Here is a 56,351-nt window from a genome sequence, read left to right as displayed (position 1 = left end):
CGCGCGCATCCACCTCACGACCTGGCTGCGCGACGCGCTCATGCTCCAACAGTTCGAGACCGATCTGGCCTTCGGGCCGCAAAACCTCCTCGCCGCCGTCGCCGAAGCCGCTGCGGCCATCCCGTCGCGCGTCGCGTTGCAGGACCACTCGCTAGCCTCGCTCAGCTATCGCCGCGTGCTGATCGGCACCGACCTGCTCGCGCGTCAGTGGCAAAGGCCCCTCTCTCCGGCTCCGACGCGTGTGTGGGAGCTCGCTCGCTCGCGACATTCCGCGAGCGAGTCGCGAGCAAGCTCGCTCCCACATGCCGACGATGCACCTAGCCGCATCGGCGTCCTCCTGCCCAACGCCAACGCCACCCCGCTCGTGCTGCTCAGCCTCTGGCGCGTCGGCCGCGTGCCGGCGCTGCTCAACTACTCGACCGGCTCCGCCACGATGCTCGCCTGCGCGCGTCTCGCGGGTTTGCGGCAGATCGTCACGTCGCGGCTTTTCGTAGAAAAGGCCAAGCTCGACCTCGCGCCGCTGCAAGCCGCCGGACTCGAATTCATTTTTCTCGAGGACGTCCGCTCCCGCGTCGGTTTGTTCGCGAAACTCGTCGCCGGACTCGAACACCTGCTCGCGTGCGGCGCGCGTCAGCGCCGTTCGTCGCTGCGCGGCGACGACACCGCCGTCATCCTCTTCACCAGCGGTTCCGAAGGCACGCCGAAGGGCGTCGAGCTCTCGCATCGCAATCTCCTCGCGAACGTCCATCAGGCGCGCGCGAGCCTGGACCTCACGGACGACGACCGCTTCTTCAACGCCCTTCCGCTCTTCCACAGCTTCGGCCTGACCGGCGGCCTGCTTTTCCCGCTCGTGCGCGGCTGCTACACGTTCCTCTATCCGTCGCCGCTGCACTACCGCGTCGTGCCGACCATCGTCTACGACCGCGCGTGCACCGTGCTGCTCGGCACGAACACCTTTCTCAACGGCTACGCGCGCAAGGCGCACGCCTATGATTTCAACTCGGTGCGCTTCCTTCTCGCCGGCGCGGAAAAAGTGCAGGGCGCCACGTTCGATCTCTGGGCCCGCAAATTCGGCGTGCGCATCCTCGAAGGCTACGGCGCCACCGAGTGCAGCCCGCTCATCACTGCGAACACGCGCCTCGACTCGGCACCGGGCAGCGCGGGGCGCTTCGTGCCGGGCATGGACTACCGTCTCGAACCGGTCGACGGCATCGCCGAGGGCGGACGGCTTTTCGTGCGCGGCCCGAACGTCATGAAAGGCTACCTCAATCCCGACGCGAACGCCGCCTTCCGGGCCCTCGACGGCTGGTATGATACCGGCGACCTCGCGGTCGTCGACGCACGCGGCTTTCTCCACCTGCTCGGACGCATGAAGCGATTCGCCAAGGTCAGCGGCGAAATGGTCAGCCTGACCGCCGTCGAAGACGCGCTCGCCGGCGCGTTCCCGCACCTCGGCCCGCGCTGTCAGGTCGCCGTCGTCGCCGTGCCCGACGAGGACAAGGGTGAAAAACTCCTCGCCGCGACCAACGACCAGCGCCTCACGCTCGCCGAGATCCGCGCCGCGATCCGCAGCCGCGGCCTCTCGAACCTCTGCGCGCCGCGCGAGCTGCGCGTCGTCCGCGCGATCCCGAAACTCGGCACCGGCAAAACCGATCACCGCACGCTCGCGCGGGACCTCGCCACCGAGCCGGCCAACAAGGTTCGCCATACGAACATTGCGCCAATCGCCCCGGGCACCCTCGCCGCGAGCGTCACGCCGGGCGCCGCCTCCTGATGCACGATTTCACGTTGAATGCTCGTCGCGTGCGGTAGGGCAGGACCGCTGGGCCCGCTCCACCACAAAACCAACGAAGCTCGGTCAGGCTTCTTCTCCTCCTCTTCCCTCCCATGAACACGCTCGCTCCCAAAACTCCCGGTGGCGTCCCGCGCCTGCCGCTTTGGCTCAAGCTCGCCTACACGGCGTTCCTCGCCGTGCTCATTCCGGTCTACTGGGCCAACTACGGGCCGACCAACTTTCTCTATTTTTGCGACGTCGCCCTGCTGCTCACGCTCGTGGGCATGTGGCGCGAAAGTCCGCTCCTCCTCTCGCTGCCCGCCGTCGGCATCCTGTTGCCGCAACTGGTCTGGTGCGTGGACTTCGCCGCTCACTTGGGCGGTTGGAAACTCACCGGCATGACCGACTACATGTTCGACGCGCACCGCTCGGTCTTCCTGCGCGGGCTGTCGCTCTTCCACGGCTGGCTGCCGTTCCTGCTGTTCTACGCCGTGCGCCGGGTCGGCTACGATCGCCGCGCGCTGCCCGCGTGGTCGACCCTCGCCGCGGCGCTGTGCGTCGTCGCGTATTTCTTCCTGCCCGCCGCCGGCGCCTCCGTCGCCGATCCGAAGATCCCGCGCAACGTGAACTATGTTTTCGGTTTCAGCGAGGAGACGCCGCAAACCTGGCTCCCACCACTGGCCTATCTCGGCGCGTGGATCGCCACGCTCGTCGGCCTCGTCCACGTGCCGACACACCTCCTGCTCCGCAAAACCTGCCGCGCCGCCGCCACCACTGAGTGACCGCCGCGAAAAATACCCGCCCATGAACACCGCGCTTGTCCACCCCACTGCACCGCGCCGCCGCGAGACCGCCGCACGCTTCTCCCTCGAACTCGCCGACGCTTCCGACCGCGGGCAACTCGCCCGCTTGCGCCACGATGTCTACGCGCAGGAGCTCGGCCAGCACACGCCCAACGCCACCGGCCGCCTCGGCGATGCGCTCGATCCGCATGTCTTCAATCTCGTGGCGCGCATCGATGACACCATCGCCGGCTTCGTCAGCATCACGCCGCCCTCCGCGCCCTCGCTCTCGCTCGACAAATACTTCACGCGCGACGCCCTGCCGTTCCGCATCGACGCCCAACTCCACGAAGTCCGCCTGCTCACGGTGTTGAAACCCCATCGCGGCCGCGAGATCGCGCTGCTGCTGATGTATGCCGCGCTCCGCTGGGTCGAGGCGCACGGCGGCACCCGCATCGCCGCCATCGGCCGCCGCGAAGTGCTCGAACTCTATCGCCATGTCGGCCTCCGCCCGCTCGGCCTGACGACGCGCGCCGGCGCCGTGACCTACGAACTCATGCTCGGCACGACCGACGAGCTGCGCGTCCGCGCCACGGAACACGCCACGCTGCTGGATCGCCTGGAAAGCGCGACCGAGTGGCGGCTCGCCTTTCCGTTTCGCAAACCCGCGGCCTGTTTTCACGGCGGCGCGTTCTTCCAGGCCATCGGCGAGGATTTCGCCGCGCTCGAACGGCGGCGCGACGTCATCAACGCCGACGTGCTCGACGCGTGGTTCGCCCCCGCACCGGAGGTGCTGACGACATTGCACGAACACCTCCCGTGGCTGCTGCGCAGCTCGCCTCCGACCGCCTGCGCCGGACTCATCGCGGCGCTCGCGTCCGCGCGCGGCGTGCAACCGGCCAACATCCTCGTCGGCGGCGGTTCCTCGGACCTGATTTTCCGCGCCTTCCGGCAATGGCTCACGCCCTCTGCACATGCACTGATTCTCGACCCGACCTACGGCGAATACGCCCACGTGCTCGAACGCGTGATCGGTTGTCACGTCGATCGGTTCGCGCTGCATCGCGCCGACGGTTACGCCGTCGATCCCGCACGCCTCGCGACCGCGCTCGGCGCGGGTTACGATCTCGTCGTCATCGTCAATCCAAACAGTCCCACCGGCCGGCATCTGCCGCGCGCGGTGCTCGAGCCGCTGCTCCGCAGCGCGCCGCCCTCCACGCGCGTGTGGATCGACGAGACCTACATCGAATACGCCGGCGGCGGAGCGGAGTCGCTGGAGACGTTCGCCGCTGGTTCGGAGAATGTCGTCGTGTGCAAATCCCTGTCGAAGGTCTACGCGCTCAGCGGCGCGCGCGCCGCCTACTTATGCGCGGGGCCGCACCAACTCGAGGCGTTGCGCGCCATCACGCCGCCGTGGGTCGTGGGTTTGCCCGCGCAGGTCGCCGCCGTGCGGGCCTTGCAGTATCCGTCCTACTACGCCGCGCGGTATCGCGAGACGCACACGCTGCGGGCCGAACTCGCGGCCGGTTTGCACGAGCTCGGCTGGGAGGTGCTGCCGGGCGTCGCGAACTTTCTGCTCTGCCATTTGCCCGCGGGCGGCCCGGGCGCCGCGACGGTCGTCGCGCAATGTCGCGAGCACGGCCTGTTTTTGCGCGATGCCGCGACCATGAGCCGCAGCCTCGGCACGCACACGGTTCGCCTTGCCGTCAAAGACGCCGCGACGAACGCCCGGATGCTCGCAATCCTGCGCGAGGTGCTCAGCGAGCTGTCGTGAATACGCCGCGGCGCACCAGCCACGCCTGCGCCGCCGCGAGGAAAAAGTCCGTCAGCGGCACGCTGAGCCACGCGATCGGCAGCGCGCCACTCGCGATGGCCCAGGCGCTGTAGGCGCCGGCGGCGAGGCGGAAGAAGATCGTCAGTTCCAGCACATGCCGCAGCCGCGCGACGTCGCGCCGCCAGAGCGCCCAGAGATAACTGAACCCCACCGCCGCGACGAACGCGCCCACCCAGCGGAGGTAGATCGTCGGCTCCGCCGCGAGCGTGGCGGCGCCCATCAGCTTCAGCATCAGGTCGGGCAGGAAAACGAGGCCGAGGCCCGTGCCGAAATCCAGCGCGCCCGCGCCGAGCGCGAGCAGCGTGGCGATCAGCTCGAGTTTGTTCTTCGTCATCGGTTTGTCCGGGTGGAGGAAGCCGGGAGGTTTTCGCTTGGGCCGCCGGTGGCGAAATGCCTGCGCATACCGCTACCTCGGCATGAGCGTGTCACTCCGACGCGGCCACCGGCAGCGCGCCGACGAATTGGAAACGGATCGTCACGTCGGGATCGACGCTCGCGAGACCGAACTTGCGGAACTTCTTCAGGCCCCAGTTGCGATAGTCGATCGTCGTCTTGCCGGTGACGGTGTAGACGCCGTCCTGCATTTTCACGAGGACGGGAAACTCGACGAGCTGCGTCTGGCCGTGGAACGTGAGCTTGCCGCTGGCCTGGCCCTGGCCATCGGGCGCGAGTGCGAGCAGGCCGAGATCGAAGCTGCCTTCGGGTTCGCCGCCGCCGAGCCACTTGATCATCTCGGCGTCGCGGTCGGGATTGCCGGTCTTGAGGTCGGTAAATTTGAACTTCAGGAGGGCATCCTTGATCTTGCCGTTGGTGTCGAGCGGCAGGGTGAGTTCGTAGCGGTCGAGGTGGGCGACGAACGAGTGCATCGTGGCCTTCACGTCGACGTCGACGTAGGACTTCGAGCGGTCGAGCTTGAGCGCGCGCTCGGCCGAGGCGTCGACGGTGGCGGCGCGCGCGAGCGCGATGCCGAGGAGGGCGAGGACGGGGAGCCAGCGGAGCAGTTTCATGGGGCGAGAATGAGGGCGAATCTCCATGGACCGCAAATCCGCAGTGGTGTTGCGTGCGTGGAGAGTTATTCAAGGCCCACGGTGCGGCATGCCGCCGCGCCGCCCCCACTCCACGACCCCATGAGCGAGCGCAAGACAGCCGACCAATGGTTCGCCGAATACGGCGAGAGTCACCAGAACCACATCAACGAAACCATCCACTGGATCTGCGTGCCCACGATTTTCTACTGCGTGCTCGGCCTGATCTGGTCGATCCCGGTCGGCGGCGCGTTCGCCACGGCTATGCCGGGATTCAATTGGACGCAGCCGGTCGCGGTGGCGGTGCTGTTCTTCTATCTGCGACTCTCGATCCCGCTCGCGATGGGGATGTTCCTGTTCATGAGCGCGTGCTACGCGCTGATCGAGTGGCAGGCAGGCTCGGGTTGCCCGGTGCCGATTTGGAAAAGCTGCCTCGCGCTCTTCGTGCTGGCGTGGATCGGGCAGTTCATCGGGCACAAGATCGAGGGCAAGAAACCGTCGTTCTTCCACGACGTGGTGTTCCTGCTCATCGGCCCGGCGTGGCTGATGCACTTCGTCTACCGGCGGCTCGGCTGGCGGTATTGAAAAGCAAAAGGCCCGCCGCCGGGCGGGCCTTCGTCTTTTTCACGGCGACCAGGCACGCTTCGGCGGCATCGGGAGCGGGCCGCTTCGCGAGGGCATCGGCGCGTAAACCGGGCGGCCGAGGCCGGCAACGAGCTTGGTGACGTCCACCGGCTGGCCGGTCTTGAAACAGAGGTTCGCGGACGCGCCGATGAGCATCGACGCCGCGCCGGCGCGTTCATCGGCGGCACGGAGGTATTTGTCGGCGGGCGGATGCGGGAGGAAAAGATCGTCGAGCATCACCTTGTCGCCGCCGCCGTGACCGCCGGTGCCGGTCCACGGCTCGATGTCGCGCGCGGTGCCGCGGAGCGGAATCACGCGCGTGGTCACGCCGCCACCCGCGAGCTTGCCGTCGGGCGAATCGCCGGCGCCGGTGTAGACGGACTCGACGTCGCTGTGTTCGAGGCGGCCGAGCGTTCCGTTGAAGACGACGTGGTAGCCTTCCCACGCGTTGAAGGCGTTGAGCGAGTAGCTGAGCGTCGTGCGATCGTCGTAGCCGACGATGACGTTCATCGTGTCCTCGATGTCGATGCGCGGATGGAAGACGCAGCGGTCGCGGAAGTAGCCGTCGTAGCCTTCCTGATCGAGGTAGAGCTCCTTGAGTTTCGGGCTGGCCGCGAGACTCAGGAAGAACCCGCACTTCTCCTGTTCGGGACACGTGTGGCAGCGCTCGTGGTGCGACTCGAGGCCGAAGCGCTTCGCCATTTCCGGCGTGTAGAATTCGCGCTTGCCGGCGGCGGTGACGCTCACCGGCACGGCACCGAGCCACCAGTTCACGAGGTCGAAGTGGTGCGTGGCCTTGTGCACCATGAGGCCGCCGGAGTTCTTCTTCTCGCCGTGCCAGCGGCGGAAGTAGTCCGCGCCGTGGTGGGTGTTGAGCATCCAGTGGAAATCCACCGAACGCACCTCGCCGATGACGCCGGACATGAGCAGGTCCTTCACCTGCGTGCGGTGCGGCGAGTAGCGGTAGTTGAAAAGCACGCGAAGGTGTTTTCCGGAGCGGGCGCAGGCGTCGATGATGCGCTGGCATTTCTCCGCGTCGGTCGTCATCGGCTTCTCAGTGATCGCGTCGACGCCGGCGTCGAGCGCGGCGACGAGGTAATCGACGTGTGTGGCGTCGACCGTCGTGACGATGACCGCGTCGGGCTTCGTCTCGGCGATCATCTTCAGGAAATCGGTGTGGAGATAGCCGCGCGGGATCGGAGCATCGTTTTTGCCGGAGCGGAGCTGCGCGACCTTTATGCGGCCGGGGTTGAGGTCGCAGACGGCGACGAGCTCGGCGTGCTCGCGGTAGGTTTTCTCGATCGCGTCCTGATACATGAAGTGGCGCGAGCCGAGCCCCACGATGGCATAGCGGCGGCGCGAGGTCGTGGGCTCCGCCGAGAAGAGTTGCGCGCCACCCAACGCGAGGCCCGCGCCGGCGACCGAAACGGTTTTCAGGAAATCGCGCCGCGCCATCGCGGCGCCCGGGGTGGGGTGCGGGGTCTGCATCGTGGCGAGATCCATAGTCCACCACGCGCCGCTCCGCAATGCCGCGAGTGAACGGACGGTTCGCTAATGAACATCAGCGTCCCGCGCCCCGGAGCGCGCGAAACCCGCGGGACAGTTTCCCGCCAGTTGGCGGGGTGTCGGTGGTCGCCGACGTCCCGGCGGCGACACGAACGTCTCTCCCGGCTCCGCTGCTAAGGCGCCGCCGAGACGTCGGCGCCCACCTCAATCCGACGGCGATACATTCGGTCGTCTCAACCGCGCCCGCCACGCAGGATGACGACGTTGGCGAGGTCGTTCTTCTCGAACTCCTGCCAGTAGCGCTCCTCGATCTTCTTCAACTCGTCCTCGGCCGAGGGCGGCGGCTCGACGCCGGGCGTCTCGATCGCACGCTTCGCCGCGGCGCCGGCCTGGTCGCGGTCGGCGAGGCGCTGGACGAATTCGTGCCAGAAGGCGTCGTTCTGGAAATCGAGCTGGATCTCCTTCATGCGCTCGTCCTCGGCGAGTTTCGGCGCGGGCTGGAGCGTGCCGTCGGTGCGCTCCTCGACGAGGTCGGCGCAACCCATCTCGGTCGCCATCTCCATCAGGCGCTGGTCGAGATCGAAGTAGCGTTTCGCCGCGGCGGTGTCCTCGCCTTGGTAGCCGGTGACGACCCACATGCCGAGGTGGGCGAGTTCGAGGAGCTGGCGGTATTCCTTCGCGGTGAACGAGACTTTCATGGCGAGGGCCAACCGTTGCCCGCGCCCCGCGCCCCGCAAGCGCGAAGTGGGCGCGGCGGACGCCAATCATCCGCCCCGTCGGTCCAGAGCGCCGCCGCCGCGCTCAAGGCTTCGGCGCCGGGGCGTCGTGGAGCTTGAAGGTGATCGGGATCTGCGCGCGCACGACGACGGGCTTGCCGTCTTTCATCGGCACGGAGAACCGCCACGCGGCCACTGCCTGCGCGGCGGCGTAGCCGAACTCCGGCGCCGTCGCCGACACGATCCGCGGCAGCTGCGCATCGCCTTTCTCGTCGACGTAGAACTCGATCTCCGCCTCGCCATCCTGGCCGCTTGCGCGCAACGCGCTCGGATAAACCGGCATCCGCCGCGTCAGCGGTTGCAAACGGCCGTCGAGGTCCTTCAACGTCGCGAAAGTCCTGCCCTTCTGCAGCGCGCGGACGATCGCCAACGCCGAGTCGCTCACTGGCACATCGCCGAGTTGCGGGTAGAACTTATGTTCCAATCCGAGCGAGGCGCCCACCGGCGAACCGTCGGCCTTGCGCGCCGGCTGGAACTCCCAGGCGTCGATCGCCGCCTGCGCCGCCAGTCCCATCGCGGGCGTGGTTGCTTCCCGGACCTTGGCGGCGATCACCCGGCCATCGGTCCCCACGACGAAGCCCACGTGCGTTTTGCCATGGGTTCCCTTCATCAGGTCGTCGAAAGGATAAACTGGGTAAGCCGTGTTGAGCGGTTCGGGCGCGATATCCCACTGCAACGCCGGCGGGAGGCTCGCGTGATTCTTCGACTTGCCGACCTGCCAGAGATTCTGACCGGAACCATCGAGCATGAACGGAATATCGATCTCGCAACGCGTGTTCACGGGTCGGCCGTTTTTCTTGCCCGGCGTGAAAGTCCACTTGCTCACGGCGTCCAGCGCCGGTCGCTCGAAATACGGATTGTTCGACCGCCTCACCTGCGCCGCCACCACGCGGCCCTCGGAATTCACGATGAAGGCGATCGTGACGCGCCCGACCAAGCCGGCCGCGCGCATGTCGTAGGGATAGACCGGCGGGACCTGCCGCTTCACTCGCGGCACTTCGTCGAGCTGGCCGATGGGGAATTCTTCGGGCGCCTGCGCCCAAGCCGCCAGCGCCAGGCACGCGCTGGCCAGCCACATCCTTGTCAGTTTTTTCATGGGAAAATCTTTCCGCGCGACTGCGTTCACTTCTGCGGCGGCGTGAATCCGATCGGGATCTGCACGCGCACCGCCACCGCTTCGCCGCCGCGCTGCGGCGGCTCGAACACCCACTGGCTCACCGCGGTCGCCGCCGCCCAGCCGAACTCCGGCTGCGTCGCCGCCAACACCCGCGGCAGCCGCGCGCGCCCGTCGCGATCGATGATGAACTCGATGTCCGCCTTCCCCTCCGCCGCCGACTCCACCAACGCACTCGGATAAACCGGAAAACCGCGCCACACCACTGCCAGCGGACGATCCAGGCCCTTCGCCGACGGCACGCCTTCGCCGCCGGGCGCCAGCGCCTCCGCGAGCCGCTTCAACGCGCCCTCTGTCGGCCGCGCGAAGCTCCACGTCACCGCGAGTTTCACCGGCACGCGCGCACCGCCCTGCATCGCCGGGCGAAACGTCCACCCATCGACCGCCGCCACGAGCGCCGCGCCGAACTCCGGCGCGGAGCACGACGTGAGCGCGAGGGCCGTGGCCACGCCGCGCGCATCGACCGTGAACGCCGCCTCCGCCGTGCCTTCCTCGCCCGCGAGCAGCTTTTCCAACGGATAAACCGGCTCCGTGATCACGAACGGCTCCGGCAACACCTCCGGCTCCGCGTCGACGACGCGAATGCCGTTCGCCGCGAGCATCTCCGCGCGCTTCGCGCCCACGCTGACGAATTCCGCCGGCGCCTCCATCTCCGAGCCGAGCGCCAGCAAACCCTGCCGCGCCGGCTCGAACGTCCAAGTGCGCGACACGCGCAACGCCTCCGCCACGAACGCCGCGTGCGACGCCCACAGCACGCGCGTGCCGGCGATCTTGCCGTCCGCACCGAGCTGGATCCGCAGATCGACGCGGCCGGGCAATTTGCGCGGATCGAGTTCCTCGGGGTAATCCGGATCGACGGCGCTGACGATCTTGGCGGCCCGTCGCTTCGCCGGGTGCGGCCACACGCGCTCGGGCGGCAACGCGCCGGGCGCGATCTTTGTCTTCGGCGCCAGCTGGAATTCCACCGGACCGACGAGCCCGAACGGCACCGGCTTCCCCTCGTCGAGACCCGGCTTGAACCGCCACTGGCGCACGGCCGCGAGCGCCGCCTCGTCGAACACCGCGTTGTCCGAGTGCGCCACGCGCGCCTCGGTCACGACGCCGTGTTCGTCCACCAGCATGTCCACGATCACGCGCCCCTCCTGTTTGGCGGCGCGCGCCGCGACCGGATAGACTGGCGGCACCCACGCGCTCAACAGCGGCTCGCCCGACACGGCGAACGCCGCATCGGCTGCGACCGGAGCGTCCGCCCCGCAAACCGGAAGAAAAATACCGCCCAGGCAAAACCCGAAAAATCCCGGCACAAACCGGAAACGAAAGGAGATCATGCGCGCGCCTGGCCCAAAGCGCGCCCGAACCGTAGCGGCACCCGCGCGGCGCTGGCAAGCTCCCGCCGAAAACGCGCGCCGCACGACGCTCGCTCTGCCGCGTCTTCAGGATGGCGTCGCCCGCGAAACCGGAGGAAGATCGCCGCCGTCAACTTTCTCCAGCCATGCATTGGGTCCGGCCTGTCTCTGTCGCGGTCCTGTTGTTCGCCGGCGGCGAGCTGCGCGCTCGCGGCTTCTTCGATTTGCTCCTCGGCCAGCGCGATCTCGAGGTCATCACCGTCACCGACATGACGCCGGCCGGCAAAAAAATCGCCGCCGCCTCGAAAGAGCACCCGCAATACTACGTCGGCGTCAGCCTCGGCTTCCGCGATCTCGGCGCCCCCATGGGCGGCATCAAGGAGCCGCCGACCCACGACGCCCTGCGCTTCATCGCGACGGAACTCGCCAAGCAAGGCTACCTGCCCGCCACGCCCAAATCCCCGCCGCCCACGCTAGTCCTCGCCTACACCTGGGGCACGCTCAACAGCGACGTCCTGCCAACCGACCCCGATGCTCCGGGCGTCATCCGCAACCGCCCGCAAATCGTCCGCTTCCTCGGCGGCGCCAAGGTCGGCTTCACCCGGGACTTCTTCGACCCGCTCACCACGCCCGTCACCGGCCTGATGACGATGAGCTACGACGCCCGGAACCTCTACGAGATTTCGCAGGAAGATTTCTACATCATCGTCGTCAGAGCCTACGATCTCCACGCGCTGAAGGACAAACAGAAGCGCCTGCTCTGGATGACGCGCATCGCCACACCGTCGCTCGGCTTCGTCCTCGGCGAGTCGATGCCCACCATGCTCGCAATCGCCGGCCCGCATTTCGGCCGCGAGACCGAGCGGCCCGTCTGGATGTCGGCCTCCGAGAAATTCAAACCGAACGTGAAGCTCGGCGAGTTGCAGCTCGTCGAATACCTCGGCAACGCGCCGCTCGAAGTGCTCGACCGCTCCAAGGACGCCCGGAAACCGAAACGCTGAAAACACCCCATGACCCGCCTGCCCCAACTCCTCGTCGCGAATCTCGCTCTGCTCTCCCTCGCCCTCGCGCCGGCGGCGCACGCGGGCCCGTTCGATTTTCTCCACGGGCCGCGCGCGCTCGATATCTACACCGTCACCGACATGACGGAGAGCGGCCGCGCCTACCCGTCACCCACGCCGCAACAGCCGCAGTATTACCGCGCCGTCAGCCTCGGCCACCGCGACATCGGCGCCGCCATCGCCGGCGACCCCACGCCGCCGGATGACGTCGCCGTGCAGATCATCGCCCGCGAACTCGCCAAACTCGGCTACCTCCCCGCCTCCGACAAAACTCCGCCGCCCACGCTCGTGCTCGTGTTCGCCTGGGGCACGCTCAACGCCGACATCCGCCCGTCGATGAAACTCGGCTTCCCGAGTGCGCAAATGAACCGCCAGCAGATCGTCCGCTTCCTCGGCGGCGAGAAGCTCGGCATCACGAAGGATAACTACAACGGCAGCCTGATGCCGTCCTCTTTCTCCATGCGGCTGATGGATCACGAGGCGCGGGATTTCTACGCCGCCGGCGCCGACAGCTACTACATCGCCGTCGTCACCGCCTACGACCTCGCCGCGATGGAGCGCAACCCGACCGTGACGCTCGACCACCTCTGGATCACCCGCATCGCCTGCCCGACCAACGGCGTGACGCTGCCCGACGTGTTGCCCGCCATGCTCGCCATCGCCGGTCCACACCTCGGCCGCGAAACGCCGCGCCCCGTGCGCACCGTCACCCCGCTCGGCCCGCGCGGCACAGTGCATTACGGCGAATTGCAGGTCGTCGAATACCTCAGCAGCTCCTCCTCGGAAGCGCGCGACCGCTCCGGCAGCTCGACGCAGCCCGCTCCGAAGAAAAATTAGCGCGCCGTGCCCGGTGCCCGATCCTTCACGCAAAAATCGCGGCACTCGTCTCGACTATCGGGGCCACGCGCCGATCGGCGCGACCCGCGCGAACGCGTGCGTTTCTTCACGCAACCTTTCACGGAGGAGCGGGTCGCAGCGAGTCCTACACCACCAGCTATGAATCGTTCCTCCGCGGCGTCCGTCGCCGGCGTTCCCTTCACCCGCGCCGGCGTGTCGCGCGGCCTCTTTCTTGGCGGCGTTGCGCTGCTCGTATTCGCTCTGGGCGGCTGCCAAACCGCCACCGCCGGCAGTGCCGCAGCCGACTCCTGCTCCGGCACGGCGGGCCGCGACACCGGCCGCCCGACCGTGGTCTTCGAAGCGGGCTTGGGCGACGGCGCCTCGGTCTGGAGCCAAGTCGCGCCCGCCATCGCGAACGACACGCGCATCTACACCTACAGCCGGCGCGGCTACGGCGTAAGCCTGCCCGCTCTGGGCGACCGCAGCGGCGCGCGCGCCATCGAGGAGCTGCGCGAGCGCTTGCGCGCCGAGGGGCTGCATCCGCCCTATGTGCTCGTCGGCCACTCGCTCGGCGGGCTCTACGTGCACCTCTTCGCCAAGCTCCATCCCGACGAGGTCGCCGGCCTCGTGCTGGTCGATCCCACGCCGCCCGACCACACCACGAACATGAAAGCCGAGCAGCCCGCGCAATACGCGCTGCTGCAAACCCTCCTCACGCTCCAAGCCGCCACGACCGGCGGAGCCGAATTCCGCTCGCTCCCCGAGACCTCGCGCCAATGGCACGCCGCGCCCGCGCCGCGTTGCCCGGCCATCCTGCTCTCCGCCCAACGCCCGCAACTGGGCGAGTCCGAGTCCTTCGTGGCCTTCAAAGTCCGCCATCAGCGCGAACTCGTCGCCGGCACGCCGAGCACGCAATTCCGCCTCGTGCCCGACAGCGGGCACTACATCCAGAAAGAGCGCCCCGATCTCGTGATCGCCGCCATCCGCGAAATCCTCGCGCAGACCGCAACCGCGCAAAAGTAGCCGCGACCGCGGGGTGCGCTTGGCGCCGTGCGCTGACCGACAGCGGCATTGACCGCCCTCGGCGCGCCGGCTTTGTTGGCCGACCGCTCGTCACATCCAGTGCAGGGCGGAAATCCAACCATGTCCAACAACTCCACCGAAAACCCGAATCTCATGGAAGCCCTCGTGTCGCTCGCGAAGCGCCGCGGCTTCATCTACCAGTCGTCCGAAATCTACGGCGGCCTCAACGGATTCTTCGACTACGGTCCGCTCGGCGTGGAGCTCAAGCGCAACATCCGCGAGTGCTGGTGGCGCGACATGGTGCACCGCCGCGACGACGTCGTCGGCATCGAGACCTCGATCATCATGCACCCGAAGGTCTGGGAAGCCTCCGGCCACGTCGCCGGCTTCACCGACCCGCTCGTGGACTGCAAGGCGAGCAAGCAGCGGTATCGCGCGGACCAGTTGTTTTTCGCGGCGGTCGTTGTGGAGTTCGAAAGCAAAGAGGCCTTCGATGCCGCGGAAGCTCTGTTTCACAAAGGACTCATGTCCGAAAGCAAAGCCGCTAACGTGTTCTTCGGGCCAGAACGCGACCTACACGCTCGCATTGGCTATGTTTCGGCTCTCGAAAGCGAACGCACTGCGGAGGAACTTCAAGAAAACGCGGAGAAGCTTAAACGTAAGCTAGGCATTCGCGGCAAACTACGTCCTGTCCATATCCGCGAGTTCACCGAAGCGACCGCCGAGGAGATCCCGCTCATCCCCTCGCCCGCCACCGGCGAGCCCGGCAGCCTCACGCCGCCGCGCGCCTTCAACATGATGTTCGAGACCAACGTCGGCGCGCTGAAGGACGCCTCGTCGGTCGCCTACCTCCGCCCCGAGACCGCGCAGGGCATGTTTGTCGATTTCAAGAACGTCGTGGACACCACGCGCGTGAAGCTCCCCTTCGGCATCGCGCAAATCGGCAAGTCGTTCCGCAACGAAATCACGCCGCGCAACTTCATCTTCCGCTCCCGCGAGTTCGAGCAGATGGAGATGGAATACTTCATCCACCCCGACGCCGACTGGCTCGCCTGCCACGAGGAGTGGCTGAAGTGGTGCCAGGACTGGTTGAAGTCCATCGGCCTGCCCGAGTCGCACCTCTCGCTGCACGAGCACCCGAAGGAGAAACTCGCGTTCTACTCGCGCCGCACGGTGGACATCATGTTCAAGTATCCGTTCGGCGTGCAGGAACTCTGGGGCATCGCCGCGCGCTCCGACTACGATCTGCAGCAGCACCAGAAATTCTCCGGCGTGCCGCAGGTGTTCTTCGACGAAGCCGCGAAGGCCAAAGTCGTCCCGCACGTCATCGAGCCTGCGGTCGGCGTTGATCGCATCTTCCTCGCCGTGCTCGCCTCCGCCTACGACGTCGAGGACGTGAAGGACGAGAAGGGCAACGTCGAGCAGCGCACCGTGCTCCGCCTCTCCCCGCGCATCGCCCCGACGAAGGTCGCCGTGCTCCCGCTGCTCAAGAACAAGGAAGCGCTCACCAGCCGCGCCAAGGCACTCTACACGAAACTCAAGAAACGCTACGCCGTGCAATACGACGACGGCGGCGCCATCGGTAAGCGTTACCGCCGTCAGGACGAGGCGGGCACGCCGTGGTGCGTGACGATCGACTTCGACACGATCGAAAAGCCCGGCGACACCTTCACTCTCCGCGAGCGCGACTCGATGAGCCAGAAACGCATCACCGAAGCCGAACTCTTCGCGCTGCTCGAAGAGCAGGTCTACTGAATCAGTAGCGGTGCTCGTGATGCATAAATACTGATTTGTAGCTTTACAACGCACGACTGACACTACTGAGTGTCTGTCGTGCCGTTCATCTCCCAGTTCTGTCGCGTTCGCGCCGGAGTGACCCTTCGAGGGCAAGACTCGGCGCGCCCTTCCGAAAACGGCCGACTCCGCCTGATCCGCATTGGTGATGTGTCGGAGGATGGGACGATCGCAGAAGGGTCCGTGATTTCGATCCAGCCGCGCGATCGCGTTGCCCCGGAGCAATTCCTCCATGCCGGCCACGTCATCGTGGCGGCGCGGGGCGGCCGCAATACCGCCGCCGCCTACGACCTGCCCTTCTCCAACGCGATCGTCGGCACGCAATTCTTCGTGTTGGAGGTCGATCCCGCCGTCGATCCCCACTTTGTCGCGTGGTTCCTGCGCTCGGAACGGATCCGCCGCTACTTCGACACCCGCCGCAAAGGCAGCCACGTGCAATTGATCCAGCTGACCGATCTCGCCGAGATCGACGTTCCGCTGCCGCCGCTCGACGTCCAGCGAAAGCTCGTCGAGTTCGCCCGTCTCACCGCCGAGGAGCGCGCCCTCTCCGCCCGCCTCGCCGACCTTCGCTCCCGTTATTTCGACGAACTCCTCCATCACCGCGCTTTCGCCGGCCACTCTTCCTGACCCGCTGTTCCCCATGAAATTTTCCCAACGCGAAATCAACGAGGTCGCTTGGCGCGCCTGCGACACCTTCCGCGGCGTCATCGATCCGTCGGACTACAAGAACTACATCCTCGTGATGCTGTTCCTGAAATACGTCTCGGACGTCCTGAAAGATCACCGCGCCCGCTACCTCGCCGAGTTCGGCGGCGACGAGGAGCGCGTGCAACGCCGCCTCTCCCGCGAGCGCTTCGTTCTGCCGGCCGGAGCCGACTTCGACAGCCTCTACACCCAGCGCAACGCACCCGACATCGGCCAGCGCATCGACATTGCCCTCGACCAGATCGAGGAAGCCAACAAGGCCAAACTCGAAGGCGTTTTCCGCGAGGTCAGCTTCAACTCCGAAAACAAGCTCGGCCAGACCAAGGACCGCAACGCGCGCCTTAAGCACCTCCTCGAGGATTTCAACGACGAGCGCCTCGACCTGCGCCCTTCCGTCGTCGGCTCCGAGGACGTCATCGGCAACGTCTACGAATACCTCCTGGAAAAATTCGCCTCCGACGCCGGCAAGAAAGCCGGCGAATTCTACACGCCCGGCCAGGTCTCGACGCTCCTCGCCAAACTCCTCGCCGCCAAGAAGGGCGACACCATCTGCGACCCCGCCTGCGGCTCCGGCTCCCTGCTCATCAAGGTCGGCCGCGAAGCCGACGAGCGCGACTTCGCCCTCTTCGGCCAGGAATCCAACGGCACCACCCACGCCCTCTGCCGCATGAACATGTTCCTGCACGGCATGGACAGCTTCCGCATCGAGTGGGGCGACACCCTCCGCCACCCGCGCCTCGTCGAAGGCGACCGGCTCCTGAAGTTCGACATTGTCGTCGCGAACCCGCCCTTCTCGCTCGAAAAATGGGGCCACGAAGACGCCGGCGCCGACCCGTTCAACCGCTACCACCGCGGCCTCCCGCCGCGCAGCAAAGGCGACTACGCCTTCATCACCCACATGATCGAGACCGCCCGCCCCGGCACCGGCCGCGTCGGCGTCATCGTCCCCCACGGCGTGCTCTTCCGCGGCGCCGCCGAGGGCCGCGTCCGCCAAAAGCTCATTCAGGAAAACCTCCTCGAAGCCGTCATCGGCCTGCCCGCCAATCTCTTCTTCGGCACCGGCATCCCCGCCGCCATCCTACTTTTCAACAAGGGCAAGACCCACGGCGACGTCCTCTTCATCGACGCCTCGCGCGACTACGCCGAGGACAAGAACCAGAACCGGCTCACCGACGACCACATCGCCCGCATCGTCGCCACCTACCGGGATTTCAAGACCGTCGAAAAATACGCCTACCGCGCCACGCCGCAGGAAATCACCGACAACGACTACAACCTGAACATCCCGCGCTACGTGGACACCTTCGAGGAGGAAGCCGAGATCGACCTCGCCGCCGTGAAACAGGAAATCGCCACCCTCGAACACGACCTCGACGCCGTCCGCCGGAAAATGGACAGCTACCTCAAGGAACTCGGACTATGAGCACCGTTCCATCCCAACCCACTCCCGAAACGCTCGAGCAAGTCGTCGAAGACGCGTTGGCGAAATACGCCGTCACAGGTGTGTGGCGACGCGAACCCCCGCTCACTGCCGCATTGCTCGTCGAGCTGAAACTCGCGTTCGCCACTCAGGCGATTTCCACCGTCGGTGGCGCCCGCGTGCTCTTCGATTGCTACGATTTCATCGGCGGTGAGGAGAAAATCTACGGCGACATCGGAATTCTCGTGAAACTCACGCTCTCTCCGGGGAAAACCCTCATCGGTTTCACCTCCCTCGAGGCCAAGCGCTCCTACGCGGAATCGGGCAAAGAGAAATACGCCGAGATCCGATTCGATCAGTTGAAGCGCCATCGCGAGGCCACCCGGCATCATCACGTTTTGCTCTACTCTCAGACGCCGGTGCCGCTCAAATCCGGCGGAAACCCGGTTCGGGCTCTGGTTGTTCCGACCGATTTGGTCATCGAACTACATACCCGAACCGCCGCGATCGAAGCCTCCGGCGTCCGCTTCGCCGCACAATTCGAGCGCTACCTCCTCGGCCACGATCTCGACTTCGCCGGCGACGTCGTGAAAGAGGCCAAGGCCGGCGCGAAACCTTACCGGCACCTCATCGCCGCCCACATCAGCTACGCGCACGCCGTCCAGCTGAGCTTGGCTGAGATCATTCCCAACCCCGCCGTCTACCACTCGATCGGCTCAGAGCTGGATCCACCGCAAAATCCGATTCGGCCATCCCGCGGGCCTGACGAGCCAAACGCTCCGTCTGCGCGGCCGCTGCCGACGCTCAAACCCAAGGGCCCTTCGCAGGGGATTCCTCGATGACCGCCGCTGGCTCCAAGATCATCCTCTACTCCACCGCCGATGGCCGGCCGGATATCCGCCTGCGCGCCGAGGATGGCTCCGTCTGGCTCTCCCAAGCCGAGATCGCCGACCTGTTCGACACCTCGGTGCCCAACGTCAACATCCACCTCCGCAACATCTTCAAGGACGGTGAACTGCAGGAACCTTCAGTTCTTAAGGAATCCTTAATCACTGCCGCCGACGGCAAGGCCTACCGCACCAAGCTCTACAACCTCGAGGCCGTCCTCGCCGTCGGCTACCGCGTCAAAAGCCCCCGCGGCACCCAATTCCGCCAATGGGCCACCGCCCACCTCGCCGAATACCTCGTGAAGGGCTTCGTCCTGAACGACGAACGCCTCAAAAACCCCGGCGGCTGGGACTACTTCGACGAACTGCTCGCGCGCATCCGCGAGATCCGCGCCTCCGAGAAACGCTTCTACCAAAAAGTCCGCGACCTCTTCGCCCTCAGCACCGACTACGCCGCCGACCCCGACGCCGCCACCCGCTTCTTCGCCGAGGTGCAGAACAAGATGCTCTTCGCCGTCACCCGCCAGACCGCCGCCGAGCTCATCGTCGCCCGCGCCGATCCCGCCCGCCCCAACATGGCCCTCCAAACCTGGAGCGGCTCCCGCGTGCGCAAACACGACGTCATCGTGGCCAAGAACTACCTCACCCGCGACGAGATCGACGTGCTCAACCGCCTCGTCGTCATGTTCCTCGACTTCGGCGAACTGCGCACGCTGCAGAAACAACCGCTCCAACTCGCCGACTGGCGCACCCACGTCGACCGCCTCCTCCAGCTCAACGAGCGCTCCGTGCTCGCGAGCGCCGGCTCCGTCAGCCACGAACACGCCCGCCACGTCGCCGAAAACCGCTACGAGGAATTCGACACCCGCCGCCGCGCCACCGAAGCCCTCGAAGCCGACCGCGCGGACCTCGCCACACTCGAAGCGGCGGAGAAACAGCTGCGGGAGAAATCGGAGGCCGGAAAGTGAAACTTCCTCCGAAATGGGCTCTGCAATCATTGGACGATCTGGTCCATGAACTCGAAGCCGGCGTGAGTGTTAACGGTGAAGATGAACCCGCTCGCCCGCCAGAAGCTGGAGTGCTCAAAGTCAGTGCTGTTTCCGAAGGACGGTTTATTCCGTCAGAGAACAAACGCATTCTTGGGCGCGACATCTCAAGAGCAGCAACTCGGCCCCGCAAAGGCTCTATCTTGGTGAGTCGCAGCAACACCCCTTCCCTCGTGGGTGACAGTGCGCTCGTTACTTCGGAACACGGGCATCTCTTCTTGCCAGATAAGCTGTGGCAAATCGTCCTAAAACACCCCGATCAAGTCGCAACGGCTTGGCTAGCTCAGGTTCTCCAAACGCAGCGGGTTAGAACACATCTCATCCGATTGGCGACCGGGACCAGCGACTCGATGAAGAACATCTCGAAGCCTGCCTTCCTGTCGCTGGAAATTGCATGCCCTACCTTTCCCGAGCAGCAAAAGATCGCCGCCATCCTCGGCACGTGGGACGAGGCGCTGGAGAAACTCGACGCCCTCCTCGCCGCCAAGCAGCGCCGCAAACAGGCCCTCATGCAGCAGCTCCTCTCCGGCAAACGCCGTCTGCCGAAAACGAGCGGTGTGTGGCAACGCCGACGCCTCGGTTCTCTACTCGAACCGATTACCCGACCCGTGCCCAAACCGAACGCTTCGTTTTTGGCCGCCGGTGTTCGCAGTCACGGCCGCGGCATTTTCCTGAAACGGGATTTCGAACCGAAGGACATCGCCCTCGAAGAGCTGTATGAAATCCGGACCGACGATTTGGTGGTGAACATCACCTTCGCTTGGGAAGGCGCGGTTGCTATTGTTCCGCCGGAGGCCAATGGCGCTTTGGTTTCTCACCGCTTCCCCGCGTTCCGCGTCAATGAGGCTGAGTCCTGCCTGTCATTTCTGCGGCACTACATCTTGACGAAGCGTTTCGTGTTCGACTGCGGACTGGCTTCTCCGGGAGGCGCCGGTCGGAACCGCGTCCTGAGTAAAACGGCTTTCTTGGACATCGAACTCGCAGTTCCGCCCGTCGCCGAACAGCGGCGCATCGGCGACATCCTCGACGCCGCCGACGCCGAACTCCGTCTCCTGCGCCGGCAACGCGACGCGCTCGACCAGCAAAAGCGCGGCCTCATGCAGCAACTCCTCACCGGCCGCCTCCGCGTGAAGCCCGCCTGACTCCGCCCGCTCGTGAAAATGCCCACGCCCCGATTGGACCCGGACCGCGGCCACGCCGCGCGCTCCGCCCTCGGGGGTTCGAATCCCCCACCGGCCGCCGCGCACCTTGACAGTGCCCGGTGCTTGGGTTTTCGTGCGGCATCATCCCCGAACGTGTGCCGGACTTCGTTGCCGCGCCATGTCGGCCCCCCGCCGGTTACGACCGGCGGGCTTCTTTTTGCCCGGAAGGAGGCTGCGCCATGAACGCTCCGGCTCCGCGGGTGATGTTCTTCTTCGATGGGTTCAACCTCTACCATTCGCTGGAGGCCGCCCTGCGGGCCGAGGCCGTGGCGCCGGTCAAGTGGCTCGACTTGTCCGCCTTGGCGACGGCCCACCTCTACACGCAGGGCACCGCGGCCCGGCTCGCCGGCGTCCACTTTTTCACCGCTTACGCCGAGCACCTGGCGCTGACCAAGCCGGAACGCCTCGCCCGCCATCGCGCCTATGTGCGGGCGCTCACCGCCACCGGCGTGCGCGTGCATTTCGGCCACTTCAAACCCAAGAATATCTGGGTCGAGTCGCTGCAGGACTACGCCCGCATCTGGCAGGAGAAGGCCACCGACGTGCACATCGTCGCCCAAGTGTTCGCCCACGCGGCGCGCGACGAGTTCGACACCGCCATCATCGTCTCGGGCGACGCCGACTACGCGCCGGTCGTGCCCGTTTTCCAGGAGCTGTTTCCCGGCAAACGCCTGCGCTTCGGCTTTCCTTTCGACCGAAAGAACAAGGAGCTGGCGCGACTCGTGCCGGCTTCGTTCACCCTCAGCCGGGAAAGCTACGCGCAAAACCAGTTTCCCGAAGCCGTCCGCCTGCCGAGCGGGAAATTCGTCGTCTGCCCGCACTCGTGGCGCGTGCCGCCCGCCGCCCCGACCGCCAACCCGTCTCCGTCATGACCCCGCCGCCCGTCCAGGAAGACCACATCAGCCAGATCCCGGCGGTCCAGTTGCTCCAACAGCTCGGCTACACCTACGTGAGCCCCGAGGAAGTGGCCGTCGAGCGCAGCGGCAAGACCGGCCGCGTGCTGCTCGAACAAGTGCTGGCCGCCCAGCTGCGCCGCCTCAATCGCGTGCGCACCAAAGGGCGCGAGCGGCCGTTCACCGACGACGCCATCGCCACCGCCGTCGAGGCCCTGCGCAACCAGCCCGTCAACGACGGCCTCGGCCGCACCAGCGAGAAAATCTACGACCTGCTCACCCTCGGCAAGAGCGTGGACCAGACCGTGGACGGCGAGACCAAGGGTCACACCGTGCGCTACGTCGACTGGGAGCACCCGCGCAACAACGTCTTCCACGTCACTGCCGAGTTCGAAGTCGCCCGCACCGCCAGTCACGAGACGCGCCGGCCCGACATCGTGTGCTTCGTCAACGGCATCCCGTTCATCGTCATCGAGTGCAAGCGGCCCGACGCCAAGGACGCCGTCGCCGCCGCCGTCCGCCAGCAGCGCCGCAACCAGGAGGATGCCGAGATCCCGCACCTCTTTCTCTACGCGCAGCTCCTGCTCGCCGTGAACAAGAACGACGGCAGCTACGCCACCACCGGCACGCCGCCGAAATTCTGGGCCAAGTGGAAGGAGGAGCACGACGAGGCCGCGCTCCACGCGCTCGTCAACCAGCCGCCGCGCCGCGCGGAGCACGAGAAGCTGTTCCGCGGGCAGTTCGCCTACGCGCGCGCGCACTTCGAGACCTTGGCGGCGGCCCCGCGCGCCGTCACGGGGCAGGATCGCCTGCTCCACGCGCTCTGCCGGCCCGAGCGCCTGATCGAACTCACGCAGCGCTTCATCGTCTTCGACGAAGGCGGCACGGTGAAAAAAATCGCGCGTTACCAGCAGTATTTCACCGTTCGCCGCACGCTGGAGCGCATCCGGCAGCGCGATCCGGACGGCCGGCGCAAAGGCGGCGTGGTCTGGCACACGCAGGGCTCCGGCAAATCGCTCACCATGGTCATGCTCGGCAAGGCGCTCGCGCTCGAGGAAGGCATTCCCAATCCGCGCATCGTCCTCGTCACCGACCGCGTCGATCTCGACGAGCAGATCTGGAAGACGTTTCACCAGTGCGGCAAGGACCCCGTGCAGGCGCGCACCGGGCGGCACCTCGCCGAGTTGCTCGCCGACGACCGGGTGTCGGTCATCACGACGGTGCTCGACAAGTTCGAAACCGCCGCGCGCGGCAAGGATGTCGTCCGCAACGAAGACGCCGATCTCTTCGTCCTCGTGGACGAGAGCCATCGCAGCCACTACGGCGAAGCCCATCTCCAGATGCGCCAGGCGCTGCCGCGCGCGTGCTTCATCGGTTTCACCGGCACGCCGCTGATGAAGGAGGAGAAGAACACGGCGCGACACTTCGGCGGCTTCATCGAGCCGGCCTACACCATTCGCGACGCCGTCGCCGACGAAGCCGTCGTGCCGCTCCTCTACGAGGGCCGCCACGTCATGCAGGACGTGAATCAGCCCGCCGTGGACCGGATGTTCGACGCCATGTGCGCCGGCCTCACCCCCGAACAGCGCGCGGACTTGAAGCGGAAGTTCGCCTCCCGCGACGAACTCAACCGCCTCGAAAGCCGGCTCTACCTGATCGCTTGGGACGTGTCGCAGCACTTTTCCCGGACGTGGCAGGGCTCGGGTTTCAAAGGCCAGCTGGCCGCGCCGGGCAAAAAGGAGGCGCTCCTGCTCAAGCGCTTCCTCGACCAATTCGGCCAGGTGACTTCCGCGGTGCTGATTTCGGCGCCTGACGATCGGGAGAGCGCGGACGACGAGCCCGCGGACGAGAGCGTGCAGCAATTCTGGAACGAGATGATGCGGCGCTTCGGCAACGAGAAGGAATACAACCGGGCGCTGATCAAAGGATTCAAGCACGGTGAGACGCCCGATATCATAATCGTGGTGAACAAGCTGCTCACCGGCTTCGACGCTCCGCGCAACATCGTGCTCTACATCGCCCGAAAGCTCGAGGGGCACAACCTGCTCCAAGCCATCGCGCGAGTGAACCGCTTGCACCCCGGCAAGGACTTCGGCCACATCCTCGACTACTACGGCGTCATCACTGAACTGAACGAAGCGCTCGAACTCTACAGCTCCCTCGAAGGCAAATTCGATGCCGACGACCTCGACGGCGCGCTCGCCAACGTCCTCGAGGAACTCAAGCGCCTGCCCGCCTGCCACGACGCCGTGTGGGACCTGTTCCGCGACGTCTCCAACGCGAGTGACGAGGAAGCCTACGAGGTGGCGCTCGCGGATCCGCTCAAGCGCGAGGAGTTTTACGGCCGGTTGTCACGGTTTTGCCGGCTGCTGAAAATCGCCCTGACCTCGCTGCCGTGGCTCGACGCCACCGCTCCGGCCACGATCGAACGCTACAAGCGCGACGCGGTCTTCTTCCAGCGCGTGCGCGCGGCGATCAAGCTTCGCTACGCCGAGGAGATCGACTATCGCGACTACGAGCCGCAGATCAAAAAAATGCTCAGCACCTACGTGCAGGCCGACGAGGTCGTGCAGGTGGTGGATCCCGTGAACATCTTCGAACGCGCCGCCTTTGCCCGGGAGATCGACGCCATGAAGTCGCCCCGCGCCAAGGCCGATGTGATCGTCCATCGCACCAAACGGACGATCACCGAAAAGATGGACGAAGACCCGTTCTTCTACCGGAAATTCTCCACACTGCTGTCGCAGGCGATCGAGGACTACCACCAAGCCCGACTCACCGAAGCGCAATACCTGGCGCGCGTGACCGAGATCATGCAACAGGTCCGGGATGGGCGCCGCGACGACGCTCCCGCCGCCCTGCGCGAGCGCGACCTCGCCCGGGCTTTTTACGGCGCACTGAAGGAGCAGCTCGCCGAGTCCGTGCGCGCGAGCGCGGCCACTCACGTTGAGGAGGATCCCGCGCCGTATTCAGGTCACCGGCCCACACCGCGCGTGGAAGAAATCCTCGCGGAGGCGGCGTGCGAGATCGAGCGCATCATCACCCGACACGCGGTCGTCCGCTGGCGGGAAAACGTCGATGCCCAAAACCGCATGCGCAACGAAATGGACGATTTTCTTTACCGGTTGCAGGACGAGCGCGGCTTCAAGCTTACGCTGGTGCAGATGGACGCCATCGTCGAAACCAGCCTGCGCATCGCGCGGAATCGCACGCAGGATGTCTAGTGGCGAGATCATCCACACCGCCGCCGGACCATGTCGCGTGCATCGCAGCGATCGGCGAACACTGGCTATCAGCGTTCTGCCCGACGGAAGCGTCGAACTCTCCTCGCCGTTGGACGCCACGCATCGTGTCTTGCGAGAAAAAGTGAGACACCGGCTGCGCTGGATCGCGACTCAGCGCCGAAAATTCGCCGACCTCAACCAAGCCCGCACTCCCCTCCGTTATGTCAGCGGCGCCACGCATCGCTATCTGGGGCGGCAATACCGTTTGAAGATTCAAACGGGCTCCAACCCGGGCGTCCGTCTGATCGAAGGACGCTTTCACATCATCGTCGCGGAGCGAATCGAGACCGCGGTCGAATCCAGTTTGGCCGCGTGGTATCGGACGAAGGCGATCGAGCAGTTCACGCGACGACTCGCGGGCTGGAAGTCCTGGTGTCGCGAACACCGGCTGCCCGAACCGAAACTGCGGCTGCTGCGCATGCCGAAGCGTTGGGGCAGCTCGCAGCGCGACGGCACGATCCGCCTGAATCCCCATCTCGTGAAGGCACCCGCCGCGTGCATCGACTATGTCGTCGCGCACGAGATCTGCCATTTGTCCCATCCCTATCACGACCGCTCCTTTTTCCGCTTGTTGGATCAACTCTGTCCGAACTGGCGCACCTTGAAGCACCATTTGGAGTCCGCCGATATCTAGTCCGTCCGGTTTCCAGCGCTCACCTCGCTCCGCGCTCCAGCTTTGCTCGCAACTCCGCGATCCGCGCGTCGATCTGCTGGGCGATTTCGCCCGCGTCGCGCAGGATCGCACTGAGCTGCGCCGGATCCAGCAAGGCCTCCTCTTCGCACGACTCGGCGGCGCGCAGCGCGTCGTCGAGATACTCGCGAACTTTCTTCAACGGCGGGATCGTGAGCGCCACGAAGTCACTTTCGGGCGGCCAGCGTCGGCCGTTGAGCGCGACGGTGAGTTTCACGGTCGCGCGCTCGAGCGCGTGGATCAATTCCCTCACCGGATGCTCCGGGACCGCGTCCTCCGGAATCCAGTTTTCCGACTCGGCACGGGCGCGACAGCGGTCGAGGAACTCGGCCAAGCGTGTCACCCACGCGTGCTCGTGGGGCTGCTCGTCGTCCTCGGTTTCGCCGGCCGAAGTTCCCGCCTGTCCCGAGTTGAATTTCTCCAGCCATGCCTGATTTCGCGCCCGCTGCTCCGGCGTCGGCGGCGGTGCGGGATGCTCGCGGTTCAGCCGCTCGATCTCCTCCTGCAAAATCCGCGCGTAGTTCTCCGCGCCTTCGCGCGCGAGCCGCGCTTGCACGCGGTCGTTCAACAAATCGCTGCGCGCCTGCATCGCATCGGCTTCGTCCTCGGTCATCGGTCGCGCAGTGTGCGCGCGAAGCCGCGCCACGCGAGCGGGTAATGCCCGCGCAGCTACCGCCTGGTTTTCCTACGCTTTCGGCTTCGTCGCGCGGCGCTTCTCGCTCTCGCGGAGCATCTCGTCGAGATCGGCCGCCGGGCGGATTTCCCACGGGCCGAAGCCGACGCCCGGATGCTTCGAGATCAGTTCGACCGCGTGATTCAGGTCGCGCGCCTCGAGGATCAGGATGCCGCCGAGGTATTCCTTGGTCTCGGTGAACGGTCCGTCTGTCACCACCACGCACCCGTTGACGGAGCGCAGCGTCATCGCGCTCTGCGGCGGCTGCAAACCGTGCCCGCCGGCGAAATGGCCTTTCGCGCGCAGCTCGTCGTCGTAGGTGAAACAGCGGTCGATCGCGGCATTCATTTCCTTTTCGGAAAGCGCGGCGAAGATTTGGGGATCAGCGTAGCCGAGGCAGATGTATTTCATGTGGATCTAGGAGGTGGGAACGCGCCCGGAATTGGGCGGAGTTCCGTTACTTGGTCGACTGGGCGCAGCTCAATTCGACGCGATAGCGGAAATTTTTCACGCGAGTTCGCGCAGCCGTTTTTCCAGAAACCGCCGCACGGCCTCCGCCGGGCCCAGGGCGCGGGCGCGCGCGTAGGCCTCCCGCGCCTCGTTGCGCCGGCCGAGCCGGCGGCACAAGTCCCCGCGCGCGGCATGCGCCAGATCGTAATCCTGCAGCTCACCCCGCGCGAGGAGCGCGTCGATGAGCGCCAACCCCGCCGCCGGCCCGCGCTGCATCGCGACCGCCACCGCGCGGTTGAGCTCGATCACCGGCGAGGGCTGCATTTCGAGGAGCGCCGCGTAGAGCGCGCAGACCTGCGGCCAGTCCGTCTCCGCGGCGGAACGCGCCTCGGCGTGCACCGCCGCGATCGCCGCCTGCAGCGTGTAGGCGCCGAAGCGCCGCGTCGCCAGCGCACGCTCGACCAACCCGACGCCCTCGCGAATGGCCGCCGCATCCCAGCGCGCGCGATCCTGTTCCTCGAGCAGCACCAATTCGCCTGCCGCATCTACGCGCGCCGCGCGCCGCGACTCCTGCAGCAGCATGAGCGCGAGCAAGCCCATCACCTCCGGCTCTGGCAGCAGTTCGAACAACATGCGTCCGAGCCGAATCGCCTCCGCCGATAATTCCGCGCGCAATAAGTCCGGGCCCGACGACGCGGCGTAGCCCTCGTTGAAGAGCAGGTAGACAACCGCGAGCACCGCGCCCAAACGCTCCGGCAACTCCGCACCCGTCGGCGTTTGGTAAGGAATGCGCTCCTCGCGAATCTTCGCCTTCGCGCGCACGATGCGCTGCGCGATCGTCGGCGCGGTCGTCAGGAACGCGCGGGCGATTTCCTCGGTCGTCAGCCCGCACAGCTCGCGCAACGTCAGCGCCGTGCGCGCTTCCGGCGGAATTGCCGGATGGCAGCAGGTGAAAATCAGCCGGAGCCGCTCGTCCGGCACGTCCTCATCACTCTGCGGCGCACTCGCGCTCGCGCCGTGCAACGCTTCGGCCACGGGAACATGCGCGGCGTCCAATCGCGACTCCCGCCGCAGCGCATCGATCGCCTTGAAGCGCGCCGTCGACACGAGCCAGGCGCGCGGATTCCGCGGGAATCCTTCCACCGGCCAACGCTCCGCCGCCGCGCGAAACGCCTCGTGCATCGCGTCCTCCGCGAGCTCGAAGCCTCCCAGCAACCGCACCAGCGTGGCCAACACGCGCCCCGCCTCGGCGCGATAAACGGCGTCGAGCTGGACACGAACATCGGTCGGGGTGGGTTCGCTCATGCGCGCGAGACAAGGGAGCGAGCCCGGCGCTGACGGCAAGCCCGATGCGTCGAACGCGGACCGCGCGGAGCGGCGTGACGCACCGCCCGCTTGCCGCCGCCGGTTGCGCCCGTCTCGCTCTCGGCCATGTCCGACGCCTACGCCGCCGCCCGCTCGCTCATCGACGCCTCCCACGCTGCCGATCCGAAGAAAACGGCCGATGGCCGCGCCGCGGAACTCGTCTACGCCGAGCGCATGGAGGCGTGGGTCGCGCGCGTCGTGCCCGACGCCACGCCGCTGCTGCGCCTCGCCGCGCGTTGCCAGCACCTCGAACGCTGGAGCGTGCCGCGCACGACGTTCCCCGACGGCAAGGTCGGCTACCTCAAGTGGCGCCAATCGCTCTATGTGAAACAAGCCGGCCGCGCGCGGGAGCTGCTCCTCGCCGGCGGCGTTCCAGCGGGCGAGGCCGACGAGGTTTACACGTGGGTTTCGAAGACCGCGCTGAAGACCAACCCCGGCACGCAAGCGCTCGAAGACGCCGCGTGCCTCGTGTTCCTCGAGAACGAGATCGGCGATTTCGCCGCGCAACACGCCGACTACCCGCGCGAGAAGTTCATCGAGATCCTGCGCAAGACGTGGAAAAAAATGAGCCCGCGCGCCCACGAACTCGCCCTCGCGTTGCCCCTCCCCGCCCCCATCGCCGCCCTCGTGCGCGAGGCGGTGATCGCCGGCTGATCGCCGGAGCCGCGGCGCGCTTGCCGCCACACGCCGCGTCCGTTTCGCTCCGCCGCTTGGACAACGTCTGCCATTTCTCGCCTGACCGCGCGCACCGCTACTCGCTCGTGCATCAGTGGAACCCGCTGTTCGGCGACCGGCTGATCATGTGGATCGGCCTCAATCCCTCCACGGCCGACGAATCGCAGCTCGATCCGACGCTGACGCGCATCCGCGCGTTTTCGCAGCGCGAAGGTTTCGACGGTTTCCTCATGGCCAACCTCTTCGGCCTGCGCACGCCGTATCCCGAAGAGATGATGAAGCACGCCGATCCCGTCGGCGCCGAGAACGATGCCGCGCTCCTCGCCGCCGCGGCGCGGTGCGAGAAGATCGTCGCCGCGTGGGGCGTGAGCGGCGTCCACCAGGCGCGCGCCGAGGCAGTCGTGCGGCTTTTTGCCGGTCGCGAGCTCTGGTGCCTCGGCACCACGCAAGACGGCCACCCGCGTCACCCGCTCTACGTCGCCGCCCGGCAGCCGCTCGTGCGCTGGTCGCCGGCGCTGCCTGCACCGGGCAATTTTGCGTAATACGCAAAATTGATTCGTCGGTTCCGCGCCACCTGTCGCGCGAGCCTTCAAAGGTAGCCCGCGACCTCCGGGCGCGGGTTCCTCGAACGGCGCGCCCGAGAGAGACCGGCGACGGATCTGCGCGGAACGACGCCGCGCTAGGCTTTCGCCGGCGCGGCCGTCGATGCGGTGCGCGCGGCGGCGGCTTTGCCGCGCAACACCACGACGTTGCCCGCGAGGCACAGCGCCATGCCGACGAAGGTCGTCGCGTGCCATTGCAGCCCTTCGAAAAACGTCGAGAGCACCACCGCGACGATCGGGATCACCGCGCCCGTGTAGCCCGCGCGATCCGCCCCGATGCGCCCGATCAGCGTCAGGTAGGCGCCGAACGCGATGACCGAGCCGAACAACGCCAGATAGACCAGCGACCCGATGTAAGCCGGCGTCGCCTCGAACACGAACGGCCGCCCGCACGCCAGCGCGTAGAGTCCCACGAAGAGCGCACCGTAAGCCATGCCGTAGGCGTTGGTCTGCATCACGGGAAATCCCTGCCGCTGGTTGCGCGCCGAGATCATGTTGCCCAGCGACGCGAAGCACGTCGAAGCCGCCGCGAGCCCGAGTCCGAGCAGCGCATTGCCGCGCCCGACGCCGTGCGCCAGTTCCGGCAGGAACACCAGCGTCACGCCGCCCACGCCGAGCAGCGCCGCCAGCATCATCGCCGGCCGGATCGGCGTCCCGAAAAACACCCGCGCCAGCACGATGTTCATGAACACGATCAACGAGAACACCAGCGCCACCAGCCCCGAGCTGATTTCCGCCTCCGCGAGATAGATCGTCAGGTAATTCAGCCCGAACAGACACAGCCCTTGCAGCGCCATCCAGCGGTGCTCGCGCCACGAGTAGCGCAGCCGCAACCCCCGCGCCGCGCACCATGCGAACAGCATCCCGCTCGCCAGCGCGAAACGATACGCGACCGACACCTCCGGCGGCACCTTCCCGAGCTGGAACGTAATCGCCAGCCAGGTGGAGCCCCAGATCAGCACTGAGGTGACAAAAAGGCCGAGGTTGTTCATGCGCGCAGCGAAACAAACCTCCACCCCGGCCCGGGCAAGCGGCCAATTGACCCCGCGACCACAGCGCCACCGGAGAATCTCCCATACAGCGCGCCGTTTCGTCGGCCGAATTCCCGCGCAAGTCCGCCCGTTTCGTGCCGATGGAGCGGATTGGGCGAGCACCTCCCGGCCTCCCGCGGCCGGGCGCAGACCGCATTGCCCGCGCGCCCACCTCTCTCCGCCATGACCGCCACCCTCGAACCTTCCGCCGCCGACCACGAACGCGCCAAATACGAACAGATGTGGGAGCACGCCGACTACCGGAAGTTCTCCCCCGGCCTCCACGCGCTTGAGCGCCTCGACCTCGCCGCGCGCTTCCGCGACCTCGGTGTGCGCACGATCCTCGACGCCGGTTGCGGCTCCGGAAAATTCATGCGCCGCCTCATGGAGCACAACCAGGCCGACTTCACCATCCGCGGCTTCGACATCGCCGCCAACTGCCTCGACCCGTGGTTCGCCGACAAGATGACGCCCGGTTTCCTCACCCTCGGCTGCATGTGGGACGCCGGCGCGCTGCCCGCGCCGAACGACGCCGTCGTCTGCACCGACGTCATGGAACACATCCCGACCGAGCACGTCCCCGCCGTGTTGCGCAATCTGCGCGCCGCCGCGACGCGCTGCGTGTTTTTCGGCATCGCGCTTTTCCCCGACGCCTTCGGCCCGAAGGTCATCGGCGCGCCGCTGCACCTCACTGTGCAACCCGTCGATTGGTGGCGCGCGCGCGTCACCGAGGCGGGCCTCGAAACGATCTCCGGCGCCGTGCAAAAGAATCCCGACGGCACGCCGATGTGGCTCTACCTGCTCTGCCGCCCCGCCGCCGCCTGAGCACGTAGCGCGGGCTTCCTCGCCGGGATTTGTGGGCCAGCGCCCTTGGGCGCCCACGAACGCAAGGCGCGCCAGCGCGCTGCCCACATTAATTCCCGCCCTCTTCGGACGGCCTATGGAATCGCCCCGTCACCGTCCACGCGCGGCTCCTCGCGCTGAAAACCAAGGCGAGGTGGGCGCCGACGTCCCGGCGGCGCCTCGCACGCGGCACTTGCCCCGGCGCCGTCGGGACGCCGGCGCCCACCTTCTCCGTCTTCTCCGCCATGGAAATTTCCCGGCCGCGCCCGGCCGCTTCTGGCGGTCATGAGCCGATGTGGTGACACACGCCGCCCCGTTTCGCGGTTTGCCCCGCGCACGAATCGCTTTTTCGTGGCGACATGTTCTCCACGCTCTCTCCTCGCGCGAATTTCTTCCTCCGCCTCGCGCTCGCCCTCGGCTCCGGTCTGCTGATCGCCGGCCTGTTGTGAAAAATTTTCGCTACGCGCTCGATCCGGCCTGCATCGTCGCAGTCGCGGCCTACGCGTTCGGACGCTGGTGGCTGCGCGCGCACGTCGCGCACGGCTTCTGGCACGATCAGTTCACGGATTTGCTCCTGATTCCGGCCGCGTTGCCGCTCGCCCTCTGGGCGCAGCGCCGGCTCGGCTTGCGCGAACACGATCAACGCCCGCGCTGGTCGGAGATCGCGCTCCATCTCGTCGTGTGGTCGATCGCCGCCGAGGTGATCGCACCGCACGTCTTCGCGCATGCGACGGGCGACTGGCGCGACGTCGTCGCCTACGCCGCGGGCGCGCTCGGCGCCGGGGCGTGGTGGAGCTACGCGTGAGTTTCGACCTGCTCGCGCCGCACTACGGCTGGATGGAGCGCGTGCTCGCCGGCCGCCTGCTGCAACGCGCCCGCACGGCGTGGATCGATCGCCTCGCCGACCGCGAACGCCTGCTGATCGCCGGCGTCGGACACGGGCGATCCCTCCACGAACTGCTCCCACGGCACCGCCGGCTGCGCGTGACCTGCGTCGACGCCAGCGCGGGCATGCTGCGCGAAGCGGAAAACCGCGCCCGCCGCGCGCGGCTCGATCTCTCGCGCATCCAATTCATCCACGCGTGCCTGCCCGAGTGGCGAGCGGAAGCGGGTGCCTTCGACGCGATCGCGACGCACTTCTTCCTCGATTGCTTCGCCCCGCGCGAACTCTCCGCCGTGGTCGCCGGGCTGGCCGACGCGGCCGCGCCCGACGCCGTCTGGCTGGTGACCGATTTCGCCGTGCCCGAGCGCGGCTGGACGCGGCACCGCGCGCGCGCGGTGCACGCGCTGATGTATGCGTTTTTCCGCGTCGCCACGCGGTTGCCGGCGCGTCGTCTCACTCCGCCGGACGATTTGCTCGCCGCGCAAGGTTTCGCGCTCGGCGGGCGGCGGACTTTCAGTCGCGGTTTGTTGCAGGCGGATTGGTGGCGGCGTCCTCGGGCGGCGTGACCTCGAGCTCGATCGCGTGCAGCGCCGCCTTGTCGCGATTGTAGCTGGGCCGACGCGTGAAACCGCGCACGGTGAGCGCGGCTTCGCTGACGTCTTCGAGCAGGAAGGTTCGCCAACCACTCGGCGGATCGGAGCGGCTGCCGCCCTCGATCTGCCACGCCAGCACGGCGCGGTGTCCGCCAGTAGTGATGCCGATCGCATGAGGCTCGACCAACCGCATGTGCCCGCCGTAACGCAGCCGGAGCACGCGCTGCCGCTGGATCGCTTCGCGCACCACCTCGCTCGCCGTCGCGGCGCGAGCCGTTCCGGTCAGCCGGCAAAAAACCGCGAGAAAGACAGCTCCGATGAACGCACGGCGAGTCACGCGGCGGAGCGTGTGACCGGCCGCCGCCGCTGGCAACGCCAGAGGTCTTCCGAAACCGGGCTCCACTGTAGGCAGCGTGCTCGCACGCGCCCTCCACCATAGGCGCAGCTCACACACGCGCGTGCAGCGCGGGCGCGACCAAGGTCGCTGTCTACCATCTCCAGCCCAAGGATATTTCCCCGACCCCGAGGAATACGTCCGCGGCCAAGTGCGACTGCCAGGTAGCCCGCGACCTCGGGGCGCGGGTGCGCCGGACCCGTCCTCGGAGAGGCCGGGCTACCTCGCGTTCCCCCGAAAAAAGGAGCGACCTGCCGGAGTAGTGCTTACCGTTCGGCCTTCGCGTCCGGCTGCGCGCCGGCCGGGGGATCGCCGGCGAGGAAATCGCCGAGCGGCAATCCGAGCCGGAGGATTTCCTGCACCGCCAGCGCCGCCACACGGTCGGCGCCGTAGGCGGAATAATGCGTGTCGTCCTGCCAGCCCTTTTTCGCGCTGCGCGCGTAGACGCCGGGCGCGATCCAGAGGTGCAGGCGCTTCGAGCCTTCGACGCCGTGCGCTTCCTCGAGCGCTGTCGTCAGCGCGTTGAGCTCGAGCACGGGAGTTTTTTCCGCCGCGCCGACCTCACGCACGGCCGCGAGATAGTCGCCATGCGTGTCGATCAGGTGCACGCCGTCGGCCGCCCATTTGCGGCGCGCCACCGAGGTCGCGAGGATCGGCGTGGCGTGTTTCGCGCGCACGTCGGCGATCATGCGCCGGAGATTCGCGGAGTATTCCCCGCGCGGCTCGGTGTGGCGGGCGGCGTCGGATTTTTCGTCGTTGTGGCCGAACTGCACGATCACCCAGTCGCCGGGTTGCAGGGTCGCGACGAGTTTTTGCCAGACGCCCTCGGCGATGAACGACTTCGAGCTGCGGCCGTTGAGCGCATGATTCACCACGGTGAGTCGCGCGCCGAAATAGCGCGGCAGCGCCTCGCCCCAGCCGTATTCCGGGTTGGGCGTCTGGCGCTCCTTGGTCGCCATCGTCGAGTCGCCCGCGAGATGGAGTTGCGTCGCGCCCAGCGGCGCCGCCGTCGCGAGCACACCGAGAAAACCGAGCAGAATTCGCGCCCGTAGATTCATGGCCGGTAGCGAAGCCGGCCGGCGCCCGCCGCGCGAGCGCAGAAGTCTTGCCCGCCGCGCGCGGTCGTGGAAATTTTCCGCCCGTGAAGACTTCCGCCAAAATCCTCCTGGGCCTCGGCGCGGTGTTGGTCGTCGCGCAGGCCGTTCGTCCGATGAGCAACCACGGCACCGTCGCCGGTCCGAATCACATCGGCCAACTCGCGCCCGTCCCGGCGGAAGTGGACGCAATCCTCCAACGCGCCTGCTACGACTGCCACTCGAACGCCACGCACTACCCGTGGTATGCCAACGTGCAGCCCATCGGCTGGTGGCTCGAGAAGCACGTGCGCGACGGCAAGCGCCACCTGAACTTCTCGGAATTTTCCACCTACACGCTCAAGCGCGCCACGCGCAAACTCGAGGAGACCGCCGAGGAAGTGCGGGAGCACAAGATGCCGCTCGACTCCTACACCTGGGTGCACCGCGACGCCAAGCTGACCGACGCGGAAATCAAGACGCTCGCCGACTGGGCCACGAACACGCGCCGCGCGGTCGGCGCCGCCTTGAGCGCGCCGGCGAAGTGAGGCGTCCGTCGCACCTCCGCTCGTCCGCGGCAGGGTAGCCCGCGACCTCCGGGCGCGGGTGGCGCTCGCGATTATCGTGGGCGCTCCGTCCCGCGCGCCACGCTCCGTGGCTCGCCCGCCAACCGCTGCGCCACCTCACTCCGGCAACTTCTTGTTCTTCTCGCAGGCCACGGGACCGCTGGCCTCCTGCATCGCCGTGACGACCTTGCTCATCATGCGTGCGAATTCCTGCGCGTCCGCCTCGCTCAGGTGCGCGGCGAAATACTTCGCGATGCCCGCGCGGTAGACCGGCCAGATTTTCCTCAGCACCTCGACGCCCTTGTCCGTCAGTTGCGCGTGCTGCACGCGGCCGTCGCTCGGGCAGGATTTGCGGAGGATGAGTTTCTCCTTCTCGAGCTTGTCCACGAGGCGCGTCAGTCCGCTCCGGCTGAGCAACGCGCTGCGCGCCAGCTCGCTCATGCGCAGGTGCCGGTCGGGCGCGAGGTAGAGCTCGTAGAGCGCATCATACCAGCTCAGCGACGGCAGCCCCGCCGCCTGCAAGTCCGCCTCGATCGCCGCGAAGATCCGCCAGAAGGAAACGTAGTAACGCCGCCAGGCTTCGAGGTGGGTTTCAGGCAGGTTGGGCTGCTTCATGGCCGAGACTCTACACTTTTTAGTTGCATAGGCAACTGTTCGTCGTGCATTAGTTGCGTATGCAACTAAATTCCCTCTTCGCCTCCCTCGTCGCCACCGGCGACTCCTTCGCGCCGCTGTTCCTGCGGCTTTCGCTCGGGATCATGATCCTGCCCCACGGCCTGCAGAAAACGCTCGGCTGGTTCGGCGGCTACGGCTTCCAAGGCACGATGGGCTATCTGACGAACACCGTCGGTGCGCCGTGGATCTTCGCCTTGCTCGCGATCCTCGCCGAATCGATCGGCGGCGCGATGCTTCTCGCCGGCGCGGGCACCCGCGTGGCCGCGCTGGGTGTCGGCGGCGTCATGGTCGTGGCCGCGCTCCAGCACCGCGCAAACGGCTTTTTCATGAACTGGTTTGGCAACCAGAAGGGCGAAGGCATCGAGTTCCACCTCCTCGCGCTCGGGATCGTGCTGGCGCTGCTCGTGCTCGGCGGCGGCAAGTGGTCCATCGACAGCGCACTGTCGCGCTGATGTTCCCTTTCGCGGCGGTCTGGCTCTGCTCCGTCAGGTAAGTGCGCTTGCGCCGGGCCCCGCGTTCGCGCGTCCCGGCGTCAGCGCACTTTCGCGAACGCGAGCTGCCGGATCAGGTCCTCCTTCGCTCCGTAGACGCCGTATTCCATCGCGATCCAGTAGAGCTTGGCCGCCAGCACCGGATTCTCGGCCACGCCGATGCCGTGCTTGTAGTGATGCGCGAGGTTGAGCGCCGCGTGCTTCGAACCCAGCTCCGCTCCACGGCGGGTGTAGTGGAGCGCCTTGGCGGGATCCTTCTTCAGTTTCCCGGCCTCCGACGCCCCCCAATAATAGTAGTAACCCAGTCGCGCGCACGCGCGCACATTGCCGGCATCCGCCAGCGCGGTCATCTCCGCGAGCGCCGACTCGGTCTCCTGCGGGCCCGCCAGACCCCGCAGTCGCATGTAAGCGAGAAAGAACTTCGCCTCCGGATTTCCCAAGCCATCCGCGCGGTTGAAATAATCCTTCGCCAGCGCCGGATCGCGTTTCACCCAATCGACGCCGAACAGGCGCGCCACCCCCAGCTCCACCCACGCCCGCGGATCGCTCTGCTCCTGCTCCAACACCGTCAGATGCCGCCGCACCACCGACGGAGCGATGAACCCGCCCTCGTTGGCGAACCGCACGTAGGCCAGCGACCGCATGAAATGCGCGCCGGGCACGCCCTTTTGTTCGAGCTCCTCCAGCTTCTTCCAGCCGATGCTCTCGTTCTCCAGTGCCAGCAGGTAGTAATGCTCGAGCGCCAGCGCGACATTGGCCGCGCCGCCGACTTCGCCCGATTCGAATCCCGCCGCCAAATCGACGAGCCCGATCGCCGAGCCCTTGGCCGCCGCTTCGCGCACTTCCAGCGCGCCGCGCAACACGTCCGCCGGCCCGCCGAATCCGATCATGCGGAACATGCCCCGCCGCGCCAGCGCCCGGGCGCAGCCCCGCTGCGCCGCGAGGTCCAGCAACCGCATCCCCTCGGGCACGTCGCGCGAGATCCCGCCCTGTCCGTAAATCATGGCGCGGCCCAACACATCCGCGGCGAGTCCGCTGCCTTCCTCCACGGCGGAGCGCAGCAGCGCCTCGCAAGCCGCGGGCTCCAGGATCGGCTGCATGTCCCACGCCTCGGACCACAGGCTCACCCACGCGACATAGGCCTTTACCTCCGACGTCATCCCGCGCGCCATCGCCTCGCGCAAAAACCGCTCGCCCCCTTTCACGCCCTTGTCCGCCCGCGCGAGACGGAAGCGGATGCCGAAGATCTCCTCGCGCAAGATCGCCGCCGGTGCATCCGGCCACTCCGGCGTCGTTTCCGCCCGGCCGAGCGCCCCGGCCAGACAAACCACGCCCACCCCCACCCAACGCATTAATTTCATCATAATGAAGTCGCGAGTGGCCCGGCCCGCTGCGTCTCAGCAAGTCCGCCGCCCCACCACGCGGCGAGCCGAAAGCTCCCCGCGCCGTCATCATCAGCGGGGCTGACGCCGACAATAAATCTCCCGCGCTGTGCCGCTCCCCGGCGCAAACGTCATTGGCCTCCCGTCCGCCTGCACCGATGCTGCGGCCGTGTCCTCCGCCGCCCAACTCCGCCCCGCCCGCGCCGAGGATTCGGCCGCATGCCGCGCCCTCGTGCACGGCGTGCTGGTGGAATTCGGCCTGCCCCCCGACCCCTGCGGCACCGACGCCGATCTCACCGACGTCGTGGCGCATTACGCCGCGCGCGGCGGCGATTTCGTGGTGCTGGTCGACGCGACGGACACGATCGTCGGCACCTGCGGACTCTTTCCCGTCGCCCCCGGCGGCGTCGAACTCCGCAAGATGTATCTCACCCCCGCCTGGCGCGGCCGCGGCCAGGGCCGACGCCTGCTCGACTGGGCGATCGCCCGCGCCCGCGCGCTTGGTTTCCGCCGGCTGACACTCGAGACCGCGACCGTGCTCCAGGACGCCATTGCGCTCTACGAACGCCACGGCTTCCAGCGCAGCGACGGCGGCGTGCACTCCTGCCGCTGCAACCTCGCCTACGCGCGCGACCTCTGAACGGCTTTCCTCCATGCACCGCATCAACCTGCTCGAAAAACTCTCGCTGTTCTCCGGCCACTGGGACCCGAAAATCGTGGCCGAACTCAACGGCCAGCACGTGAAGCTCGCCAAGATCAAGGGCGAGTTCGTCTGGCACCACCATGCGCAGGAGGACGAACTCTTCTACGTCGTGCGCGGCTCCTTCCGGATGGAGTTTCGCGACCGCGTCGTCGAACTGCGCGAGGGCGACATGCTCGTCGTGCCCCGCGGCGTTGAACACCGCCCGGTCGCCGACGAGGAGTGCGCGATCATGCTCTTCGAGCCCGCGAGCACCGTGAACACCGGCAACACCCACGGCGAACTCACCCGCGCCTCCCTCGCGAAGATCTGAGCTCCCGCGCCCGCCCATGAGAATCACCGTCTGCCAGCTCCCCGACGAACGCTCCGCTTTCGCCACCGCGTGGCGCGACCTCACCGCCCACGTCGCCGCCGAACGCAGCGAACTCGTGCTCCTGCCCGAGCTGCCCTTCCACGCCTGGTTCGCCCGCGACCGGAATTTTTCGCCGACCATGTGGGCCGAAGTGGTCGCCGCCCACGAGCACGGGCGCGACCGGCTGGCCGAACTGAATTCCCCGCTCGTCCTCACCACCCGCGCCGTGAACCACGGCCCCACCCGCCTCAACGTCGGCTGCGTCTGGTCGCGCGCCGGCGGCCTCGTCGACGTCCACGCCAAGCGCTATCTCCCCGAGGAGGAAGGCTTCTACGAAGCCACCTGGTATACCCGCGGCCCGGCCGAGTTCGCCGCCGGCCAAGCCGGCCCCGCCCGCCTCGGATTTCTCATCTGCACCGAACTCTGGGCCATGGATGCCGCACGCATCTATTCCGCAGCCGGCATCCATCTGCTGGTCACCCCACGTGCCACCGGGGCGCAAAGCGTGGAAAAATGGCTGCTCGGCGGCCGCGTCGCCGCGATCGTGTCCGGCGCATTTTCCCTCTCCTCGAATCGCGCCGCCGAAGACGGAAGCTTCGGCGGCTGCGGCTGGATCATCGATCCCGACGGCCAGGTCCTCGCCACGACGTCAGTCGATCGTCCGTTCGTGACGATCGACTGCGACCTTGCCCGCGCCGAGCAGGCCAAGCGCACTTATCCGCGCGACGCCCTGCTGCGGTGAGCCGCCGCCGTCACTCCGAGCGCAACAGCGCCAACGGATCGACCTTCGCCGCGCGCCGCGCCGGCAGCAGTCCGCCGATCACCGCCGCGAGCAAGCCCGCCGCCGCCGCGAGCGCGATCGCCGTCCCATCGGCATGCAGCCCGGTCATCATCCATGAGCCGAGCAGACGCGGCAGGAGCAACGAAAGCCCGACGCCGATCGCCGCGCCCAACAGCCCGAGCACCGCGGCATCGCGCAACACATCGCGCCACACGCGGCCGGGCTCGGCCCCGATGGCGAGGCGCACCGCGATTTCCCGCGAGCGGCTCGCCACCAGATAACCGAGCGCGCCGAGCACGCCGATGACAGCGAGCAGCGTGGCGAGCAGGCCGAAGCCCGCGGTCAGACGCACGGTCGCGAGATCGTTGCCGATCCAGCGCTGGGTGCGCTCCTCGAGCGTCGCCCAACGCACAAACAGAACGCCCGGCTCCGCCGCCGAAATCTTCTTCTGCAGCGCCACGCGCGCGGCCACGCCGTCGCCGGCCACCCGCACGACGAGACACGAAGGCCGCGCCTGCCATTGCGCCAGCGGCGTGTAGATCAGCGCCGGCGGCAGCTCGCGCACGCCGTTCACCCGCGCATCGGCCACGATCCCGACGATCTCGCGATCCTCCGGCCCCGCGTTCGAATCGAAGCCGAAGCGCCGGCCGATCGGGTCGGCGTTGCCGAACACCTCGCGCGCCAGCCGCTCGCTGATCACCGCCACCGGCGGATGCGTCGCGTCGTCCGTCGTCACGAACGCGCGCCCACGCAGCAGCCTCATGCCCATCGCCTCGAAATAGCCCTCATCGATGCTCTCGTGCTGGATGTTGTCGCGCGGCGCGTTGATGCCTTCGCCGCGAAAATACGTGCCGCTGCGCGATCGGCTGCCGCTGAGCACGCCGCTCGCCGCAAAACCCACCGCCCGCACCTGCGGCAACTCACGCGCGGACGCACGGAGATGCTCGAGCAGCGCCGCCCGCTTTTCCGTCGGGATGCGCGCCTCCTCCAGGCTGAAGAACGACTGCACGACCGTCGCCCGCTCGTAGCCCGGATGCGCCGCCAGAACGCGGCGCAGATCGAGCGCCAGCGCACCCGCGATGGAAATCAACATCACCGAGAGCGCCAGCTGCGCCACGATGAGACCGCGACCGAGCCGCAGCGAGCCGCCGGCGCCCAGCGCCCGCTGCTGCAGGATGCTCTGCGGCGACAGCCGCGCACTGAGCCACGCCGGCGCCGCGCCGATCGCGAGACCGAGCACCACCGCGAGCGCGGCGAGCACGCCGATGAGTCGCCAGTCGACGCCGGGCAAACTGCCGGAGGCGGACGGCACCAGCCACGTCGCCAGCAGCGGCGTCAGCCACACGCTCAGCAGCACGCCGCCGAGCGCACCGGCAAGCGCCAGCAACAGGCCTTCCATCAAAGCCGCCCGCGCCAGCCGCCATTGCCCCGCGCCGAGCGCCAAGCGCATGCCCAGCTCGCGGCCGCGCGACAGCACGCGCAGCAGCATCAGTGTGGCGGAGTTCGCCGCCGTCACCAGCACCACCGCGACGACGAGCAGCGTGAGCGTCAGGCCGACGCGGCGGAAATTATCGCGCGTCGCGGAGTAGCCCTGCGGGCTCGGCACGAGGCTCGGCACGCGGTTGCGGAAATCCTGCACCGTCTTCGGATCGGTCACGATGCGCAGCGCCGCGTCGAGCTGCGGACGCCACGCCGCCTCGAGCTGGCCCTGCGCCCCGGCGGTGCCGGCCGGCAAACGCACCAGCGCGGACAGCCACGCGGCATTGTCGGATTGGCGCCACGCCTCGAGTGGAAACGGGCCGTCGGAAATCGTCCACGCCGACGGGCTGCAGCGCAGCGGCGCGTGCAGGCCGAGCGGCAGCCACAGCTCCCCGGCATCGCCGAGCGAGACGCCGGTGAACGTCTCCGGCGCGACGCCGACGATGGTGACGCTCTGGCTGTTCAAATCGATCACGCGTCCGACCACGTCCTCGGCGCCCGCGAGTTTCTTTTGCCAAAACGCATGCGAGACCACCGCGACCGCCTGCGGCGCGCCGGGCGCATCGTCCGCCGGCGTGAGCGCGCGGCCGCGCACGGTCGAAACGCCGAGGGCGGCGAAGAAATCGCCGGACACGAATTGCACCGTCGTGGACTCCGCTGGCGCGCCATTGAGGCGGAGCGCCGCGCGGGAGTTCGCGGAATAGCCGGCGACGCGGCCGGCGAGCGCGCCCTCGCGGCCGAGGCGATCGACCGTCGGGGCGCTGAGCTCGAACGGCTCGCCGTTCGGCGCGCGCACGAGGTGCAGCTCCCCCGGATGCGGCACGGGGAGGGGCTCGAGCAACACGCCGCGCACGAGCGAAAACACCGCCGTCGTGGCACCGATGCCGAGCGTGAGCACCGCGACGAGACTGAGCGCGAAAGCCGGTCGCCGGCGGAGGCTGCGCCACGTCACGCGCAGATCGTGCCCCCAAGCCTCGAGCGACGGCCAGCCGAGGGCGTCTTCCGATTCCTCGCGCGTGGCGAGGACGTTGCCGAACGTGAGATGCGCCTGGCGGCGCGCTTCCTCGCGGTCGAGGCCGCGACTGACGTTTTCTTCGATGAGCAGTTCGACGTGGTGGCGCATCTCTTCCTCGAGGCGGGCCACACGCGCGCGGCGGCCGAGGAGGTGGCGGAGTTTCGTCCAGAGTTTCATGGCGTGGAGGGAAAGTGGGTCAGCGCGCTCGCGCGCGCCGGATGCGGGTCACGATTCCGCCGCGAGCACGGCGGCGACGAGCGCGGTGACGCGCTCCCAGTTGGCGACTTCTTCTTTCAGCTGCTTCCGGCCGGCGGCGGTGATGGCGTAGAAGCGGGCGCGGCGGTTGTTCTCGCTCGTGCCCCACTCCGAGGAAATCCAGCCCTGCTCCTCGAGGCGCACGAGCGCTGGGTAGATCGTGCCCTGGTTGAGCAGCACGGAGCCGCCGGAAACCTGCTCGATGCGGCGCGCGATGCCGAAGCCGTGCAGTTCGCCCAGCGTGGCGAGCGTCTTCAGGACCAAAAGGTCGAGGGTGCCTTGGAGAAGTTCGGTGCGGTCGGGCTCGCTCATGTTGGCAAGCAACAGGTGCTCCTGTTGAAAGTCAACACGAGCCCCCCGGGCCGGTCGGCTAGCGGCGGTTGCCGCTCAATGCGCCATCCGCGCCGTGCCGAGGCAGGTGAGTTTGTCACCTATTAGGTGACAAAACGCGGGCGGGCGGTGAGGCGAAAATGTAACCTATTAGGTTACATTTTTAGGCTGGGCCCTCTGTTGCGGCTGGCGGCTCAGTTGCGGGTGGCGGCGCGGGTGAGGGTGCGGGGGAAGAGGAGGTTGTTTTCCTTGTGCACGTGGCGGTGCAGGTCGGACTCGAATTCCTCCAAGCCGCCGAGGAGGGCGCGGTGCGTGTTGCAGGCTTCGGCGTCGGGGCGGAAGCCGTCGGTCAGCTCGCGCAGGCGGGCGACGGCGCGGCCGGCGGTCTCGTGTTCGTCTTCCATCTGACGGATCGGGTTCGCGATGGAGCCGCAGTGGAAGCCGTCGGCGGCACCGGTGTCGATCTGGCGGACGAAGGGAAAGAGGATGCGCTCCTCCTTGGCCATGTGGCTGAACATTTCCTCGGTGAGGGCGCTGACGGTCGCGGCGACTTCGGGGAGGCGGGCGTCGCGCCAACCGTGTTTGCGGGCGACGCGCTCGGCCATCTCGAGGAGGCGAGGGAGCTCGGCTTTCACGTATTCGTGGTGCGTGCGCTCGATGTGGTCGGCAAGCGCGGTGAGCGAGAGCGTGGTGGGGTTGATCTCGTCGGCGCCGGGCGTGACGGCGAGCGAGGCTTCGATCATCGCAAGGACGGTGGCGGGATCGAGGCCGCGCGCGGCGGCGAGTTCGGCGAGGGGCTTTTTGCCGCCGCAACAGAAGTCGAGGCCGAGTTTTTCAAAGAGGCGCGAGAGCGCCGGGCGCGCGGCGACCATGGCGCCGACGGTGGTTTCAACGGTGAAGGCGGGAGACGTGGAGTCGGTGTTCATTGCGCCGGCAGCGTAGCGGGAGGGACGCGCGCGTGCCTTGAGCTGCGTCAAGAGAGGCGTGAAGTAGCGCGGGGCTATGGTCTGCTGCGGACGATGCCGGCTGGAAGCCTGCGCCACGCACGAGCTGTGACTGCGACCCGCTACCGGTCGATCACTGCGTTTGAGTCGCGAGCAAGCTCGCTCCCACAGGGCAGCGCGGCGGCGCTCAGTTCGTGACGACGACCGGGAAGCCGGCGGCGCGGAGCGCGCGGTGCAGGGCGCGGACGTGGGATTGGTCGCGGGTCTCGACGGTGCACACGGCGTTGACGGCGTGGACGTCGGGGCCGCTGAAGGCGCGGTCGTGCTCGATGTCCTTCACGCTGGCGCCGGATTCGGCGATGACGCTGGAAAGCGCGGCGAGGCCGCCCGGGCGGTCGCTGATCGTGACGGTGAAGCGCGTGATGCGGCCATCGCTGACGAGGCCCTTCTCGATGACGCGGCTAAGGATGGCGGGATCGATGTTGCCGCCGCAGGCGACGAGCACGACTTTCTTGCCGGCGAGCTCGGGCAACTGTCCGGACATCATCGCGGCGAGCGGCGTGGCGGCGGCACCTTCGACGACGATCTTCTCCATCTCGATCATGCGGAGAATGCCGACGGAGATCTGTTCCTCGGTGACGCGCACGACACGGTCGACGTGCGAACGCAGAATGGAAAACGAATTTGCGCCGACGGTGAGCGTGGCGAGGCCGTCGGCGAGCGTGGCGCGGCGCGGCACGACGACGGGTTTGCGGGCCTTCAGCGCGGCGGTGAGGTTGCCGGTGGCGATGCTTTCGACGCCGATGACCTTCACCTTCGGGCGCACGGATTTGATGGCGAGCGCGACGCCGGCGAGCAGGCCGCCACCACCGACCGGGCAAACGACGGCGTCGGCGTCGCGGACCTGTTCGAGGACTTCGAGGCCGAGCGTGCCTTGGCCGGCGATGATTTCGGGGGCATCGAAGCCGTGGATGTAGGTGAGACCCTCGTCGCGGACGAGGGCGTCGGCCTTCGCGCGCGCCGCGGCGAAATCGGCGCCGTGCACGATGACGTGCGCGCCGAGTCTTTTGCAGGTGCTGATTTTGATCAGCGGCGCGTAGTCGGGCATCACGACGGTGACGGGGATGCCGAGGAGTTTGCCGTGGTAGGCGAGCGCGGCGGCGTGGTTGCCGGCGGAGGCGGCGATGACGCCGCGTTTGCGCTGTTCGCGCGTGAGCTGGAGGAGGGCGTTGCGGGCGCCGCGTTCCTTGAACGAGCCGGTGCGCTGGAGGTTGTCCAGTTTGCAGTAGATGTGCGCGCCGGTGATCTCAGAGAGCGGGATCGATTCGGGGCAAGGGGTGACGACGACGCCTCCGCGGATGCGGCGGCGCGCGGCGCGGATGTCGGCGAGGGAAACGGGGAGCATGGGGAGGAAGCGGGGAGCGCGCAGGGCGCGGTGGCAGCCAACGGGTTTTGGCGGCGGACGGTAGCGCGGCGAACGGGAGGCGCAATGCGTTTGGGCGGCGCGGCGGGGGTTTGCGCGCGGGCTACTACGCGGGAGCGCACGGCTACTGGCGGGGCGTTGAACCGCCGCCCGGAGGTCGGCGGCTACCTTGAGGGCGGAGGTGTGGAGTGGGCACGCCGTGTCGTCGGGCGCGCGCAAGCGCGTTGCCTACAGGGACACGTCTTAGTCCTTGCGATCCAGGCGGCGCTTCTGGCGCTCTTCGCGGGCTTTCATGGCGGCGGCACGCTCCTCGTCGTTGAGGACGCCGTCGTGGTCCTTGTCGAATTTCGCGAGGACGGCCTCGCGGTTGGCCTGGAATTCCTCGCGGGCTTTCTCGGCTTCGGCGCGCTCGGCGTCGTCGAGGACGCCGTCGCCGTTTTTGTCGAAGAGCTTCAGCCCTTTCTTGTAGCGCTCCTTCGGCCCGCCGCCGGCCATGCCGCGCATGTAGGCGCGGGCGGCGAGTTTTTCCGTGTCGTCGATGCGGCCGTCGTGGTTCTTGTCGAATTTTTCGAGAAGTTCACGTTGGCGCTCGTTCAGTTCGGGGCGAGCGGGCACCGCAGGTGCGGTGGGAGTCGGCGTGGCGTCCGCCGCGGCGGCGAAGACCGGGATTAACGTTGCTGCGAACAGGGAGAGGGCTAGAGACCTTGGCGCCATAGCGGTGTTGGGTGGATGGCCGACTTCAGGCAAGACGGCCAGCCTGCGCCGCGGTTACCGCGTCTTTCACGCCATGTTCCAAGTCACTTTCTCCGATCAAAGCATGCGCGAGCTCAACCGGCTCGACAAACTCGCCCAGCTGGAGGCCATCGAGCCGATCAGCAAGGTGAAGCCGTCCGACTTGGCGCATCCGCGCGAGCCGCTGGGCCGGTTCAATCGCGGCGGGGTCGATTTCTACCGGCTGCGCGCGGGCGAGTTCCGGTTCTACTTCACGGTGGATGGGGACAAGCTCCACACGCACTACATCCTGCACAAGGCCTCGTTGGAGGACGCGCTGTTCCGGCTGAAGCTGCCGGTGAGCGAGAAGCAGCTGTTCGAGCAGGACTCGAAGTTCTGGAAGTATCTCGAGAGCCTGACTTCCGCGAAAAAGTAAACGCCCGCGTCGCCCCATGCACGATCTCAACGATCGCGAGAATCCCTACAACGTCACCCAGGCGAGCCGCATTTATTTCCTGCCGAACCTGATGACGGCGGGAAACCTGCTGTGCGGGTTCGTGGCGGTCATCCGTTGCATCCAGGCGCGTCTGATCACGGACGCCGGCGAATACGCCACGATGCATGCGGGGCAGAACGCGCTCGAGCTCTACACGCAGGCGGTGTGGCTGATCCTTGCCGCGGTCGTGTTCGATTCGCTCGATGGCCGGCTGGCGCGCATGGGCGGGCGCACGTCGCTGTTCGGTGCGGAATTCGACTCGCTGGCGGACGTCGTGTCGTTCGGCGTGGCGCCGGCGCTGATGGTGTTCTTCCTCATTCTCGCGCCGCGCAGCGAATACCAGTGGTTCCGCGAGCTCGGCTGGTTCATCGCATTCATCTACCTCCTTTGCGGCGCGGTGCGGCTGGCGCGCTTCAACGTCATCACGAATCCCCTGCTCCACCGCGCCGAGACGGAGTCGAACAAGGATTTCGTCGGCCTGCCCATCCCGGCGGCGGCCGGCACGGTGGCGTCGCTCGTGCTGTTGCTCGTCAATTTTGCCAAGAACGATCGCGAGCTGCGCGAAATCACCATCGCGCTGCCGCTGCTGCTCATCCTCGTGGCGTTTCTCATGGTCAGCACCGTGCGCTACCCGAGCTTCAAGCAGATCAATTGGGAGACGAAGACGCGCTTCCAGACGTTCGTCGTGCTCGTCGTCATCGGTGCGCTTCTGATCAAGCTCCGCGAGGTGGCTTTCTTCTTCGTTTTCCTCGGCTACATCGGCTACGGACTCTTCGCCCACTACCAGCGCGCCGCGCGGCACACGCGCATGCGAGTTCTTCGCAAGCGCGTTGTGAAGATGCGCGGGGAAAACCCCGAATAACTTTTTCGTGTGAACAACTGCGGACTTATTCGCGCGTTCCCCTCAGTTGTTCGCAGCGGCCGTGCATCCCGTTTTTCCCTCGGAAAACGCCGGAGTTGCTGCGATATTCTTGGACCATAATAATACGGATACTTCCTTATTGAATCCCTCTCTATCTATCCATTCTGTGGGAAAACCCTAACACCCTGCTCGCCCGATGAAATTTAAGATCAATCGCGACCACTTCAGCAACGGCCTGGCACAGGTCCTCAACGTCGTGGGTTCGAAGGCGGCCATGCCCATCCTGAGCAACGTGCTCATCGAGGCTGAAAAGGACCAGATCTCCCTTTCGACCACCAATCTCGACCTCGGCATCCGCTGCAAGATCAAGGCCGAGGTGAAGGAAGGCGGCAGCGTCACCCTCCCGGTCAAGCGCCTCGCCACCATCGTCCGCGAGCTGCCCAACGTCGACGTCACGGTCGACGCCTCGGCCAACCATCAGGTCAAGATCGCGTCCGGCGGCTCCAATTTCAAAATCATGGGCATCGGCGCCGAGGAGTTCCCGAAGCTGCCCGACACCGGCGATGACAAGACCTTCTCCCTCGAACAGGCCGAACTCGCCGGCATGCTCGGCAACGTCGCCTACGCCCAGTCGACCGACGAGACGCGCTACATCCTCAACGGCGTCTACTTCAACTTCAAGGACGCCAAGCTCTCCCTCGTCGCCACCGACGGCCGCCGCCTCGCCCTCGTCGCGAAGGAGATGCCCGTGCCCGCCAACAGCGCCGGCGCCATCATCCTCCCGGCGAAAACCGTGTCCGAGCTCCTCCGCCTGCTCGGCAAGGGCGACAAGCTCACCATCGCCTTCAACGACCGCCGCGCCGCCTTCCAGATCGACACGAACAAGGACAACTCCGGTCTCACCGACGCGATCTACCTCTTCTCGAAAGTCGTCGAGGGCAACTACCCGAACTACCAGCAGGTCATCCCGAAGGAGACGCACCAGCGCATCGCGCTCGAGCGCGAGCTGTTCCTCCAATGCGTGCACCGCGCCGCGCTCGTCACCTCCGAGAAATCGAACTCGGTGAAGATCAAACTTTCCGCGAACCTCCTCGAAATCACCGCGTCCTCGCCCGACTTCGGCGAGTCGCACGAATCGATGGCGATCGCCTACAGCGGCCCGGACCTGCAGGTCGCGTTCAACCCGCAATTCATCATGGATCCGCTCCGCGCCCTCACGAAGGACCAGGTGTTCTTCGAGCTGAAGGACGAGGTGAGCCCCGGCGTATTCAAGACGCTGGAGAGCTTCGTGTGCGTGATCATGCCGGTGCGGCTGAGCTGAGACGCGCGGCCTGCGCGCCACCGGCGCGCCGGGCCCGTGTCCTCCCCGAGGCGCCATGACGGAGATGCTGACGCTTTTCCTCGCGCCCGCGGCCGCGCTGCTGCTGTTGCTGTTCTACATCAACCTGCGCATCGCATCCCCGCTCCTCGCGATCCCCATCCGCTGGCTGCGCTGGGTGCTGTTCGCGCTGTTCATCGGCGAGACGAACGCGCGGTTCGAGTGGATCGACCGTCCACTCTGGGTCATCGCCGTGGGCGCGTTTCTCGTCTGGTTCCTTGTCGAATCCGGTTTCAACTGGCTGCGCGTCTCCGCCATCAGCCTAAGCCCGCTGCCGCTGTTCCCGCGTTTCATGGCCAACACCAGCGGCGACGAGTGGCCGGTGCAGGAGCGGCTGCTCCGGGTGCGCGACTGGCTCCGCAACAATCGCTTCACGCCCGTCCAAGCGCTCAAAGCCGAAGTCGGCGGCGGCATCTGGTTACGCGTCTCAATCTACCAGAGCGCCGACCGCACGATGCGACTGCAGGTCGCCTTCCTGCCGCAGGACAGCGGTGCCATCACCGTCTGCTACAGCCTCTCGACCGAGACGCAAAGCGGCTGCCGCTACGTGACCGATAATTTCTTCCTGCCGTTCGGCGGATTCTATCCGGAGAATTGGTATGTCGATCGCAGCCCGTGGCGCCGCTCGCTGCCGAGGCTCGTCGCGCATCATTTGCAGCGCCTCGCCCGCGCCGGAGAAACCGCGGCCGCGTGGGACGTCGAGCCACTCGACGATCTCAATCGCCAGCAGCTCGCCATGGAGCAGGTGAACACCGAACTCGGTTTCCTGCTCCCGCACGCTGAGCGCGAGGAGCACGGCAAGATCACGCCCGAGGGCCGCTTCCGCATCTGGAAGGAAGCCTGGCAACTCGACTACCTCGGCCTCGCCGGCCGCTACTGAGCGAAAGACGGCGGCGTGGGCGGAGCGATCTCGTCAAGGAAACCTTCGTCCCACGCGATGGCCGTGAACACGCTGTCCACGCGCGGATCGGTGCAGGTCGGGAAATAGTGCTGGCGCGCCCAGGCGAAGGATTTTTCGCACGGGAAACCCGGCCGGCCGAGGTTCGGCGCGAGCGTGTTCCACGCGGCGATCTTCTCCGTCGTGAGCGCTCCGCGCGCCACAAGCGCGGCGACCACGTCGTCGTCGTTTTCGGCCCTGGCGATCGCGGCGAGCGCCTCCTCCTTCGTCAGGCCGAAATGCGCGAGGAATGCGCCATCGGTCGCGCGCGGGTGGCAGAACGGCAGCTGATAATCCGGCGGCAGCGCGCCGGCGAAATGCAGCCGGCACTTGTCGATGAACCGCGGCAGCCAGAGGCAGCCGCCGAGCGAGTCCGTGGGGCGACGCAGGCGAATCATGCGGCGGCAGCGTAGCCGAAGCGCCGCGTCGTGACTCGCCCGTTCCGCGCAAAACCGTGCCGCATGCGCTCAATCGTGCGCGCAGGCGGGCGCGGCGTCGATTTGCCGTGGTCTCTTTCGCGACCGCGCCTCAGCGTGCGGTGATGAAGCGTTCGCTCCACGTCCGACCGGGACTCGGTCTCGCTCTGCACGTCGTGCAGGAGGGCGGCCGGCCGTTGTGGCGCGTGTTCGTGGATTTTCCGACGGTGCTCCTGATCTGCGCCGGCACGAAGCGGCTGCGGCTCGACGGCGCGGAGATCGTCGCTCACGCCGGCGAGATGATCGTGCTGACCGGCGGCTGCAAAATCGAAGTGACCAATACGCCGCCCGCGACCGGTCCTTACCTGGCGCAAAGCGTGTCGATTGATCCCGCATTGTGCGCCGAGTGCGAGCCGCCCGGCGCGCGCCTCACGCCGGTCGCGGGCGGGCGTCGGCTCGAACGGCCGCCGGAGTATCTTCGCGCCGCATTCGCCCGTGCGCTCCGTGCCTGCGACGAGGCGGCGGGCGTGCCCGCCGCGCTTGCCCGGCACCAGTTGCAGGAGCTCGTGCTGGCGCTGGCCGAGCACGGGCTGCGCTTCGATGCAGGTCGGTTCAGCCGGATGGCGACGCGGGTGCGGCGGCTCGTCGGCTCGGATGCGACGCGCCGTTGGCGGGCCGGCGCCGTGGCGCGCCAGCTCGGCATGAGCGAGGCCACGCTCCGTCGGCGGCTCGAACGCGAGGGCGTGAGCTTCCGCCGTGTCCTGCAGGATGTGCGGATGGGGCGGGCGCTCGTGCTGTTGCAATCGAGCGAGCTCTCGGTCGTGCAGGTGGCGCTCGAAGTCGGTTACGACAGCGTCTCGCAGTTCTCGGCGCGTTTCCGGCGACATTTCGGGCAGACCCCGCGGCAGCTGCGCGGGGCCGGTGGACGGGATTGAGCGCGATGGGCGTTTTTTTGCGCGATGTGGGAGCGCCGCGAGCGGACGGAAACGGTAAGCTGGATCGCGATGAAAATCTCCACGCGATCACTCACTGGTTGGCTCACGCGCTTCCTCGCCGCGCTTCTGACGGTTGGCCTGATCGGCTTTTCCTTCGCGGCCAAGGATCTCGCGGCCCGGAGCGAGCTGCCGGCGACGTTCCGCCTGCTCAGCACCGAGCTGACGGCGGGCGGGCGACTCCCGGAAGCGCAGGTGCTCGACGGCTTCGGCTATCACGGTGGCAACCGTTCGCCGCATCTGCGCTGGGAGAACGCACCGGCAGGCGCGAAGAGCTTTGTCGTGACGCTCTACGATCCGGACGCGCCGACCGGCTCCGGTTGGTGGCACTGGGTGGTGATCGATTTGCCTGCCGACACGCGGGAACTGACCGCGGGCGCGAGCGGACAGGTGGGCGCGTTGCCGCGTGGCGCGCGTGAGATGCGGACGGATTTCGGGACGGCGCGCTATGGCGGCGCGGCGCCGCCGCCGGGGCCGGCGCACCGCTATGTCTTCACCGTGCACGCGCTCGATGTGTCGCGCCTGGATGTGCCCGACGATGCGAGCGCGGCCATGGTCGGTTTTTTCGTGCACCAACATGCGCTCGGCTCGGCCACGCTGACCGTGAACTACGGCGCTTGAATCCCTTGCCCATGATCCACGTCACCCTAGCCGCGGAGGCGCAGAAAAGAAAATCGTTCGACGTCGCGTTCGACCTGCTCGCGACCGGACCGCAAAGCATGATGGCCCTGATGCATTACCGCGTCGGCAACCAAGTGCCGTTCCACTCGCACCCGAACGAGCAGATCGGTTACATCCTGTTCGGTCGCACCCGGGTGCGGACGCGGGACGACGTACGCGAACTCGGGCCGGGCGACAGCTATGCGATTCCTGCCGGGGTCGAGCACAGCATCGAGATTCTGGAGGACACGGACGAGTTGCAGGTTTTCACGCCGCCGCGCCCGGAATGGTTTCGCTGAGCGCGTAGAGTATATGGCAGGGGTGTTTTGATGAGGACATTGATGGCGGGGGGATTTTTTGTGCCGTCCGGTGGAATCCTGTCCATGAAAAATTTCACAAAATTAAGTTAAACAGCAACTTGTGGTTATTTAATTTAAGATCAGTGAACTAATCTTAATTTGACGAACGTTTTTTTTTGGTTCTGATTTGTCGCGTGATTGAGATTTCATCTTCCGAGATCAAGGCCCGTCTGAAATTCGATAATCCGTGGTGGAGTTCTGGGGAAAAAAGCGGGTTGCAGGTTGAGACTCTGCCGCGGCGTTCTTATTTCGAGGCTTTCGAGAAGCTCGCACTGGATCGCAGTGTCAACCGGGCGGTGGTGTTGCTTGGGCCGCGACGCGTGGGTAAGACCGTGATGGCCCAACAACTGATCCAAGCTCAGTTGGAGGGGGGAATTCCGGCGCAGCGCTTGCTTTATCTCTCGTTGGAGACACCGGTCTACACCGGGCTGAGTTTGGAGAAACTCTTGGGTTATTTCACCGAAGAGTTCGCCCATTCGCGCGACACACCGCTGCTGGTGGTTTTCGACGAGATCCAGTATCTCCGTGATTGGGAGATTCACCTAAAGTCGTTGGTGGATTCGTTTCCCCGTTATCGCTTCATCGCCACCGGTTCGGCCGCCGCCGCGCTGCGCCTGAAAAGCCGGGAGTCAGGGGCTGGTCGTTTCACCGAGTTCCTCCTTCCTCCGCTAACCTTCTCCGAATACCTGCGATTCATCGGCGAGGAGGACGTGATGGAGGAACAGGGCGTGGATGAGTTTTTCCATGCGAAAGACATCGAAAAACTCAACCAGCACTTCGTCGATTATCTGAACTTCGGTGGTTATCCCGAGGCGGTTTTCTCCCAGACCGTGCGGACTGACAGCGCAAGATTCATCAAGAGCGATATCATCGACAAGGTGTTGTTGCGTGATTTGCCCGGCCTCTACGGCATTCAGGATATCCAGGAACTCAATAGGCTCTTCACTACCCTGGCTTACAACACCGGCAACGAGGTCTCGCTGGAGGCGCTGGCGCAGAGTTCCGGCGTCGCGAAGAATACCCTGAAGCGTTACATCGAATATCTCGAGGCGGCGTTCCTCGTGCGGCGTGTTTTTCGGATCGATCAAAGTGCGCGGCGCTTCCAGCGCGCCACGGCGTTCAAGATTTACCTCACCAACCCCACGATGCGCGCGGCGCTTTTCGGACCTATCTCCGAATCCGATCCGGCGATGGGCAATCTGGCGGAAACCGCCGTGTTCAGCCAGTGGTTTCACCATCAGGAATTCGTCGAAAACCTGCACTATGCCCGCTGGCCCGAGGGCGAATTGGACATCGTCGGTTGCGACCGCCACCGCCAGAAACCGTTATGGGCGGTGGAAATCAAATGGTCTGATCGCCCGATCGAAGATCACTCCCTGCTTCGGCACATGATCGCTTTCACCAAGCGCCACAAAGGCATGGAGGAACCCCTCGTCACCACGAAAACGAAACGCGGCTCCGCCATCGTCGACGATGCGCCCTTCCACTTCGCGCCTTGCGCGGAATACGCCTATACCGTGAGCAAAAATATCCTAGCGCGCGCCACGGCAGCTTCCCCCAAGACGAGCGAATTTCAGACCTCCTTGCCGCTGGTGGAAAAGCCACCCGCGAAGCCCGGCAAGAAGTCGTGAAACGCGCCCGCGCCCTAAAATCCGCTCGTCTCACCGACCGTTCACGCTAGCGGTGGAAACATGCTCCTCCCGCTCGCCGCTTCCGCTCTCGAGACCGCGCAGAAGATTCCGCCCGCCACGTGGCTGAAACTCGGCATCGGCATCGCGGCGTTCGTGATCGCGATCATTATCCTCCGCAAGGTGGCGCAGATGAACAAGGTGGTGCTCGGCGTGATCGTTTTCGTGGTGCTGAGCATCATGTTCTTTTCGTGGGTCTACAACCGCAACGAGCCCAAGTGGCTGACGCCGGTCGTGGACAAGATCGCGCCGTTCTTCCCCACCGCCGGCGCCTACAACAACAAGCAGCACAAGGCGCCCTGAGCGGGCGGCGCGAAAGGCTTGGCGCCCGCCGCCGGTTTTGTTCGCCGGTGAACTTCCGGCCCTGCCGCGCGTAATAAAGCAACGGGTTGACCGGCTTTTGATTTGGTCTGGCCAGCTAGCTGAGCTAGCTTGCCCGTCTCCTTTTCCTATGGCCAAGACGCACTCAGACATCGGACTCATCGGCCTCGCCGTCATGGGTCAGAACCTCGCGCTCAACATCGCCGACCACGGCTTCCAGATCTCGGTCTACAACCGCACCGTCGAGAAGACGGACAAGTTCGTCGCCGACAACCCAAACACGCCCGGCGGCCTCGTCGCCACGAAGACGCTGCAGGAATTCGCCGCGTCGCTCGCCAAGCCCCGCAAGGCCATCATCCTCGTCCAAGCCGGCAAAGCCACTGACGCCGTCATCGACGGCCTCACCGCCGTCTTCGAGCCGGGCGACATCATCATCGATGGCGGCAACGCCCTCTGGACCGACACCATCCGCCGCGAAAAAGCGCTGAAGGAAAAAGGCCTCCGCTTCATCGGCTCCGGCGTCTCCGGCGGCGAAGAAGGTGCGCGCTTCGGCCCGTCGCTCATGCCCGGCGGTGATCCCGCGGCCTTCAAGGAGCTGAAGCCCATCTGGGAAGCCGTCGCCGCCAAGGTCGATGCGAAGACCGGCAAACCCATCCCTGGCGCCAAGCCCGGCCAGCCCGTCACGGGCGGCGTGCCCTGCACGACTTACATCGGCGAGAACGGCGCGGGCCACTACGTGAAGATGGTCCACAACGGCATCGAATACGGTGACATGCAGATGATCACCGAAGCCTACGCGCTCATGTCCGGCCTCCTCGGTCTCAAGCCCGCCGAGCAATCCGCCATCTTTGCCGAGTGGAATCGCGGCATCCTCGACTCCTTCCTTATCGAGATCACCGCCGACATTCTCCAGCAAAAGGATCCGAAGACGAAGAAGAAGGCCTTCGTGGACGTCGTCCTCGACACCGCCGGCCAGAAGGGCACGGGCAAATGGACCTCGGTCAACGCCCTCGACATGGGCGTCGCCGCTCCGACGATCGCCGAGTCCGTCTTCGCGCGCTGCATTTCCGCCATCAAGGAGGAGCGCGTCGCCGCCTCGAAGATCCTGAAAGGCCCCGCGAAGAAAACCTACCGCGGCTCGAAGAAAGCGCTCATCCAGGCGATCCACGACGCGCTCTACTGCTCGAAGATTTGCTCCTACGCGCAAGGCTTCCAACTCATGCGCACCGCGCAGAAGGAATACAACTGGAAGCTGAACTTCGGCGAGATCGCCCAGATCTGGCGAGGCGGCTGCATCATCCGCGCCGCGTTCCTGCAGAAGATCACCGAAGCCTACGCGCGCAACCCGGAGCTCGCGAACCTGCTCCTCGACCCGTATTTCAACAAGACGGTGAAGGCCGCGCAGGAAAACTGGCGCAAGGTCGTCTCGCTCGCCGCCGAATACGGCGTCGCGGCGCCGACGTTCTCGTCCGCCCTCGCCTACTACGACAGCTACCGCTCGGCCCGCCTGCCGGCCAACCTGCTCCAGGCGCAGCGTGACTACTTCGGCGCGCACACCTACGAGCGCGTCGACCAGCCCCGCGGGAAGTTCTTCCACGTCGACTGGCCAGAAGCGACCAGACCGCAATTGGAGGCCTAAACCTCCAATCGTAGGCGCCTGCTCGCAGGCGACCCGATCCCCGAGCGCGGCCCGCAACGGCCGCGCTTTTTGTTGGCCTCATGGCAACACCTCATTCGGTGCGATACCGCACCGCGGAAGCGGGAGGTTTCAATTCCGACCGATGCCAGCTCGCGAGTTGGTTGAGCAACCGCAGCGTTTCGTTCGTATCCAAGCGCAAGGCTGAGGGCCTGAGATACAAGTCCCCCAGTCCCGCAGTGCGAGAAGCTGTCACCAGCAACCGAACCAACGAACCACCGCGTGCGCAATAATCGTCGGGGCGAAGCAACGTGAGGCAAAGGTAGTCGCCCTCTTTGCGGCTGACGACAAACGCGCGATCAATTTCTTCCCAACGAATGAATGTGCTGCCCCACTCGGCGGCGGCGATACCGTCGGCGGATATCTCGAGGGCGGGTTTCCGTTGAAAAATGTGTCCCACACCGCCTGAGACGATCATCCAAAGCACGAATACCGCACCAAACCGCAAAGGGTCCGAGTAGATGTTGGGGAGTCTCACCAAATAAACGGCACCGGCGGTCGCCGCAACGACCACGGCCGCCGCTGGCCAGATCGGCTTTCGAACGATCAAAGGCAGTTCCGCTGGGTCCATGTCGCCGGGAATAGCCTCTCGGTTTGCCAGCGACAAGAGCAACACAGCCGCGCGAAATCTGGGGCGAGCTGACCAGCCCCGTCCGGGCGTCCCACGTGTATCCGTCGCAGCCGCGGTTTGGTGCCGGCGAATTGGGCAAAGTATTTGGGCAAAATACGGCCCGTGTGGGCCCGTTGCCCTCCTCCGCAAGTTTCCACTGCGCTTGGCGCTGACCTACGATGTGCTGCCGATACTGTGAGCGCCGCATCCGGGCGAGGCCACGCCGGCACCGTAGTTCGCGCTGCTACCCGAGCAATTCCGGACACGCGTCGAAGCGGATGCGTGGGTCTCGGACGGTTTCGGGCGCGCCCGCTGCGGACTCAGGGTTGGACGTAGAACGGAATGTTGTCGGAACAGCCTCCGCCTCGGCCGTCGCGGACCGTGACAAACAACCGGTAGGCGCCGGGTTTTTCGGGTGTGCGCACGACGATGGAGGCGGCGGGCGGGCCGACGATGCAGCCGACGATGACGGGCGGCGCGGCTTCGTCGGCGCCGCCGGCTTTGCGGTCGGTGCTCTCGGCGATCACCTGCCATTCGTAGCTCAGCGTGTCGTTCTCTGCGTCCTC

58 protein-coding genes (2 of these 58 cut by a window edge) are annotated in these 56,351 nt (G+C 66.6%); 36 read left to right on the top strand and 22 right to left on the bottom strand.

The window, feature by feature from the left end; translation table 11 throughout:
* From KF715_12020 to KF715_12010, 3 genes are all read left to right on the top strand, one after another.
* A protein-coding gene (locus KF715_12020; GenBank protein MBX3737413.1) for an AMP-binding protein crosses the window boundary here: on the top strand, positions 1-1,774 show its 3' portion. It extends 533 nt beyond the left edge of the window; only the last 1,774 of its 2,307 coding nucleotides appear in the window; the start codon falls outside the window, past its left edge; the stop codon is at positions 1,772-1,774.
* 113 nt (positions 1,775-1,887) lie between these two features.
* Entirely contained in the window at positions 1,888-2,556 is a 669-nt protein-coding gene (locus tag KF715_12015; GenBank protein MBX3737412.1) for a hypothetical protein, read from the top strand.
* A gap of 22 nt (positions 2,557-2,578) precedes the next feature.
* Complete coding sequence (locus KF715_12010; GenBank protein MBX3737411.1) at positions 2,579-4,330, top strand: aminotransferase class I/II-fold pyridoxal phosphate-dependent enzyme; 1,752 nt, start codon at positions 2,579-2,581, stop codon at positions 4,328-4,330.
* Here the strand turns inward: KF715_12010 and KF715_12005 are convergent.
* Complete coding sequence (locus tag KF715_12005) at positions 4,314-4,724, bottom strand: hypothetical protein (protein MBX3737410.1); 411 nt, start codon at positions 4,722-4,724, stop codon at positions 4,314-4,316. The two genes, KF715_12010 and KF715_12005, sit on opposite strands and share 17 nt — an antisense overlap.
* Before the next feature lie 91 nt (positions 4,725-4,815).
* Complete coding sequence (locus KF715_12000; protein MBX3737409.1) at positions 4,816-5,397, bottom strand: YceI family protein; 582 nt, start codon at positions 5,395-5,397, stop codon at positions 4,816-4,818.
* Positions 5,398-5,517: 120 nt separating this feature from the next.
* Here KF715_12000 and KF715_11995 point away from each other — a divergent pair, with 120 nt between their 5' ends.
* Positions 5,518-6,000: a DUF962 domain-containing protein gene (locus KF715_11995; protein MBX3737408.1), complete on the top strand. Its 483-nt coding sequence runs from the start codon at positions 5,518-5,520 to the stop codon at positions 5,998-6,000.
* Positions 6,001-6,039: 39 nt separating this feature from the next.
* On the opposite strand, the gene KF715_11990 is transcribed toward KF715_11995, so the two are convergent.
* The 4 genes from KF715_11990 to KF715_11975 form a co-directional block, all read right to left on the bottom strand.
* Complete coding sequence (locus tag KF715_11990; protein MBX3737407.1) at positions 6,040-7,494, bottom strand: Gfo/Idh/MocA family oxidoreductase; 1,455 nt, start codon at positions 7,492-7,494, stop codon at positions 6,040-6,042.
* 284 nt (positions 7,495-7,778) lie between these two features.
* A complete protein-coding gene (locus KF715_11985; GenBank protein MBX3737406.1) occupies positions 7,779-8,243 on the bottom strand; it encodes a hypothetical protein in 465 nt (154 codons plus the stop codon).
* A 103-nt stretch (positions 8,244-8,346) separates the two neighbouring features.
* Positions 8,347-9,417 carry a TonB family protein gene (locus KF715_11980; GenBank protein MBX3737405.1) on the bottom strand — a complete coding sequence of 357 codons (1,071 nt, stop codon included), beginning with the start codon at positions 9,415-9,417 and terminating at the stop codon, positions 8,347-8,349.
* A 26-nt stretch (positions 9,418-9,443) separates the two neighbouring features.
* The gene (locus KF715_11975; GenBank protein ID MBX3737404.1) at positions 9,444-10,823 is read right to left on the bottom strand and encodes a TonB family protein; all 1,380 of its coding nucleotides are present in this window, start codon (positions 10,821-10,823) and stop codon (positions 9,444-9,446) included.
* A gap of 164 nt (positions 10,824-10,987) precedes the next feature.
* Here KF715_11975 and KF715_11970 point away from each other — a divergent pair, with 164 nt between their 5' ends.
* From KF715_11970 to KF715_11915, 12 genes are all read left to right on the top strand, one after another.
* On the top strand, positions 10,988-11,842 hold the full coding sequence (locus KF715_11970) for a hypothetical protein (GenBank protein ID MBX3737403.1): 855 nt from the start codon (positions 10,988-10,990) through the stop codon (positions 11,840-11,842).
* Positions 11,843-11,851: 9 nt separating this feature from the next.
* Complete coding sequence (locus tag KF715_11965; protein ID MBX3737402.1) at positions 11,852-12,739, top strand: hypothetical protein; 888 nt, start codon at positions 11,852-11,854, stop codon at positions 12,737-12,739.
* 159 nt (positions 12,740-12,898) lie between these two features.
* On the top strand, positions 12,899-13,762 hold the full coding sequence (locus tag KF715_11960; GenBank protein ID MBX3737401.1) for an alpha/beta hydrolase: 864 nt from the start codon (positions 12,899-12,901) through the stop codon (positions 13,760-13,762).
* A gap of 120 nt (positions 13,763-13,882) precedes the next feature.
* Positions 13,883-15,517, top strand: coding sequence for a glycine--tRNA ligase (locus KF715_11955; protein ID MBX3737400.1), 1,635 nt, complete (start codon positions 13,883-13,885; stop codon positions 15,515-15,517).
* A 222-nt stretch (positions 15,518-15,739) separates the two neighbouring features.
* On the top strand, positions 15,740-16,183 hold the full coding sequence (locus KF715_11950) for a hypothetical protein (GenBank protein ID MBX3737399.1): 444 nt from the start codon (positions 15,740-15,742) through the stop codon (positions 16,181-16,183).
* A gap of 13 nt (positions 16,184-16,196) precedes the next feature.
* The gene (locus KF715_11945) at positions 16,197-17,684 is read left to right on the top strand and encodes a type I restriction-modification system subunit M (GenBank protein ID MBX3737398.1); all 1,488 of its coding nucleotides are present in this window, start codon (positions 16,197-16,199) and stop codon (positions 17,682-17,684) included.
* On the top strand, positions 17,681-18,523 hold the full coding sequence (locus tag KF715_11940; protein ID MBX3737397.1) for a hypothetical protein: 843 nt from the start codon (positions 17,681-17,683) through the stop codon (positions 18,521-18,523). The genes KF715_11945 and KF715_11940 overlap by 4 nt, the downstream gene beginning before the upstream one ends.
* Positions 18,520-19,536 (top strand): virulence RhuM family protein, encoded by a 1,017-nt coding sequence (locus tag KF715_11935; protein ID MBX3737396.1) that lies wholly within the window; start codon positions 18,520-18,522, stop codon positions 19,534-19,536. The genes KF715_11940 and KF715_11935 overlap by 4 nt, the downstream gene beginning before the upstream one ends.
* A complete protein-coding gene (locus KF715_11930) occupies positions 19,533-20,756 on the top strand; it encodes a restriction endonuclease subunit S (protein ID MBX3737395.1) in 1,224 nt (407 codons plus the stop codon). Before KF715_11935 ends, KF715_11930 begins: the two co-directional genes overlap by 4 nt.
* A 239-nt stretch (positions 20,757-20,995) precedes the next feature.
* A complete protein-coding gene (locus tag KF715_11925; protein MBX3737394.1) occupies positions 20,996-21,688 on the top strand; it encodes an NYN domain-containing protein in 693 nt (230 codons plus the stop codon).
* On the top strand, positions 21,685-24,933 hold the full coding sequence (locus KF715_11920; GenBank protein ID MBX3737393.1) for a type I restriction endonuclease subunit R: 3,249 nt from the start codon (positions 21,685-21,687) through the stop codon (positions 24,931-24,933). The genes KF715_11925 and KF715_11920 overlap by 4 nt, the downstream gene beginning before the upstream one ends.
* Entirely contained in the window at positions 24,926-25,627 is a 702-nt protein-coding gene (locus KF715_11915) for a M48 family metallopeptidase (GenBank protein MBX3737392.1), read from the top strand. The genes KF715_11920 and KF715_11915 overlap by 8 nt, the downstream gene beginning before the upstream one ends.
* A gap of 19 nt (positions 25,628-25,646) precedes the next feature.
* Here KF715_11915 and KF715_11910 read toward each other — a convergent pair whose 3' ends face one another.
* The 3 genes from KF715_11910 to KF715_11900 form a co-directional block, all read right to left on the bottom strand.
* The gene (locus tag KF715_11910) at positions 25,647-26,297 is read right to left on the bottom strand and encodes a hypothetical protein (protein ID MBX3737391.1); all 651 of its coding nucleotides are present in this window, start codon (positions 26,295-26,297) and stop codon (positions 25,647-25,649) included.
* Between the two features lie 72 nt (positions 26,298-26,369).
* Positions 26,370-26,768, bottom strand: coding sequence for a YciI family protein (locus KF715_11905; GenBank protein MBX3737390.1), 399 nt, complete (start codon positions 26,766-26,768; stop codon positions 26,370-26,372).
* 96 nt (positions 26,769-26,864) lie between these two features.
* Complete coding sequence (locus tag KF715_11900; GenBank protein MBX3737389.1) at positions 26,865-28,112, bottom strand: RNA polymerase sigma factor; 1,248 nt, start codon at positions 28,110-28,112, stop codon at positions 26,865-26,867.
* Between the two features lie 126 nt (positions 28,113-28,238).
* On the opposite strand from KF715_11900, the gene KF715_11895 reads away from it, so the two are divergent.
* Both KF715_11895 and KF715_11890 read left to right on the top strand, forming a co-directional pair.
* On the top strand, positions 28,239-28,826 hold the full coding sequence (locus KF715_11895; protein ID MBX3737388.1) for a DUF4202 domain-containing protein: 588 nt from the start codon (positions 28,239-28,241) through the stop codon (positions 28,824-28,826).
* Positions 28,827-28,882: 56 nt separating this feature from the next.
* Positions 28,883-29,389, top strand: a complete 507-nt coding sequence (locus KF715_11890; protein ID MBX3737387.1) for a DUF1643 domain-containing protein — start codon at positions 28,883-28,885, stop codon at positions 29,387-29,389.
* A 137-nt stretch (positions 29,390-29,526) separates the two neighbouring features.
* Here the strand turns inward: KF715_11890 and KF715_11885 are convergent, their stop codons facing one another.
* The gene (locus KF715_11885) at positions 29,527-30,441 is read right to left on the bottom strand and encodes an EamA family transporter (protein ID MBX3737386.1); all 915 of its coding nucleotides are present in this window, start codon (positions 30,439-30,441) and stop codon (positions 29,527-29,529) included.
* 222 nt (positions 30,442-30,663) lie between these two features.
* Between KF715_11885 and KF715_11880 the strand changes: the two genes are divergently transcribed.
* The 3 genes from KF715_11880 to KF715_11870 all read left to right on the top strand — a co-directional run bounded on the left by KF715_11880 (position 30,664) and on the right by KF715_11870 (position 32,772).
* The gene (locus KF715_11880) at positions 30,664-31,305 is read left to right on the top strand and encodes a class I SAM-dependent methyltransferase (GenBank protein MBX3737385.1); all 642 of its coding nucleotides are present in this window, start codon (positions 30,664-30,666) and stop codon (positions 31,303-31,305) included.
* A gap of 463 nt (positions 31,306-31,768) precedes the next feature.
* On the top strand, positions 31,769-32,128 hold the full coding sequence (locus tag KF715_11875; protein MBX3737384.1) for a hypothetical protein: 360 nt from the start codon (positions 31,769-31,771) through the stop codon (positions 32,126-32,128).
* On the top strand, positions 32,125-32,772 hold the full coding sequence (locus KF715_11870) for a class I SAM-dependent methyltransferase (GenBank protein ID MBX3737383.1): 648 nt from the start codon (positions 32,125-32,127) through the stop codon (positions 32,770-32,772). Before KF715_11875 ends, KF715_11870 begins: the two co-directional genes overlap by 4 nt.
* Here KF715_11870 and KF715_11865 read toward each other — a convergent pair.
* Together KF715_11865 and KF715_11860 are read right to left on the bottom strand one after the other, a co-directional pair.
* Positions 32,720-33,136, bottom strand: coding sequence for a hypothetical protein (locus KF715_11865; GenBank protein ID MBX3737382.1), 417 nt, complete (start codon positions 33,134-33,136; stop codon positions 32,720-32,722). The two genes, KF715_11870 and KF715_11865, sit on opposite strands and share 53 nt — an antisense overlap.
* A 323-nt stretch (positions 33,137-33,459) precedes the next feature.
* The gene (locus KF715_11860; GenBank protein ID MBX3737381.1) at positions 33,460-34,251 is read right to left on the bottom strand and encodes a rhamnogalacturonan acetylesterase; all 792 of its coding nucleotides are present in this window, start codon (positions 34,249-34,251) and stop codon (positions 33,460-33,462) included.
* Positions 34,252-34,334: 83 nt separating this feature from the next.
* Between KF715_11860 and KF715_11855 the strand changes: the two genes are divergently transcribed.
* Positions 34,335-34,814, top strand: coding sequence for a heme-binding domain-containing protein (locus tag KF715_11855; GenBank protein MBX3737380.1), 480 nt, complete (start codon positions 34,335-34,337; stop codon positions 34,812-34,814).
* Positions 34,815-34,949: 135 nt separating this feature from the next.
* Here KF715_11855 and KF715_11850 read toward each other — a convergent pair whose 3' ends face one another.
* Positions 34,950-35,447 carry a MarR family transcriptional regulator gene (locus KF715_11850; GenBank protein MBX3737379.1) on the bottom strand — a complete coding sequence of 166 codons (498 nt, stop codon included), beginning with the start codon at positions 35,445-35,447 and terminating at the stop codon, positions 34,950-34,952.
* Positions 35,448-35,506: 59 nt separating this feature from the next.
* Between KF715_11850 and KF715_11845 the strand changes: the two genes are divergently transcribed.
* Positions 35,507-35,959, top strand: a complete 453-nt coding sequence (locus KF715_11845) for a DoxX family protein (protein MBX3737378.1) — start codon at positions 35,507-35,509, stop codon at positions 35,957-35,959.
* A gap of 80 nt (positions 35,960-36,039) precedes the next feature.
* Here KF715_11845 and KF715_11840 read toward each other — a convergent pair whose 3' ends face one another.
* Entirely contained in the window at positions 36,040-37,362 is a 1,323-nt protein-coding gene (locus tag KF715_11840) for a sel1 repeat family protein (protein ID MBX3737377.1), read from the bottom strand.
* A 187-nt stretch (positions 37,363-37,549) separates the two neighbouring features.
* On the opposite strand from KF715_11840, the gene KF715_11835 reads away from it, so the two are divergent.
* From KF715_11835 to KF715_11825, 3 genes are read left to right on the top strand one after another with little or no spacing between them, the layout of a single operon-like run.
* A complete protein-coding gene (locus tag KF715_11835; protein ID MBX3737376.1) occupies positions 37,550-38,020 on the top strand; it encodes a GNAT family N-acetyltransferase in 471 nt (156 codons plus the stop codon).
* A gap of 13 nt (positions 38,021-38,033) precedes the next feature.
* Positions 38,034-38,393, top strand: a complete 360-nt coding sequence (locus KF715_11830) for a cupin domain-containing protein (protein MBX3737375.1) — start codon at positions 38,034-38,036, stop codon at positions 38,391-38,393.
* Positions 38,394-38,409: 16 nt separating this feature from the next.
* On the top strand, positions 38,410-39,174 hold the full coding sequence (locus tag KF715_11825) for a carbon-nitrogen hydrolase family protein (protein MBX3737374.1): 765 nt from the start codon (positions 38,410-38,412) through the stop codon (positions 39,172-39,174).
* Positions 39,175-39,184: 10 nt separating this feature from the next.
* Here KF715_11825 and KF715_11820 read toward each other — a convergent pair whose 3' ends face one another.
* The 5 genes from KF715_11820 to KF715_11800 form a co-directional block, all read right to left on the bottom strand.
* Positions 39,185-41,884: an ABC transporter permease gene (locus KF715_11820; GenBank protein MBX3737373.1), complete on the bottom strand. Its 2,700-nt coding sequence runs from the start codon at positions 41,882-41,884 to the stop codon at positions 39,185-39,187.
* A 48-nt stretch (positions 41,885-41,932) separates the two neighbouring features.
* Positions 41,933-42,274: a PadR family transcriptional regulator gene (locus tag KF715_11815; GenBank protein MBX3737372.1), complete on the bottom strand. Its 342-nt coding sequence runs from the start codon at positions 42,272-42,274 to the stop codon at positions 41,933-41,935.
* 212 nt (positions 42,275-42,486) lie between these two features.
* Positions 42,487-43,218, bottom strand: a complete 732-nt coding sequence (gene ric, locus KF715_11810) for an iron-sulfur cluster repair di-iron protein (protein MBX3737371.1) — start codon at positions 43,216-43,218, stop codon at positions 42,487-42,489.
* 205 nt (positions 43,219-43,423) lie between these two features.
* Positions 43,424-44,641, bottom strand: coding sequence for a threonine ammonia-lyase (locus tag KF715_11805; protein MBX3737370.1), 1,218 nt, complete (start codon positions 44,639-44,641; stop codon positions 43,424-43,426).
* A gap of 261 nt (positions 44,642-44,902) precedes the next feature.
* A complete protein-coding gene (locus KF715_11800; protein ID MBX3737369.1) occupies positions 44,903-45,274 on the bottom strand; it encodes a hypothetical protein in 372 nt (123 codons plus the stop codon).
* 172 nt (positions 45,275-45,446) lie between these two features.
* Between KF715_11800 and KF715_11795 the strand changes: the two genes are divergently transcribed.
* The 4 genes from KF715_11795 (at position 45,447) to KF715_11780 (ending at position 48,986) form a co-directional block, all read left to right on the top strand.
* Complete coding sequence (locus KF715_11795) at positions 45,447-45,806, top strand: cytotoxic translational repressor of toxin-antitoxin stability system (protein ID MBX3737368.1); 360 nt, start codon at positions 45,447-45,449, stop codon at positions 45,804-45,806.
* 16 nt (positions 45,807-45,822) lie between these two features.
* Positions 45,823-46,728 (top strand): CDP-diacylglycerol--serine O-phosphatidyltransferase, encoded by a 906-nt coding sequence (pssA, locus tag KF715_11790; protein MBX3737367.1) that lies wholly within the window; start codon positions 45,823-45,825, stop codon positions 46,726-46,728.
* A gap of 196 nt (positions 46,729-46,924) precedes the next feature.
* Positions 46,925-48,049: a DNA polymerase III subunit beta gene (locus KF715_11785; GenBank protein ID MBX3737366.1), complete on the top strand. Its 1,125-nt coding sequence runs from the start codon at positions 46,925-46,927 to the stop codon at positions 48,047-48,049.
* A gap of 55 nt (positions 48,050-48,104) precedes the next feature.
* On the top strand, positions 48,105-48,986 hold the full coding sequence (locus KF715_11780) for a hypothetical protein (GenBank protein MBX3737365.1): 882 nt from the start codon (positions 48,105-48,107) through the stop codon (positions 48,984-48,986).
* Here KF715_11780 and KF715_11775 read toward each other — a convergent pair.
* On the bottom strand, positions 48,980-49,441 hold the full coding sequence (locus KF715_11775; protein ID MBX3737364.1) for a DUF5069 domain-containing protein: 462 nt from the start codon (positions 49,439-49,441) through the stop codon (positions 48,980-48,982). The two genes, KF715_11780 and KF715_11775, sit on opposite strands and share 7 nt — an antisense overlap.
* 143 nt (positions 49,442-49,584) lie before the next feature.
* Between KF715_11775 and KF715_11770 the strand changes: the two genes are divergently transcribed.
* From KF715_11770 to gndA, 6 genes are all read left to right on the top strand, one after another.
* Positions 49,585-50,394 (top strand): helix-turn-helix transcriptional regulator, encoded by an 810-nt coding sequence (locus KF715_11770; GenBank protein ID MBX3737363.1) that lies wholly within the window; start codon positions 49,585-49,587, stop codon positions 50,392-50,394.
* A 24-nt stretch (positions 50,395-50,418) separates the two neighbouring features.
* Complete coding sequence (locus KF715_11765) at positions 50,419-51,072, top strand: kinase inhibitor (protein MBX3737362.1); 654 nt, start codon at positions 50,419-50,421, stop codon at positions 51,070-51,072.
* An 11-nt stretch (positions 51,073-51,083) separates the two neighbouring features.
* Entirely contained in the window at positions 51,084-51,410 is a 327-nt protein-coding gene (locus tag KF715_11760) for a cupin domain-containing protein (protein MBX3737361.1), read from the top strand.
* 194 nt (positions 51,411-51,604) lie between these two features.
* Complete coding sequence (locus KF715_11755) at positions 51,605-53,101, top strand: ATP-binding protein (protein MBX3737360.1); 1,497 nt, start codon at positions 51,605-51,607, stop codon at positions 53,099-53,101.
* 60 nt (positions 53,102-53,161) lie between these two features.
* The gene (locus tag KF715_11750; protein ID MBX3737359.1) at positions 53,162-53,461 is read left to right on the top strand and encodes a hypothetical protein; all 300 of its coding nucleotides are present in this window, start codon (positions 53,162-53,164) and stop codon (positions 53,459-53,461) included.
* A 148-nt stretch (positions 53,462-53,609) separates the two neighbouring features.
* On the top strand, positions 53,610-55,118 hold the full coding sequence (gndA, locus tag KF715_11745; GenBank protein ID MBX3737358.1) for an NADP-dependent phosphogluconate dehydrogenase: 1,509 nt from the start codon (positions 53,610-53,612) through the stop codon (positions 55,116-55,118).
* A gap of 91 nt (positions 55,119-55,209) precedes the next feature.
* Here gndA and KF715_11740 read toward each other — a convergent pair whose 3' ends face one another.
* Positions 55,210-55,791, bottom strand: a complete 582-nt coding sequence (locus KF715_11740; GenBank protein MBX3737357.1) for a hypothetical protein — start codon at positions 55,789-55,791, stop codon at positions 55,210-55,212.
* A 314-nt stretch (positions 55,792-56,105) separates the two neighbouring features.
* Positions 56,106-56,351, bottom strand: the 3' portion of a protein-coding gene (locus KF715_11735; GenBank protein ID MBX3737356.1) for a glycosyl hydrolase family 2. It continues 1,053 nt past the right edge of the window; 246 of the gene's 1,299 nt are visible here — the last part of the coding sequence; its start codon lies beyond the right edge, outside the window — the gene reads right to left on this strand; the stop codon is at positions 56,106-56,108.

The sequence above is a fragment of the Candidatus Didemnitutus sp. genome, assembly GCA_019634575.1.
Taxonomy (GTDB): Bacteria; Verrucomicrobiota; Verrucomicrobiia; order Opitutales; family Opitutaceae; genus Didemnitutus.
Note: the sequence above shows the minus strand (reverse complement) of the source record. Positions and strands in the feature narration are given on the sequence as shown.

Bases quoted from the DNA above. Each gene is read 5' to 3' on its own strand.
- KF715_12015 (MBX3737412.1), top strand. From the start codon at position 1,888: ATGAACACGCTCGCTCCCAAAACTCCCGGTGGCGTCCCGCGCCTGCCG.
- KF715_12010 (MBX3737411.1), top strand. From the start codon at position 2,579: ATGAACACCGCGCTTGTCCACCCCACTGCACCGCGCCGCCGCGAGACC.
- KF715_12005 (MBX3737410.1), bottom strand. From the start codon at position 4,724: ATGACGAAGAACAAACTCGAGCTGATCGCCACGCTGCTCGCGCTCGGC.
- KF715_12000 (MBX3737409.1), bottom strand. From the start codon at position 5,397: ATGAAACTGCTCCGCTGGCTCCCCGTCCTCGCCCTCCTCGGCATCGCG.
- KF715_11995 (MBX3737408.1), top strand. From the start codon at position 5,518: ATGAGCGAGCGCAAGACAGCCGACCAATGGTTCGCCGAATACGGCGAG.
- KF715_11990 (MBX3737407.1), bottom strand. From the start codon at position 7,494: ATGGCGCGGCGCGATTTCCTGAAAACCGTTTCGGTCGCCGGCGCGGGC.
- KF715_11985 (MBX3737406.1), bottom strand. From the start codon at position 8,243: ATGAAAGTCTCGTTCACCGCGAAGGAATACCGCCAGCTCCTCGAACTC.
- KF715_11980 (MBX3737405.1), bottom strand. From the start codon at position 9,417: ATGAAAAAACTGACAAGGATGTGGCTGGCCAGCGCGTGCCTGGCGCTG.
- KF715_11975 (MBX3737404.1), bottom strand. From the start codon at position 10,823: ATGATCTCCTTTCGTTTCCGGTTTGTGCCGGGATTTTTCGGGTTTTGC.
- KF715_11970 (MBX3737403.1), top strand. From the start codon at position 10,988: ATGCATTGGGTCCGGCCTGTCTCTGTCGCGGTCCTGTTGTTCGCCGGC.
- KF715_11965 (MBX3737402.1), top strand. From the start codon at position 11,852: ATGACCCGCCTGCCCCAACTCCTCGTCGCGAATCTCGCTCTGCTCTCC.
- KF715_11960 (MBX3737401.1), top strand. From the start codon at position 12,899: ATGAATCGTTCCTCCGCGGCGTCCGTCGCCGGCGTTCCCTTCACCCGC.
- KF715_11955 (MBX3737400.1), top strand. From the start codon at position 13,883: ATGTCCAACAACTCCACCGAAAACCCGAATCTCATGGAAGCCCTCGTG.
- KF715_11945 (MBX3737398.1), top strand. From the start codon at position 16,197: ATGAAATTTTCCCAACGCGAAATCAACGAGGTCGCTTGGCGCGCCTGC.
- KF715_11940 (MBX3737397.1), top strand. From the start codon at position 17,681: ATGAGCACCGTTCCATCCCAACCCACTCCCGAAACGCTCGAGCAAGTC.
- KF715_11935 (MBX3737396.1), top strand. From the start codon at position 18,520: ATGACCGCCGCTGGCTCCAAGATCATCCTCTACTCCACCGCCGATGGC.
- KF715_11925 (MBX3737394.1), top strand. From the start codon at position 20,996: ATGAACGCTCCGGCTCCGCGGGTGATGTTCTTCTTCGATGGGTTCAAC.
- KF715_11920 (MBX3737393.1), top strand. From the start codon at position 21,685: ATGACCCCGCCGCCCGTCCAGGAAGACCACATCAGCCAGATCCCGGCG.
- KF715_11915 (MBX3737392.1), top strand. From the start codon at position 24,926: ATGTCTAGTGGCGAGATCATCCACACCGCCGCCGGACCATGTCGCGTG.
- KF715_11910 (MBX3737391.1), bottom strand. From the start codon at position 26,297: ATGACCGAGGACGAAGCCGATGCGATGCAGGCGCGCAGCGATTTGTTG.
- KF715_11905 (MBX3737390.1), bottom strand. From the start codon at position 26,768: ATGAAATACATCTGCCTCGGCTACGCTGATCCCCAAATCTTCGCCGCG.
- KF715_11900 (MBX3737389.1), bottom strand. From the start codon at position 28,112: ATGAGCGAACCCACCCCGACCGATGTTCGTGTCCAGCTCGACGCCGTT.
- KF715_11895 (MBX3737388.1), top strand. From the start codon at position 28,239: ATGTCCGACGCCTACGCCGCCGCCCGCTCGCTCATCGACGCCTCCCAC.
- KF715_11885 (MBX3737386.1), bottom strand. From the start codon at position 30,441: ATGAACAACCTCGGCCTTTTTGTCACCTCAGTGCTGATCTGGGGCTCC.
- KF715_11880 (MBX3737385.1), top strand. From the start codon at position 30,664: ATGACCGCCACCCTCGAACCTTCCGCCGCCGACCACGAACGCGCCAAA.
- KF715_11860 (MBX3737381.1), bottom strand. From the start codon at position 34,251: ATGAATCTACGGGCGCGAATTCTGCTCGGTTTTCTCGGTGTGCTCGCG.
- KF715_11850 (MBX3737379.1), bottom strand. From the start codon at position 35,447: ATGAAGCAGCCCAACCTGCCTGAAACCCACCTCGAAGCCTGGCGGCGT.
- KF715_11845 (MBX3737378.1), top strand. From the start codon at position 35,507: ATGCAACTAAATTCCCTCTTCGCCTCCCTCGTCGCCACCGGCGACTCC.
- KF715_11840 (MBX3737377.1), bottom strand. From the start codon at position 37,362: ATGATGAAATTAATGCGTTGGGTGGGGGTGGGCGTGGTTTGTCTGGCC.
- KF715_11830 (MBX3737375.1), top strand. From the start codon at position 38,034: ATGCACCGCATCAACCTGCTCGAAAAACTCTCGCTGTTCTCCGGCCAC.
- KF715_11825 (MBX3737374.1), top strand. From the start codon at position 38,410: ATGAGAATCACCGTCTGCCAGCTCCCCGACGAACGCTCCGCTTTCGCC.
- KF715_11820 (MBX3737373.1), bottom strand. From the start codon at position 41,884: ATGAAACTCTGGACGAAACTCCGCCACCTCCTCGGCCGCCGCGCGCGT.
- KF715_11815 (MBX3737372.1), bottom strand. From the start codon at position 42,274: ATGAGCGAGCCCGACCGCACCGAACTTCTCCAAGGCACCCTCGACCTT.
- ric (MBX3737371.1), bottom strand. From the start codon at position 43,218: ATGAACACCGACTCCACGTCTCCCGCCTTCACCGTTGAAACCACCGTC.
- KF715_11805 (MBX3737370.1), bottom strand. From the start codon at position 44,641: ATGCTCCCCGTTTCCCTCGCCGACATCCGCGCCGCGCGCCGCCGCATC.
- KF715_11795 (MBX3737368.1), top strand. From the start codon at position 45,447: ATGTTCCAAGTCACTTTCTCCGATCAAAGCATGCGCGAGCTCAACCGG.
- pssA (MBX3737367.1), top strand. From the start codon at position 45,823: ATGCACGATCTCAACGATCGCGAGAATCCCTACAACGTCACCCAGGCG.
- KF715_11785 (MBX3737366.1), top strand. From the start codon at position 46,925: ATGAAATTTAAGATCAATCGCGACCACTTCAGCAACGGCCTGGCACAG.
- KF715_11780 (MBX3737365.1), top strand. From the start codon at position 48,105: ATGACGGAGATGCTGACGCTTTTCCTCGCGCCCGCGGCCGCGCTGCTG.
- KF715_11775 (MBX3737364.1), bottom strand. From the start codon at position 49,441: ATGATTCGCCTGCGTCGCCCCACGGACTCGCTCGGCGGCTGCCTCTGG.
- KF715_11770 (MBX3737363.1), top strand. From the start codon at position 49,585: ATGAAGCGTTCGCTCCACGTCCGACCGGGACTCGGTCTCGCTCTGCAC.
- KF715_11765 (MBX3737362.1), top strand. From the start codon at position 50,419: ATGTGGGAGCGCCGCGAGCGGACGGAAACGGTAAGCTGGATCGCGATG.
- KF715_11760 (MBX3737361.1), top strand. From the start codon at position 51,084: ATGATCCACGTCACCCTAGCCGCGGAGGCGCAGAAAAGAAAATCGTTC.
- KF715_11750 (MBX3737359.1), top strand. From the start codon at position 53,162: ATGCTCCTCCCGCTCGCCGCTTCCGCTCTCGAGACCGCGCAGAAGATT.
- gndA (MBX3737358.1), top strand. From the start codon at position 53,610: ATGGCCAAGACGCACTCAGACATCGGACTCATCGGCCTCGCCGTCATG.